Here is a 55,479-nt window from a genome sequence, read left to right as displayed (position 1 = left end):
CACGCCATGGAGACGGCGCAGGAGCGCAACCTCGAATGGCAGAACGACCCCAAGTGGAACGACCGGACCCGCGAGGACGAAGAGGGCACGGCCCCCTGATCCGCCCCCGGTGACTACCAGCGGCTCGGCGGGGGCGCGGTCAGCCGGTCGGCCAGCCCCGCCAGCCGGTCCCGCAGCCGGCGGGAGCCGCGCTGCACCGGCGGGCCGTTCTCCCCGGCCGCCGCGCTGACCAGGTGCTGCACCATGTCCAGATCCAGTTCGGCGCCGCCGTCCGGCACCGACAGCGCGTCGTGCGCCAGCACACCCAGGTCCCGGTCCCCGCCGTCCAGGGACAGTACGGTCGCCCCCGCGCGACGGGCGTCGTGCACCCGCTCCAGCAGCCCCGCGCCGGGCTCCCGGGGCGCCACCACCAGTACGGTGTGCCCGCGCCCGGCCCCCGCCAGCCGGCCCAGCCCCACCGACAGGTGCGGCGGCTGCCCGGGCCGCACCCGGTGGCGCACGAGCGTCGGCGCCAGCTCCGGCAGGCCCGACCAGGCGGCCTCGTCGACGAGGTGCGCCGCCAGGTGCCAGGGCTCGTAGCTCTCGGTCCCCACCAGCAGCAGCTTCCCGCCGGACGGAACGACGGACCGGCGCAACGAGCCGGCGAAGCGGCGCGCGTCGCCCGGCCACTGCGTACCGGCGAGCACTTCGCGCAGCAGGGCGACCCTGACGGCATCCATGGCCGCATCCTGCCGCATCGGGCCGACACGGGGGGCGCTTCCCGGCTCTTCGACTGTGAGCTACCCGGCAGTACCCTCGCCCCCATGACTTCCTCAGACAGCACGCAGAAGCCGCCGGCCAAGGACCCGTGGGACCTGCCCGACGTGTCCGGCCTCGTCGTCGGCGTCCTCGGCGGCACCGGCGACCAGGGCCGCGGCCTCGCCTACCGGCTCGCCCGCGCCGGCCAGAAGGTGATCATCGGCTCCCGTGCCGCCGACCGCGCGCACACCGCCGCCGACGAACTGGGGCTCGGCGTGGAGGGCGCGGACAACGCCGAGTGCGCGCGCCGCAGCGACGTCGTCATCATCGCGGTGCCGTGGGAGGGCCACGCCAAGACCCTCGAAGCACTCCGCGAGGACCTCGCGGGCAAGCTCGTGGTGGACTGCGTCAACCCGCTCGGCTTCGACAAGCAGGGCGCCTACGCCCTCCGGGTCGAAGAGGGCAGCGCCGCCCAGCAGGCCGCGGCCCTCCTCCCGGACTCCCGCGTCACGGCCGCCTTCCACCACCTCTCGGCGGTCCTCCTGCAGGACGAGTCGATCGACGAGATCGACACCGACGTCATGGTCCTCGGCGAATCCCGCGCCGACACCGACATCGTCCAGGCCCTGGCCGCCCGCATCCCCGGCATGCGCGGCATCTTCGCGGGCCGCCTGCGCAACGCCCACCAGGTCGAGGCCCTCGTGGCGAACCTGATCTCCACCAACCGCCGCTACAAGGCCCACGCAGGCCTGCGCACGACGGACGTCTGACCACCGCCCGACGGCCGGAGTCCTTTACGGCAGCACTGCGGGGCATGGGGGACACTGGAGGGGCTCGACCCCCTTTCGTGTCCCCGAGGAGCTCTTTCCATGCCCCGCCTTGCCGTCTTCGCCGTTGTCGTCTGCGTCCTCGCTGTGGCCGCAGCCGTCGTCGCCTTCGTGGAGGGCAGCTTCCTCGGGATCGTGTGGGTGCTGCTCGCGGGCCTCACGTCGAACATGGCCTGGTACTACATGCGCAAGGCCAAGGCCGAGAAGGCCGCCGCCGCGCGCAACGCCTGAGGGACCCGGGGGATCAGCGCCCGGTGGCCGCCCGGGCGGCCTTGAGCGCCGCGTCGAGCGCCTGATCGGCCGGCACCGCGATGTCGGGGACGACCCCGACCCCCTCCCAGTTGCCGCCCGTCACCGTGCTGATCGTCCGGGCGGTCGGCACCGCCACCAGGACGTGCTCGCTCACCGCGTGCCGGTCCGTGGGGTGCGCGCCGCCCCGCGTGGTCTCGCCGACGACGACGGCACGGCCGTGGGCCTGGAGGGTGTAGGCGACGTCCTCGCCCCCGGAGAAGGTGAGCGCGCTGGTGAGCACGTACACGGGGCGGTCGAGGTAGCGGGGCGCGGGCAGGTGTGCCAGCGTCCAGTACTGGCGGGTGGTCCCGGTGGAGCGCTCGTAGATGTCGTTGAGGTGCACCTGGTCGTCGGGGAAGAAGTAGCTGCACCACATCGCGGCACCCTCCGGCGAGCCGCCGCGGCACGCGCGCAGGTCCAGGACGAGCGCGGAGCCGTGGGCGGCCAGCTGCATGGCCGCGCCGATCACGGCGGCGCCCTCGGCGGCCGTCGCTATCAGGCGGAGGTCGACCAGGGTGACGCCGCCGTCCAGCCGCTCGACCCGCCGCACACCGTGGTTCTCGGCCTCCAGCAGCGCCAGGAACGCGGCCTTTCCGGCGTCCTGGCCCTCCGGCTCCAGCGACTGCGGCTCCTCGACCCACAGCAGCCGCAGGTGCTTGTCCGGGCACACCTCCTGCATGTGCGCCGTGACCGTCTCGCACAGCGTCCGCTCGTCCAGGCCGTCGTACGCGCCGGCCGCGAGCCGGCCGCGGACCGCGGCGTCGATGTCCGCGGTCTTCCCGGGGAAGACGTACCCTGCGCCGATCCGCTCCAGGGCCCGCTCGATGATCTCTTCGTGTGTAGGCACGGCCGGTCATGGTAGGTGGCGGACGGGCCTGCGGCGACGGGTTTCCCGGCAGGATCCGAAGAGACGGCCCGGCCCCGGCCCGGCTGTACTGCCCCGGCCTAGCCCTGCGGGACCTCGCAGACGCCCGCGCCCTCCTGCCAGAAGCGGTAGAGGTCGCGGCCGCAGTACGTCTCCAGCTCCGACACGCCCAGCGCCGACAGCACGCCGTCCACCGCATCGAAGAAGACGGCGTTGACCGCCGGGATCCACAGCAGCGCGAAGACCGCGATCAGCCCGAACGGTGCGAGCGGCTCCATCTCGCGCCGTACCCGGTACGACAGCCAGGGCTCGATCACCCCGTACCCGTCGAGGCCCGGCACCGGCAGGAAGTTCAGGATCGCCGCCGTCACCTGGAGCATCGCGAGGAAGCCGAGCGCGTAGCGGAAGGCGAGCGGCACGCCGTCCAGCGCGTCCAGCCAGAACGGGGCCGTGCAGACGACCGCGAAGGCCACGTTCGTCAGCGGCCCCGCGGCCGAGATCAGGCTGTGCTTCCAGCGGCCCCGGATCCGGTCGCGCTCGATGAAGACCGCGCCGCCCGGCAGGCCGATCCCGCCCAGGACCACGAAGAGCACCGGCAGGACGATGCTGAGCAGCGCGTGCGTGTACTTCAGCGGGTTCAGCGTCAGGTAGCCCTTGGCGCCGACCGCGAGGTCGCCGCCGTGCAGGGCGGTACGGGCGTGCGCGTACTCGTGCAGGCAGAGGGAGACGATCCACGCCGACGTCACGAAGAGGAACACGGCGAGGCCGGCGCTCGTCGAGTACCCCGTCCACACCGCCCAGCCCGTGACGGCCATGACGGCGAAGATCCCGAGGAATACCGAACTGATCCGCCGCTCGTGGCGGGTGCCCTGATGAACCATGCGGGGAAACCTATCCCGGGGCGCGCGCGGAAAACGGTTCGGGGCCGAGCCGGGGTCCGGGGACAATGGGCCGGTGCGTTACGCGATTCTCGGCTCCGCCCAGGTCTTCCGCGACGACGGGACCCCCGTGGCCGTCGGCGGAGCGCGTCTGCGTGCGCTCCTGACCGCCCTGGCGCTGCGCCCGGGACGGGTGGTGCCGACCCGGCTGCTGGTCGACGAGGTGTGGAACGACGACCCGCCGGCCGACGCGGTGGCCGCCCTGCAGGCGCTGGTGGCCCGGCTGCGCCGGGCGCTGGGGCATACGGCCGTGCTGTCCGCCGACGGCGGCTACCGGCTGGACGCCGAACGCGAGGACGTCGACCTGTACCGCTTCGAAGCGCTGGCCCGGGCCGGCACCGAGGCGCGGGATCCGGCCGAGGCCGCCGCCCGGTACGAGGAGGCCCTCGCCCTGTGGCGCGGACCCGCCCTCGTGGACCTGCCCGACCCGGCCGCCGAGGCCGCGCGCTGGGAAGCCGTACGGATGGAGGCGCGCCGGGGCCGGCTCACCGCGGACCTGGCCCTGGGCCGGGCCGAGCACGCGCTGCCGGAGCTGACCGCGCTGTGCGCGCGGCAGCCGCTGGACGAGCCGCTCCAGGCGCTGCGGATCCGGGCCCTGCGCGCCGCGGGCCGCGCCGCGGAGGCGCTGTCCGCCTACGACGACGTACGCCGGGACCTGGCCGACCGGCTCGGCACGGACCCCGGACCGGTCCTGCGCGCCCTGCACGCCGACCTTCTGGCCCCGGCGGACTCCGCCCCGGTCCAGGTGACCTGGCCTGCGGCCGCGGGGCCGAGGTCAGCGCCCCCCGGCGGCCCGGAACAGCCGTCCGTGGCCCTGCTCCCCGGCCACGCCCCGGCCCCGGGCCACGCCCTGCTCCCCGGCCACGGTCCGGCCCCGGGCCACGCCCTGCTCCCCGGCCACGGTCCGGCCCCTGGCCACGCCCCGGCTCCGGCTCCGGCCTCGGGTCAGCCCACGTCCCCGGCCCACGCTCCGGCCGCAGGTCACCCTCCGGCTCCGGCCCACGATGCGGCCCACGCTCCGGCCGCAGGCCCGGCTCCGGGCCAGGCTCCGGCTCCGGGCCAGGCTCCGGCCCCTGGCCACGCCCCGGCTCCGGCTCCGGCCCCGGGTCAGCCCACGTCCCCGGCCCACGCTCCGGCTCCGGGCCACGCTCCGGCTCCGGGCCACGCTCCGGCTCCGGCCCACGCTCCGGCTCCGGCCCACGCTCCGGCCCCGGCCCACGCCACGGCCCACGCTCCGGCTCCGGGCCACGGTCCGGCCGCAGGTCACCCTCCGGCTTCGGGGCATGCTCCGGTCGGCGGCAGTGGTCCCGACTTCCGGGCCCCCGGTTCGGGGGCCGGGACCGGTGCGGCCGGCGGGACCGGGCGGGGCAGCGGCAATCTGCGGGCCCGGCTGACCACCTTCGTCGGCCGTGAGGACGACATCCGCGTCATCGGCGACGACCTCGCGCGGGCACGCCTCGTCACGCTCCTCGGGCCCGGCGGCGCCGGCAAGACCCGCCTCTCCCAGGAGGCCGCCGAGGCGCACGAGCCGCACGGCCGCTGGCCCGACGGCGTGTGGCTCGTCGAACTGGCCCCCGTCGACGACCCCGAGGACGTGCCCGAGGCCACCCTCGCCGCCGTCGGGGCACGGGAGGCCAAACTGCGCGGCGCCGCCGCCGAGGAGCTGCGGGCGCTGACCGAACGGGGCGACGACCCCCTCGACCGGCTCGTCGAGCACTGCGCGCACCGCTCCCTGCTGCTCGTGCTCGACAACTGCGAGCATGTCGTGGGGGCCGCCGCCGAGCTCGCCGAGCGCCTCCTCACCCACTGCCCCGGCGTCCGGATCCTCGCCACCAGCCGGGAGCCCCTCGGCATCCCGGGAGAGACCGTCCGTCCCGTCGAACCGCTGCCCGCCCCCATCGCGCTGCGGTTGCTCGCCGACCGGGGGGCGGCGGCTCGTGCCGGGTTCACCGTGGACGAGGACCCGGCCGCCGCGGCCGAGATCTGCCGCCGCCTCGACGGGCTGCCGCTCGCGATCGAGCTGGCCTCGGCGCGGCTGCGGCTGCTGACCCCGCGGCAGATCGCGGACCGGCTCGACGACCGGTTCCGGCTGCTGACCAGCGGCGCCCGTACCGTGCTGCCGCGCCAGCAGACCCTGCGGGCCGTCGTGGACTGGTCCTGGGACCTCCTCGACGAGGCCGAGCGGGCCGTCCTGCGCCGCCTGTCCGTCTTCGCGGGCGGCTGCGACCTCGCCGCCGCCGAAGCCGTCTGCAGCGACGGCACCGGCACCGGCCCCGACGTCGCCGACACCCTCGGCTCCCTCGTCGACAAGTCCCTCGTCGTCGCCACCCCCGGCCCCGGCGGCTCCGGCATGCGCTACCGCCTCCTGGAGACGGTCGCCGAGTACGCCGCCGAGCGCCTCACCGAAGCCGGCGGGGACCGCGACGACACCGCCCGCCGCCACCTCGTCCACTACCGCGAACTCGCCCGGACCAGCGACCCCCTGCTGCGCGGCCACCGCCAGCGGGAGGCGGCTGAGCGGCTGGCCACCGAGTACGAGAACCTCCGTACGGCCCTGCGCCGGGCCGTCACCACCCGCGACGCGGACGAGGCCCTCTGCCTCGTCCACGCCCTGGGCTGGTACTGGCACCTGCACGACCAGCAGACCGAGTCCCGGCACTGGGCGGAAGCGGTCGCGGCCCTCGGCCCCAATCCCTTCGCGGCCGTACCCGTCGTCCCCGCCGAGCCGGTGTACGGGCAGCTCGTGGACTCGCCGCCGCCCTACCACGGCGAGGTGCTCGACGAGGCATGGCGCGCCCTGCACCTGTTCCGGCTGGCGTCCCGGGACCAGAGCAACAAGGACTGGGACGACCCCGAGGTCCGGGCCCTGGTCGACGGGGTGATCGCCACCTACCGGCCAGGGCTCCCGCAGACCTGCCGCACCCCGGCCTCCCTGTGGATCTACGCCGTCGTGATCGCGGGCGATGCCGGGCTGCTGAAGCGCGTCGTCGACGCGACCGTCGCCACCGCCCGCACGCTCGGCTACCGCTGGGAGCTCGCCTCCGCCCTCCAGCTGCGCGCCAACATCCTCGCCAACCGTGCCGACTGGGCCGGGGACGCCTCCCGCGACGCCGACGAGAGCCTGGAGCTCTTCCGGGAACTCGGCGACGACTGGGGCTGCGCGGAGGCGCTCTCCGCCCGCGCGGAGTCCCGGGAGCGGCGCGGCGAGCACGCCCTGGCCGCCCGCGACTACCGCGAGGCGATCACGTACGCCGAACGCCTCGGCGCGAAGGCGCAGGTGACGGTGTTGCGCGTCCGGATGGCCGGCACGCTCACCGAGAACGGCGAGATCGCGGAGGCCGAGCGGATCCTCACCGAGATCACCGCCACGGTGCAGCGGTTCGGCAACGAGGCGATGCCCGCCGCGCGGATGTTCCTCGCCGGCATCCTCGGCCGTACCGGGCGCATCGACGAGGCCCGCGTCCAGATCCGGGTGCTGCGCGAGGAGTTCGCCTTCGGCGCGTACGCGATCTTCGACGTGTTCCTGCTCGCCACGACGGCCTGGCTGGACAACCAGGACGGCCGCTACGAGGACGCGCTGCAGCGGATCCGCGAGGCCACGGCCGCCTACCGGCACCCGCTGGCGCTGATGGTCGCCCCGCACCTGCCCGCGACCTTCCTGCTGACGGCAGCCGTCTCCCTGGTGTCGCCCGGCGGCCCGCAGCGGGAGTACGACGGCGCCCGGCTGCTCGGTGCCTACCGCGCGCTGGTGCCGCCCGGCCACGTCCCCGTGACGACGGAACGCGAGGACTTCGCCTTCGCCGAGCAGCAGGCGCGCTCGGCGCTCGGCGACACCGCCTACGAGGCGGCGTACGCCGAAGGCGGCGGCCTCACCCTGGAGGAGGCCACCGCCCTCGTCTGACCCGGCCCCCGGCCGGTGCCCGTCCGGGACGCGATCCGGAGTGGACCGGTCCGCGGGTCAGGTCTTCTGGCGGAACTTGCGGACCGCGAGCGGCATGGTGACCGCGGTGATGGCCAGCGACCAGAGCAGCGTCATCCACACCGAGTCGCCGACGGGGGTGCCGTTGATCAGGGCGCGGGCGGCGTCCGCCAGGTTCGACAGCGGGTTGTAGTCCGTGAAGGACTGGAGCCAGCCCGGCATCGTCGACGGCGGGGCGAAGATCGAGCTGCCGAACTGCAGCGGCATCAGGACCAGCATCGCCATGCCCTGGACGGCCTGGGCGGTCTTCATGGTGAGACCGAGCAGGATGAAGATCCACATCAGCGCGCTGCCGAAGACGGCCGACAGTCCGACGGCGAGGAACAGGTCCAGCACCGAGGACTTGATCGACAGGCCGAGCAGGAAACCCACGCCCAGCAGGATCGCGATGGCCACCATCATCCGGCCGAGCTCGACGACGATCTTGGCGAGGAGCACGGACGACCGGGCGATCGGCATGGACCGGAACCGGTCCATCACGCCCTTCTTGAAGTCGTCGTTGACCCCGGTGCCCACCGCCATCGCGATGTTCATGCCCATCATGGCCATGAGGCCCGGCACCACGTAGTTCACGTAGTCCGCCTGGTTGCCCTTGCCGGAGATCGCACCGCCGAAGACGAACACGAACAGCAGCGTGAAGATGATCGGCATGAACAGGACGTCGAACATCGACTCCGGGTCCTGCTTGATCTGCAGGGCGTTGCGGCGCACCAGGGCGCCGATGTGCCGCAGGTTGGCCCGCAGGCCGATCCGTCCCTCACCGTGCCCGGCGGCCGCCGGGGTCGGGCCGGGCGCGGGGGGAGCGGGCTTCGTCGTGGTTACGGTGCTCATGCCGCGACCTCCTCGGTCTTCCCGGTGGGAACGGAGTCCCCGACGAGCGTGGGCCTCTGGCCGGTGATGGCCAGGAACACCTCGTCGAGGCTGGGCAGGTAGGTGCCGAGGTCGGCGATCGCGTACCCGCGGGCGGCCAGCAGGCCGACCACGGCGGTCAGCTGCTCGTCGCTCAGGATCGGTACGAGGAGCACGCCCTCGTCCGGCACGGCCTGGGAGCCGGCCACGCCGTCCAGTCCGGCCTCGGCCAGCGAGCGGGCCATGCCCGGCAGGTCCGCGGCGGACACGGGCCGGATCCTCAGGGTGCGGCCGCCGACGCGGGCCTTCAGCTCGTCGACCTTGCCCTTGGCTATGACCCTGCCGCGGTCGATGACCGTCAGCTCGCTCGCCAGCTGCTCGGCCTCCTCCATGTACTGCGTGGTCAGCAGCACGGTGGCGCCCTCCGCGACCAGGCGCTGGACCTCGTCCCACACCTCGTTGCGGGTGCGGGGGTCGAGACCGGTGGTCGGCTCGTCCAGGTAGATCACGGCCGGCCGGCCGATCAGTGAGGCGGCGAGGTCCAGCCGGCGCCGCATACCGCCGGAGTAGTGCATGGCGGCCTTCTTCGCCGCCTCGGTCAGGGAGAAGCGCTCCAGCATCTCGTCCGCCCGGCTGCGGGCGTCCTTGCGGGAGAGGTCGAGCAGCCGCCCGATCATGTAGAGGTTCTCCCAGCCGGAGAGCTTCTCGTCGACCGAGGCGTACTGGCCGGTCAGGCCGATGGTGCGGCGCAGCTGCCGCGGCTGGCGGACCACGTCGAAGCCGGCGACGGTGGCCGTGCCCGCGTCCGGGGTGATCAGGGTGGAGAGGCAGCGCACCAGCGTGGTCTTGCCGGCGCCGTTGGGCCCGAGGACCCCGAGGACCGTGCCCTCCCGGACCTCCAGGTCGACACCGTCGAGGGCCTTGGTCTCGCCGTAGTGCTTGACCAGCCCCCGCACCTCCACGGCGTTGGGGTTCTTGTCGTTTCGCGTCATGTCCACCATGGGACCAGGCGCCACTGACAAAGCTCCGACAGGCGACCGACAAACGTACGACAGACGTACGACAGAGCGACGACAGACAGACGACGGCCCGCCGACGCTCGGTCGGCGGGCCGTCGGAGCGGTTCACCTCACATCAGCGGAGTGCGTCCGCGGAGCGGTCTCAGTGGAAGGCGTGCTGCTCCTGCGGGAAGGTGCCGCCGACGACGTCCTCGGCGAAGGCCTTCGCCGCGTCCGTCATGGTCTCGCGGAGCTTCGCGTACTGCTTGACGAACTTCGGCATCTTCCCGCCGGTCAGGCCCATCATGTCGGTCCACACCAGGACCTGCGCGTCGCAGTCCGCGCCCGCGCCGATGCCGACCGTCGGGATGTGCAGGGAGCGGGTGACCTCGGCGGCCAGCTCGGCCGGGACGAGCTCCAGCACGACCGCGAACGCGCCCGCGTCCTGCGCGGCCTTCGCGTCGCGCAGCAGCCGGTGCGCGGCCTCGTCGCCGCGGCCCTGCACCCGGTAGCCCATCGCGTTGACCGACTGCGGAGTCAGACCCAGGTGGGACATGACGGGGATGCCCGCCTGCACGATCAGCTCGGTCTGGGCCAGCGAACGCTCGCCGCCCTCCAGCTTCACGGCGCCCACCCCGGCCTCCTTGACCAGGCGGGTCGCGCTGCGCAGCGCCTGCACGGGGCCTTCCTGGTACGAGCCGAACGGCATGTCGCCGATGACCAGCGCACGGCTGGTGCCGCGTACGACGGCCGCCGAGAGCATGGTCATGTGGTCCATCGTCACCGGGACGGTGGAGTCGAAACCGAGGTGGCAATTGCCCATCGAGTCGCCGACGAGGATGACCGGGATGCCGGACTCGTCGAAGACGGACGCGGTCATCGCGTCGTAGGCGGTGAGCATGGGCCACTTCTCGCCGCGTTCCTTGGCGAGGGTCAGGTCGCGGACGGTGATGCGCCGGGTGCCCGTGCCTCCGTACAGGGTGGGGGAGGCCGCGGCTGCGGGTTCGCGGGCAGGCGAAACGGCGTGCGTCATTGCAACTGCTCCTTGTGTCATCTCGAGGCACCCTCACGGTGTCCCCGGACTCACCCACCATGGTGGCATCCCCGGGGGCGTGGGCGGAAGTGGTGCGCGGCGTCCGCCGGCCGGGTACGCCAATGTGCGCGTTTCGTGACAAGCGGAACCCCCTGCGTACGGCCGTTCGTCCTCCCGGACGTACGACCGTGACGGATGGTCGTGACGTACAGCACGGAAGGCTCCGCTTCATCGCCTAGGGTCAAGGGGCGGGGACGGAGCGCGAGCACGGCAGTGAGGGCAGCGGCATGGCACAGGCGTACAGGACGGAACCGGGGAACGGCGGCTCGGAGCCCGAGCCCTCCGGGTCCCGCGTCCGGCGCCGGCTGGCCGAACTGCGCAGAGACCCCGGGATCTGGCGGCGGGGGGTGGTCCTGGCGGCGATCGCCGTCCTGCTGGCGCTGGTGATGATCTTCCACGCGGAGCTGCCCAACGACGTGGGCAACCTCGGCAGCCTCACCGAGACCTTCCTTCCCTGGCTCGGCCTGGCCGTTCCGCTTCTGGTGGCGGGCGCCCTCTTCCGGCGGTCCGCGACCGCGCTGATCGCGGTCCTGCTGCCCGCGGTGGTCTGGCTGAACCTCTTCGGCGGCCTGGTCTTCGACAAGTCCGGCACCGGCGGCGACCTGGTCGTCGCCACCCACAACGTCGACGCCGACAACCCCGACCCGCGCGGCACCGCCGCGTCGGTCGCCCGCTCCGGCGCCGACGTCCTGGCCCTCACCGAGCTCAAGGGCAGCGTCGTCCCCGTCTACGAGAAGGCCCTGGCGGGCACCTACAAGTACCACTCGGTCGAGGGCACCGTAGGCCTGTGGAGCAAGTACCCGCTGAGCGGCAGCGCGCCCGTGGACATCCGGATGGGCTGGACCCGGGCCATGCGCGCCACCGTCGCCACGCCGCAGGGCGACGTCGCGGCCTTCGTCGCGCACCTGCCCTCGGTCCGCGTGAAGCTGAACGCGGGCTTCACCGCCAACCAGCGCGACGACAGTGCCGACGCCCTGGGTGCCGCGCTCGCCGCCGAACCCCTGAAGAAGGTCGTCCTCCTCGGCGACCTGAACGGCACCATGAACGACCGCGCCCTCTCCGAGGTCACCTCGCAGATGCGCTCCACGCAGGGCGCGGCGGGCGACGGCTTCGGCTTCAGCTGGCCGGCCCAGTTCCCGATGGCCCGCATCGACCAGATCATGGTCCGCGGGATCCGGCCCGAGGCATCCTGGACCCTGCCCCGCACGGGCAGCGACCACCTGCCGGTCGCCGCGCGGCTGACCGTGAACAAGTAGGACGACGCGCGGCGGCCCGGAGCGGCACGCGGGGGCCCCACCGCTTCGGCGGCGGGGCCCCCGCGTGCCGCTCGGGCCCCGCGGGGGTGGTGCTCAGGCCCGGCGCGGGTGGGCGCTCAAGCCCGGTGCGTGGCGCTCAGGCCCGCTCGCGCCAGCCGTTCGTGATCGGCAGTCGGCGGTCCTTGCCGAAGCCCTTCGCGGAGATCTTCGTGCCCGGCGGGTACTGGCGGCGCTTGTACTCGGCCGTGTCGACCATCCGCAGGGTCTTCGCGACCAGCTCGGCGTCGAAGCCGGCGGCCACGATCTCGTCCAGCCCCTGGTCCCGGTCCACGTACAGGGCGAGGATCGCGTCGAGGACCGGGTAGTCCGGCAGCGAGTCGGTGTCCACCTGCCCCGGGCGCAGCTCGGCGCTCGGCGGCTTCACGATCGAGTTCTCCGGGATCGGCGGGGTCTCCCCGCGCTCGGCCGCTGCCCGGTTGCGGTACCGGGCCAGGCGGAAGACATCGCTCTTGTAGACGTCCTTGATCGGCCCGTACGCGCCCACGGAGTCGCCGTACAGGGTGGAGTAGCCGACGGCCAGCTCCGACTTGTTGCCGGGGGCCAGCACGATGTGGCCCTCCTGGTTGGAGAGGGCCATCAGCAGGGTGCCGCGCAGCCGGGACTGGAGGTTCTCCTCGGCGAGGCCGGTGAGGCCCAGCGAACCCATGAAGGCGTCGAACATCGGCTCGATCGACACGGTCCGGAAGTTCAGGCCGGCGCGCTCGGCCAGGTCGGCCGCGTCGCCCCTGGAATGGTCCGAGGAGTACTTCGAGGGCATCGAGACGCCGTACACGTTCTGCGCGCCGATCGCGTCGCAGGCGATGGCGGCGACGAGCGCGGAGTCGATGCCTCCGGAGAGGCCGATCAGGACGGACCGGAATCCGTTCTTCTTCACGTACGCGCGCAGACCCACGACCAGCGCGTCGTAGACCTCCTCGTCGTCGTCGAGCCGGTCGGCGTAGCCGCCGGTCACGACCGGCTCGTACGGCTCCACCGGCTCCTCGGACAGGACGACGCGGTCGATACGCAGCCCGTCGTCGACCACGCCCTCGGGGGCGTCGGCGCGTGCGGCCGGCAGGTCGAGGTCGATCAGGACGCAGCCCTCGGAGAACTGCGGGGCGCGGGCGACGACCTCGCCGTCGGCGCCGACGACGATCGAGTCGCCGTCGAAGACCAGCTCGTCCTGTCCGCCGATCATCGCCAGGTAGGCGAGGGTGCAGCCCGCCTCCTGGGCGCGCTTCTGCACCAGTTCGAGGCGTACGTCGTCCTTGTTGCGCTCGTACGGGGAGGCGTTGATCGAGACCAGCAGCCCGGCTCCGGCGGAACGGGTGGCCGGGACCCGGCCGCCCTCCTGCCAGAGGTCCTCGCAGATGGCCAGGGCCACGTCGACGCCGTGCACCCGGATCACAGGCTGCGTGTCGCCGGGCACGAAGTACCGGAACTCGTCGAACACGCCGTAGTTGGGCAGGTGGTGCTTGGCGAAGCGCAGCACCACCCGGCCGCGGTGCAGGACGGCCGCCGCGTTCTCCGGGGAACCGGCCGGGCGGCCGAGGCGGGGCGCCGCCTGCTCCGTCCGGTCGAGGTAGCCGACGACGACCGGCAGCTCGCCGAGCCCCTCGGCGGCCAGCCGCTCCGCGAGTGCGCGCAGGGCGCTGCGGGAGGCCTCGACGAAGGAACCGCGCAGGGCCAGGTCCTCGACGGGGTACCCGGTCAGCACCATCTCCGGGAACGCCACCAGGTGGGCGCCCTGCTCGGCGGAGTGCCGGGTCCAGTGGACGACCGAGTCGGCGTTCGCGGCGATGTCGCCGACGTGCGAGTCGATCTGATTCAGAGCGAGGCGTAGTTGAGGCACGCGGCCCAGTCTAATCGTCTTTCTGACGCGATGTCCTGGGTCCCGCCTGTTTCCCGGGATCCACGGTGTGCCGGGGGGCTCCCGCGGGCCGTACGGCGAGGCCTGCCGCGGGCCGTACGCGGAGCCCTGCGCACGGCCCGTTGCGGCCGTACGCGGGCCCCTGCGCACGACTCGTTGCGGCCGTACGCGGGCCCGCCGGACGGCCGTGTCAGCCGATGGGCCCGGCGTACTTCACGTCGTCGAGCAGGGTGCCGGCGGAGATGTCCGCGGTGATGCTCGCGGTGCCCTCGGGGATCTCGAACGCCACGACGCCGCTGGCGGATTCGCCCGGCAGGATCGACCCCTGCACCATCTTGGGGACGCTGCTGCCGCCGCCGCTGTCGAAGACCATCTCGGCGGTCATGCCCTTGTCGTCACGGACGTTGGGCACCGCGTAGATCACCTCGTGCGGTGCGGTCGAGCCGTTGGTGATGGTGACCGTGATCTGGACCGCGTTCTTGACCTGCTCGCGGGCGATGATGCCCTTCGGCTCGTACTTCGTCGGCTTCGAGAGGCTCACCTTGACGCCGCCCGGGTAGGTGAAGGTCTCGCCGAACGGGAGCGCGCTGGTCAGTCCCGGGACCTGGGAGGGCGAGGGGGACTTGGACGGCCACGGCTCGCTGCTGGGGTACGTGCCGTCCAGGTCCAGATCGTCCTCGTCGATGCTCGCCTCGATGCGGTCGGGGCCCCGGTCGAACACGGCGACGGTCAGGAAGAAGCCGCCGACGGAGGCGAGCATGCCCACCCCGCCGAGAACGGTGCCGAGGATGGCCATCGACCGGTTCGGGGCGCCCTTGTTGGCGCGCACGAGGGCGCCGATGCCCAGGCCCAGGCCGGTCAGGGCGAGGATGCCGCCGAGCCAGAAGAGGAGCGGGACGAGGCCCAGCATGATGCCGAAGCCGCCGACGATCAGAGCGGCGACGGCCAGGCCGTTGGTGGCCGGGGCGGTCTGCGCGTAGCCGCCGTACGGGGCGGAGCCATAGCCGTAGCCGTGGCCGTAGCCGGGTGCGGGCCACTGGTCGCCGGGGGCGCCGGGAGCGCCGAAGGGAGCGGTGGGCGCGCCGAGGGCCTCGGGTGCGCCGAAGGGCGCGCCCGGGCCGCTGGGGGCCGGGGCCGGCGAGGCGAACGCCGCTTGAGCCGCGGCCGGTTCGGCGGCGGAGGGCCCGGGGGCGGGGGTGGAGGCGTCGGCCGCCGCGGGAGCGGCTGCCAGGACCTCGTCGGCCTGCGCCGGTTCCACGGCGGGCTCCGGGGCGGGCTCCGCGGCAGGACCCGGGGCCGCGTCGGGGGTCCGTTCGGATACCGACTCGGCGGCGGGTGCGGCGGCTGCGGCGGGTGCGACGGGGGGCTTCTCGAGCGAGAGCGGCTGTGCGGGCGCCGGTATCGGGGCCGTCTCGGGAGCGGGCGTGCCCGCCGGTTCCGTCGGCGGGCCGGAGGGGGTGCTGGGCGGGTTCTGCGGGGTGGTCATACCGGCGGAAGCGTCCTTTGTCGCGGCTGTCGTGATCACAGCAAGGGTGCCATGCCGGTGGCGAACGTCCTTCCGAATTCCCGCCCGCCGCCGCTGGAGCCGGTAGCCGGTCACCGTCCTCATCCCGGACCCCGAGTGGTGGACGTTGTGGCAGTGCGTCATCCGCAACCCCGGGTTGTCGGCGTCGAAGTCGGCCGTCAGCCGCCCGCCGGGCAGGACGATCGAGGTGTCCTTGCGCGCCCCGCCGGGCTTCTCGCCGAGCGCGAAGCTGTGCCCGTACAAGGTGCACCGGATGCCGCACCGGGGTCGAGTTGCGGGACTCAGGACCGCCGGCCGCGGCGCGAGGTCGAGGGCGGTTCCCGCCGGCACGGCGGTGCGGCAGCCGGACGCGGGACGGTCCGTTCCGGCCCCGGACGACGTCGCCGGGGCGGTGTGCGCCGACTCCGGAGCCGTTTCCCGGACCGGCCCCCGTAGCTGCGGCGGGGCGGCAGGAGTGTGGTGAGCGCCACCACGCGCGGCCGCACCGGGAGCCCGGGCCGAGGCAACGCACCGGCCCGGGGACACGTCCTCCATGGCGTGGGGCTCGGCAGGACGGCCCGGGGACAGCATGGTGACGGCACCGGGCGGCAGCGCGGCGAGCAGCGGGATCCGGGGCCCCGGGGCGGCTCGCCGAGCACCCCGCGTCACGGCCGGAACCTTACCCGGGGTGGGTATCCGATCGGAGGACCGACCCCGGAGCTTGATTAGGATTAGTCACACTATGTCCACACATGGGCTCTCTCCGCGCACCGCCTGGCCGGTCGCCCTCCTGATCGGCCTCGCCGGCGCCGCCTACACCGCGTGGGTGCTCGAAGTCGTCGTCTCCACGGGCCTCAACCCCATCGAGACGTACGTCAGCGAACTCGCCGCCCAGGACCAGCCGCTCGGCGGCCTCTTCCGTGCCACCGACTTCACCGCCGGAACGCTCGCCTTCGCCGGCGGCCTGCTGGCCCTGCTACGGCTGCTGAAGTTCGCGGAGTCCCGCCGCCTGTGGGCGGTCGTCGGCTGGGCCGGGGTCACCCTCTTCGGCGCGGCCACCGCCGCCGACGCCTGGCTCCCGCTGAGCTGCACGCCCACCGCGGACCCCGAATGCGCCGCCCGGGAGACCGCCGGGCTCGTCCCCGCCACCCACCAGGCCCATGCCGTCAGCAGCACCCTCGCCATGACCGGGGCCCTCGTGGGCCTGGTGGCCCTGACCGTCGCCGCCCGCCGCTACGGCTGGTTCGCCCCGCTCGCCCGCTACGGTCCCGCGCTGGTCGTCCTGGAACTGCTCGCCACCACCTGGACCCTGTCCGCCATCGCGATGTTCACCGCCGGACGCGGCACGTGGGCGCTCGGCGCCGGACAGCGGCTCCAGGTCCTGCTGGTGGCGATCTGGCTGGGCCTGCTCGCCTACTCCGTCCACAAGGAACGCCGCACATGACCGCGCACGGGCCGCACGGGTCGCACGGGCCGCACAGGTCGCACGGGTCGCACGGGTCGCACGGGCCGCACGGGTCGTCGTACACCAGGGGGAAGGGCCGGGGCCGGGGCCAGGGCGCGGGCCCGGGCCCGGGCGCGTTCCTGCGTGTCGACGGGAGCGTGCTGCACGTCGTCGTCGAGGGCCGGGGCCCCGTGTGCGTGCTCAGTGCCGGACTCGCCATGGCCTGGTTCGACTGGGACGCGGTCGCCGCCCTCCTCGCCGCCCGGGGCCGCACCGTCGTCCGCTTCGACCGCCCCGGCCACGGCCTCAGCGGCCCCGCCACCGCGCCGCCCACCACCGCGGGGGAGGCCCACCGGATCGCCGGACTGCTCGACGCACTGGGGTACGGCGGGCCCGCCGCCGCCCCCGTCACCGTCGTCGGGCACTCGATCGCCGCCTTCCACGCCGAGGGCTTCGCCCGCCTCTACCCCCAGCGCACCGCCGCCCTGGTCCTCCTCGACGGCAGCGTCGAGGAGGACCCCCGTACGCTGCTGCCCGCCGCGCTGCGCACCGGCACCGCCCGAGCCCTCGGCCGGGCCGCCACCGCCGCCGGGCTGCCCGCCGCGCTCGGCCCGGCAGCCCGGCGCGCCACCGTACGGGCCTCCCGCACCGGCGGCCCGGACCCGGCCCCGGCGGACCTCGTACGCCGCTGCTACCGCACCGGCCGCGTGTGGCGCGGAGCCCTGCTGGAGAACTCCCGCTATCTGGACATGGCCGCCGAACTGGCCTCCCTGCGCCGGACCCGCCCGCTGACCGCCCCCGCCACCGTCCTCGCCGGACACGACGGATCGTCCGGCCGGGGCGCGCTGCGCTGGCTGGGCCGCCAGGCGGACCTCGCCGACCTGCTCGGCGCCCGCTTCGAGGTCGCCGAACCCGCCGGCCACCTGGTCATGCTCGACCGCCCGGACCAGGTGGCCCGGGCGGTCGTGGAGACGGGTGAGCGGGAGCGGGAGGACGTGTTCTGACGGGCTGCGTGCCCCGTCAGCGCCTGGCGTAGACCTTCTCGACGAAGCCCGCCAGCTGGTCCTCGGACAGGTGCTGGGCCAGGTCCGCCTCACTGATCATGCCGACCAGCTTCTTGTCCCTGATCACGGGAAGCCGCTTGATCTGGTGGCTCTCCATCTCGTCCAGCACGGCGGACACGTCCGCGCCGGCGTCGATCCAGCGCGGGGTGCCCCTGGCCATGTCCCCGCACGTCGTCTTCGCCGGGTCCAGGCCCTTGGCCACGCAGTTCACGACGATGTCGCGGTCGGTGATGATCCCGCACAACCGCTCGTCGCTGTCGCTGATGGGCAGCGCACCCACATGGAGCCGGGCCATCAGCTCGGCGGCCCGGTCAAGGGTCTCGTGCGCCGGGATCCACTGGGCCCCGGGGTGCATGATGTCTGCGGCGGTGGTCATGACTGAACCTCCTGAGCACGCCGGTCACAGCCGGGTGCGGGCGCGCCCGGCCCGGCGTCCCCGCCGGGATGCGGCCGGACCGGCCCACCCGACGACCCCCGAACGGCGGAGCACACGCCCGTACGGGTGAGAGGGCGCCTCCTCCCACCGTACGGGCGTGCTCCGTCACCCGCGCGGCGTGGCTCCGCGCTGCTTGAGCATGTCCGCCATCAGGGTGAGCTCCGAGCGCTGCGCGTCGACCATGCCCTGCGCCAGATCCCGCTCCACGGGGGTCGTGCACTGCTGCGCGCACCCCTCGGCCATCGTCACGCCGCCCTTGTGGTGGTCGGTCATCAGCTGGAGGAAGAGCACCTCCGCGTCCCGCCCCGAAGCGGCGCCGAGCTGCTCCAGCTCCTCCTTGGTGGCCATGCCCGGCATCAGCGCACCGGGCTTGGCGGGGCCGTGCCCGGCATGGCCGCCGTGCCCGCCGGAGGTCCCCATCCACGACATCGGCGGCTCGCCGGCCACCACCTTCGGCAGACCCCACAGGTCCAGCCAACCGAGCATCATGCCCCGCTGGTTGGCCTGGGTGTTGGCGATGTCGTAGGCGAGCGTGCGCACCGCCTCATCCTGGGTACGGTCCCGCACGATGAACGACATCTCCACCGCCTGCTGGTGATGGACCGCCATGTCCCGGGCGAATCCGGCGTCGGGGGAGTGCAGCCCCGGCGTACGGGGCTCCGTACGAGGGGCCGGCGAGCCGGATCCGTTCGCGGCGGCGACCGTGGCCGCCGCCGCGAACAGCAGCGCCAGCAGGATGGCCGTACCCGCGACCCAGTACGTACGGGGGATCGCGCGGCTCACTTGCCGGCCAGCCCGTTCGTGCAGGCCGCGCCCGGCTCCGGCGTCTGCTCGCCCTGCACGTACTTGGTGAAGAACTGCTTGACCCGGGGGTCGTCCGCGCTGTCCACCGTGAGCTGCTTGCCCCACGCACTGAGCATGATCGAGCCGGCCTGCTCCTTGACCGGGCTCATCAGCGTGTACGGGGTCTTTCCGACGGTCTCGGCGAGCTTGTCCACGTCGGCCGGGGCGGCCTTCTCGTTGTAGGTCACCCAGACGGCGCCGTGTTCGAGGGAGTGGACGGCGTTCACCTCGGGCACCGGGCTCTTGTAGACGTCGCCGTTGCAGTTCATCCAGCGGGGGTGGTGGTCACCGCCCACCGGGGGGTTCATCTCGTACTTCACCGGCGTCTCGACGTGGTTGCGGCCGAGGGTCTTCGCCTCCCAGAGCTTCTCGCCCTCGACGGGCTTCTTGCGGATCTCCTCCGCCTCCTTGCGGAGCTGCTCCGCGGCCTCCTGCTTGCGCTGCTCGGCCTGCTTCTGGTCGATCAGCACCCATGCGCCGAAACCGACGAGACCGACGACGACGGCCGACGAGACGGTGATCGCGATCGCCTTGTTGCGCCGCTCCCGGGCCTTCTCGACGCGGCGCATCTCGGCTATGCGCGCCTGACGGGAGTTCGGGTCGGTGTGCTGGGGGGTCCTGCCGGACGTGCTGGCCATGTGCCCTGGTTCCTTCTGCTGATGAGGGGGGTGGAATGGAACGCGAAACCGGACCCGTCAGGTCCGCAGCACCTGGAGAACATGCAGGTCGGGGGCGCGCGCCAGGGCCTCGGGCGGCCGGACCCGTCCCGCCGCCGTCGCGTGCGCGGACGGCAGCGGCCCGCCGCCGGTCACGGCCACGGCGGGCGGCGGCACGGGCAGTACGGCCGGGGGCACGTGCGCCAGGGGAGAGCAGCCGGGCGCCTCGTACGGGGACACGCAGACGGCGTGCGCCGTGCCGTGTGCCGTGGCGTGTGCCGTGCCGTGTGCCCGGACCTCGGAGGAGGCGTACGGCTCACCGGATCGTGCGCACAGGAACAGTGCGCCGACCAGCATCCCGAGGACCGTCAGCAGCACGGCACGCCGAAGCGCGGAACGTCCGTGACGCCCCCGCTGCGTGTGCTGCCGGCCCCCCATGGGCGCAGATGGTAATGCTCATGACCGGGCCGAGGTCAGTGCGGGGGTGCCGCGACCTTTCTCGGGTGCGTAATGTGGCGGAAACCACCACTGGCGATACTGAGCCGGCCCGAGTGCGCCGCGACCGGTCAGGCGGTGGTGCACAGGCCGTCTGAACTGCGAGGATGAAGGCATGGACAAGCAGCAGGAATTCGTCCTCCGGACGCTTGAGGAGCGCGACATCCGCTTCGTGCGCCTGTGGTTCACCGACGTACTGGGCTTCCTGAAGTCCGTCGCGGTCGCCCCCGCGGAGCTGGAGCAGGCCTTCGACGAGGGCATCGGCTTCGACGGCTCCGCCATCGAGGGCTTCGCACGGGTCTACGAGTCCGACATGATCGCCAAGCCGGACCCGGGCACGTTCCAGATACTGCCGTGGCGCGCCGAGGCCCCCGGGACCGCCCGGATGTTCTGCGACATCCTCATGCCGGACGGCTCCCCGTCCTTCGCGGACCCGCGCTACGTCCTCAAGCGCATCCTCGCCAAGACCTCCGACCTGGGCTTCACCTTCTACACCCACCCGGAGATCGAGTTCTTCCTGCTGAAGGACAAGCCGCTGGACGGCACCCGCCCGGTCCCGGCCGACAACTCCGGCTACTTCGACCACACCCCGCAGAACGTGGGCATGGACTTCCGCCGCCAGGCGATCACCATGCTCGAATCGATGGGCATCTCGGTGGAGTTCAGCCACCACGAGGGCGCCCCCGGCCAGCAGGAGATCGACCTCCGCTACGCCGACGCCCTCTCCACGGCCGACAACATCATGACCTTCCGCCTCGTCATGAAGCAGGTCGCCCTCGAACAGGGCGTCCAGGCCACCTTCATGCCGAAGCCCTTCTCGGAGTACCCGGGCTCGGGCATGCACACCCACCTCTCCCTCTTCGAGGGCGACCGCAACGCCTTCTACGAGTCGGGTGCCGAGTACCAGCTCTCGAAGGTCGGCCGCTCCTTCATCGCGGGCCTGCTGCGCCACGCGGCGGAGACGGCGGCGGTCACGAACCAGTGGGTCAACTCCTACAAGCGCATCTGGGGCGGCTCCTCCCGCAGCGCGGGCGCGGGCGGCGAGGCCCCCTCGTACATCTGCTGGGGCCACAACAACCGCTCGGCGCTGATCCGCGTCCCGATGTACAAGCCGGGCAAGATGGGCTCCTCCCGCATCGAGGTCCGCTCGATCGACTCGGGCGCCAACCCGTACCTCACGTACGCCGTCCTCCTGGCGGCCGGCCTGAAGGGCATCGAGGAGGGCTACGAACTCCCGGCGGGCGCCGACGACGACGTCTGGGCCCTCTCCGACGCCGAACGCCGCGCGATGGGCATCGAGCCCCTCCCGCAGAACCTCGGCGAGGCCATCTCCCTGATGGAACGCAGCGAGCTGGTCGCCGAAACCCTCGGCGAGCACGTCTTCGACTTCTTCCTGCGCAACAAGAAGCAGGAGTGGGAGGAGTACCGCTCGGAGGTCTCCGCCTTCGAACTCCGCAAGAACCTGCCGGTCCTGTAACCGCAGGTCAAAGCCCCTGCGGGTCACGCGCGACACTCCGGGCCGGTGGTCATCGACCACCGGCCCGAAGGTGTCTCACTGGCCCTGGGCCATCTGTGGGCCGTCAGCCGCCGGACCGGCGGCCCGGTAGACCCAGGGGTGTTGCAAAGTTTCTTGATCTTGTGAGTCCGCTGGTCAGGCGATGCCCAGGAGGTCGAGCGGGCGTGTGAAGGGCTCGTAGGAGGCATGCCGGAGGCCGGCGGCGATGTCCCGCCTCGGACACTGCAGCCCCGCATAACCCGTTTCCAGAATTCAGGGTCAAGCCCCCCACTGCTCAATCCCTCCGGGCTAAACAACACGTAAGGTCGAGAGGAGGCATCAGCCATGGCGCTGACCTACAAGAAGGTCATGGAGACCGATTACGGCAAGCTCACGGCCGCCGCGAAGGCATGGGACGACATGGCCGGCGAGTTCAAGAAGGCCGAGTCGAACTACGCAGCCACGGTACGAGGACTAAAGCCGAACTGGCGCGGCGAGGCATTCGGAGCCGCGTACGTGAACTTCGCCGGCACACAGTACGAGTACGCGGCCGCCCAGACGGGGGCCAAAGCATCGCCGACCTGCTCCGCGACGCCCACCAGCAGTTCACGGAGCTGAAGAAGGCGCTTGAGTCGCTGGTCGCGGACGCCCGCAAGGACAAGATGACCGTCGACGACGAGGGGAACGTCCGGCCCGACCTGACCGACGTCGAGCGCAGGGCTTTTATTCACGACCCCGATGGTCAGGCCCTGCTGGCGTCGTACAACAAGGCCGCAACAAGCTGGGCCGAACAGATCAAGAAGTACATCCAGGCCTTCGAGGAGACCGACACCAGTGTTCTTCGGATTGATTGGGGTTATTTTCTTCATGGTCGGGCTGCTCTTGGTGACGAATGTCTGTGATGCCGCCGAACATGCCTTCCGGATCTTCGCGCGAACAAACCCGACTGTCGGAACCGCAACCCCGAAAACATTGCGCATCGTGAGTGGTTTTTGGGTCCCGCTAGGGGTGTTCTTCATTTTCGTTGCCTTCTTCAGGTGAGTAATTCCTGAAGGCTGCGACGGGAGTCGTAACGCGGTGGCCGGCCCGCCATCTGGCAGATATTGAGCTGAAACGAGCCGGGCGCGCCGGTGAGTACGTGGTTGCATCCGCTCCGGCGGTTTACGGGGTGTACGTCTCCGTGAAGAACGCGGTCGGTTGGTCCCAGTGGAATACCCACATTCCACGGATTTCCGCCGTTTCTGCGAATGGTGACGTCGCACTTGCCGTAGGCGTTACCCTTGTCGCTGTTTACTCCGGGAATGTTGGAGAAGTTTACCCAGCTGCCCGCTTGAACACGCGAGCTGGACGGACGCCCGAGGTTGTCAGTCATCTTGCCATCGACGTAGACGTACAGGTCCGGCATGTAGCTCTGGTACACGATTCCGTTCGGCGGGTTCGCGTCACCGTTGCAGTCACCCAAGTGCATGGGCTTCACGCTGCCGTCGGTCCTTCGAACTCCGCAAGAGCGTGGAGCCGGGATCGCCGTGTCCGAGGTGCGTCCGCAAGGGCTGAGGGTCATGGGAATGAATTTCTCGCCACAGGAGGGGTGCGGCCTGTTCGCGGACGGTCCCGACGGTCTCCGGAGGCGTGTGCAGACGGATCCTGGCGTACCCGGATCGTCGTCGATGGCACGCTCAGGCCGAGTCCAGCCGCTCTACGGCTGAACTCGGCTGATAGCCGCAGAGACCGCCGCGGGAGTGGTCCGTCAGCTCAAGAGTCCCCACTGATCGCGCCAGCTGTCCACATGCTCCGGCTTTATGACTGTGTTCTTTGAGTCAGGGTTTCGGGGCCGCACGCCCCCAACCTGCTCCAAGAATTGCATGTGGCGGGCGAGTACTTCAGCGCGGAGCTCGTTGCCGTCCGCGACGTAGAAGTGGGGACCCTCCACCGTGAGCTGGACGAGGATGACTCGACTGCACGTGAGGGCTGCGAACTTATCGATGTCCGCGATCATCCACGCGCCTTTGGCCGCCACCATCACCTGAGCAACGTGCTCGCCGACCTCGATATAGGTCTGCGCCCCCTTCAGCTTGGCTGGTATGCCCCGCAAGAGTGCCTCAGCGACAGCGAGATGGCGCCCGGCCTGGTGGGTCTGGGAATGGGTACGCGCGGCAACTGGCATGGGGGCAGTATGACGCGAGACGTGACCGGCTTAGAAGAGCAGAGCCGAGCAGGTTCCTGCCGGTGCTGTGACCGCGGCGTGGGCGGAGGTTTCGGGCCGGTGGGTGGCGGTGGGGCGGCCCGGGGGCCGGCGGTCAGTGGAGCCAGAAGAAGATGGTGTCCTCGGTCCGGCCCGCCCGCTTCGTTCGCTCCCACTCCTCGGCCTCGAACCGCATGGGTTGCAGCAGCACCTCCGCCGTCTCGCGGACCTCGGGGTCGAGCCGGTCCAGGACCGCCTCGTACGCCCGGACCAGTTCGGCGGCCCGGGAGGCCGGGAAGGTGCCCATGGACGGAAGGGCGTCGCCCGGGTGCGGGAGCCGGATCGGCGGGCCCGCGAAGAGCAGCGCGGCGGGCGCCAGGTCGGCCGGGACCCCGTGGTCGGTCATCTCCTCGTCGACGGTGTGGAACCACGAGGGCCGCCGCCAGTGGCCGAGGTCGTAGGTGTCGGAGAAGTTCACCGCCACCAGCGCCTGGAAGGCGTACCGGTAGCCGGGCTCCATGTCCGCGGTGGGACTGCCGGCCAGCAGTTCCTCCAGGGCCTGGACGACCGGCACGTCCAGCGTGATGCCGTGGTCCTCGAAGCGGGCGTCGGTTCGCGCGCACCGTTCCCGGGCGATGGCGAGGACACGGTCCTGTTCGGTCGTCCGCTCCACCGCCGTCAGCAGCCGGATCACGTCCCGCATGTCGCCGGTGCTCATCTCCAGGTTCCCCATGGCCCCATCCCTCCGTAAGTCGACAGAGTTCATGATCGTTGATTCGGGCGGGACCAGGTCCAACGGCGTATGGCGTCCAAGGCGGCGGGTGGGGAGAGTGGGGGGATGGATCCTCTCGACGACGCCCGTACCGATGCCTACCTGCGCCGCCTGGGGGCGGTGCGGCCCGAGGAGGCCGGCGGGGCCTCGTTGCGCGAGCTGCATCTGCGGCACCTGAAGGCCGTGCCGTTCGAGAACCTCGCGATCCACCTCGGCGAGGAGATCGTGCTCACCCGCGACGCCCTCTTCGGCAAGATCGTGACTGCCGGGCGCGGTGGCATCTGCTACGAACTGAACGGAGCGTTCGCCGAGTTGCTGGGCGCCCTCGGGTACCGGGTGGAGCTCCTCCAGGCACGGGTGTACGGCAAGGCAGGCGAGGTGGGGATCCCGTACGACCACCTCGCGCTGCGCGTCGACGGGCGCTGGCTCGCCGATGTGGGCTTCGGCGAGCACAGTGCGTACCCGCTCGACCTGGACGAGCCCGGCGAGCAGAAGGATCCCGGTGGGGTGTTCCTGGTCAGGGCGGCCGCAGACGGTGCGGAGGGCGACCTCGACGTACTGCGCGACGGCGTGCCGGCGTACCGGCTGGAGACCCGGCCCCGGGTGCTCGCCGACTTCCGGACCGGCGCCTGGTGGCACCGCACCAGCCCGGAGTCCGGCTTCACCAGGGGCCCGGTCTGCTCCCGGATCACCGAGGACGGCGGCCGGATCACCCTGCGCGATCACACCCTCATCGCCACCTCGGCGGAGGGCGCCCGTACGGAGAAGGAGCTGGCGACCGACGAGGAAGTGCGGGCGGCCTACAGCGCGGAGTTCGGCATGGTGCTCGACCGGCTGCCCGTGGCCCTCCACCCCCGGCCCCAGGGGGCGTGAAGGGGGGCGTGAAGTGTCGAAACGATACGGCCGCGGGCATTGGAGTGAACTGCCGTTCCCGGCGGTGCCCTCGCGCTGTTGGACCGGCCGACGCGCACATCGATCGCGCGTCGACGTTCCACAGATCCTTAGGGGAGTCATGCGTATTCGTTCTGCTGTCACCGCGTCCGTCCTGGCCGCCGGCATCCTGCTGGGCGGGGCCGGTGCCGCCCTGGCCAACGACGGGGTCGACATCGACTACTTCTCCGGCGGTCGCGCGGGCTACTCGTCGAACTGCTCCTCGCTCGCCGCGGTGCCCGCCAGCAAGCCGGCCTTCACGGGCCCGGTCTACACCTCGAACTGCATCGCGGACGGCGAGCTGGAGTGGGCGAAGGGTCACCACCTGGGCGCCTGACCCGGACGGCTCGCGCCGTGGGGGCGGACCGACACCGACGTCGGCCGCCCCTGCGGCGTTCCCGGCCCCGGCCCGGGTGGGCCTCCGGCCCGGGTGGGCCTCCGGCCCGGGTGGGCCTCCGGCCGCCGGTCTTGGGCAGAACTTTACCGAGCGGCTCGCATGAGACCGGCCGATCGCGCGCAGACGCGGACCAATGGATGCCCTCACCCGAAGCCCCGAGGACCCGTGCACGGCCGTAGCCGCCGTGGCCGCCGTAGCCGCCGTACACGCCGTTCGTCCGCTCACCCGGACGATCCCCGCCCCCGAGCGCGTCTGGTACGCCTCCTACGGCTCCAACATGCGCATGGACCGCCTCACCGCCTACATCGCCGGCGGTGCCCCGCCGGGGGCGACGCACACCCACCCGGGCTGCCGCGACCGGCGGGCGCCCGAGCGTTCGGTCCCGGTCGAGCTCGACGGCCGGCTGTACTTCGCCACCGAGTCCCTGGTGTGGACCGGCGGGCGGGGCTACTACGACCCCACCGCCCCCGGCCGGACCCGCGGGCGGGCGCACCTGGTGACCGCGGGCCAGCTGTCCGACATCGCCGCGCAGGAGATGGGCCGGGAACCGGGAGCGGACCTCGACCTCGCGCACGTCCTGCGCGACGGCCGCCACGCCCTCGGCCCGGGACGGTACGAGACCCTCGTCTGCCCGGGCACGATCGACGGCATCCCCGTGCTGACCGTCACCGCACCCTGGACCCTGCGGGACGTGGAACTGCGCACCCCGTCCGCCGCGTACCTGCGCCACCTGGCGGCCGGCCTCCTGGAGTCCGGCCCCTGGACGCAACAGGACGTCGCCGAGTACCTGTCCACCTGCCCCGGCGCCGCCGGCCCCTGGACTCCCGACCGCATCCACGCGCTCCTGACCGCCGCCCCCTAGGCAGGTGGAGGTCAGCGCACTGCGCGGTGCCAGGTGGGGCGGGTGGGGGTGGTCGGGGTGGTGAAGGTGTGGAGTTCGGCGTCCAGGCCGAGGACCGTCGTGGTCGTCGTGCCGTCGGGTTCCACGACGGCGGCGGGGGCGCCCGCGAAGAGCATGCGGGACTCCGCCCAGGCCGGCGGGCCGCCGAGACCCGAGGTGCTGACCGTGCCGCTGTCCGCGCGGCCCGCCACGTGGCGGCCCGCAGCGCCGACGGCGCCGTAGCCGGCCCGGCCGCCCGCCTCCGTGACGCTGGAGACCTGGGGCCTGGTCGCGGATCCCGCCGTGACCACCGCCGTGCGCACCACGCCCGAGTCGGGCCGGCGGAAGTACAGGCGCACGCCCGTGCCGTCCGGGGAGGCCGTCAGGGGGACCGTCGTGGCCGGCAGGCCCGTGGGCGAGGGGCCGCGCAGCGGGCCGTCCGGGCCCGCCTGGGTCCAGGCCAGCACCGAGGTCGTGGTCGTCGCGTACACGTGCCGCCGCCCGGCGGCGTCGACCGCCGTGACGGGGTCGCTCTGCAGGTCCTCGCCGCCGAGGCGCTGCCAGGGCGAGAAGCCGCCGTCCGGCTGCTGGACGACGGCGCGCAGGGTACGGCGGGAGTCGCGGAGGTAGACCGTGAGGAGCCCGCGCGCGTCCACCGCGGCCGCGGGTGCGCTGATCGCAGACGTGCCGTCGTCGTCGCCCTTCTCGGGTGTGCCGAGCGACTGCCACGCGCCGAACGCCCCGTCCGGGGCGCTCTGGACGGCGTGGACGACCTCGCGGCGGTAGTCCGAGGGGCCGGGACCGAGGACGGTGCGGGTCGCGAGGACGGCGACGCGGCCGTCGGGCAGCCGGGCCGTGGTCGCCCCGGGGTCGATGCCCGTGCCCGAGAGGAAGACCGGCTTCTCCCAGACGCCGCCGGAGTCGCGCTTCCAGTACGCCATGCGGCCGTCGAGCACCGTGAAGGCGTAGAGGCGGCCCGGCGTCCCCTCCGTCAGCCAGGACGTGTGGTCGGCGCGGGTGTAGCGCAGCGACTGGGCCCAGTTGCGCCCGGTCGGGTTGCCCGCGACCTTGCGGTCGCCGCAGCCGGAGGGGCTTCCGCAGTGGTCCTGGTGGTCCTGCCAGGCGTAGGTCCGCAGGTAGTCGGTCTTCGTCTCGGCCGTCTGCGGGTCCAGCGAGTGCGGGAGCGTGCTGTTGTGGTAGCCGAGGTAGCTCTGGACCGAGAAGTGCGGGCGGCGCTGGATCTGTTCGGCGTAGGCGGTGGTGGCGGCCTGCACGAAGCGGGCGCCGTACATGTGGTCCTGGTGGTCGGTGTAGCGGCCGTTGTCCCCGTACCGGCCGGGGGTCGGGTCCTGCATCCGTATCGTCGTGGGCCGGTAGTGCTCCAGGACCCCGGCTATCGCCCGTATGAGCTGGTCCTTCGTGTACGTGAAGCCCTGCTTGACCGGGGTCCCGGAGGTCAGCTGGGACTCCAGCGCGGGTATCCGGCCGTTCCACAGGCCGCGCAGGCTCTCGGGGGTGTCCCCGCCGGTGCTGCGGGCCTCGCGCAGCATCAGCCAGACCAGGTTGATCCGGGGGTCGGCCATGAGTACGTCGACCTCGGCGCGGCCCCCGCCGGCGGTGGGCACGACCGTACGCCGCCACGCGCTGGTGCGGTCGCCGGTGGCCATCTGGGCGTAGGCGGCGCGGATGCCGTTCTGCCGGGCCTCCGCGTAGTGGGCGCGGTCGGCGGGCTGTTCGGGGTCCCGGGCGGCGTCGCCGTGCGCCTCGTTGCGGCCGTCGGACTCGCCCGAGGTGAGGTAGGCGGTGGTGACCTGGGTGCCGGAGCGGAGCGATCGGCTGAGGTCGGGGTTCATGAAGAACAGGTCGTCGTCGGGGTGTGCGACCACCTGGACGACGGAACCGGCGGTGACGCTCGCCGGGACGACGACCGTCGGGGGCTTCGCCTGGGCGGCCCCGGCGGAGGTCTGCCGGCCGGAGGCCACGGAGAGCACGCCGGTGGTGCCGGCTGTCAGCACGGTGAGCAGGGCCGCGAAGCGGCGACGGGTCAACGGCATCGGGCACGCCTCGGGTTCGTTCCGGCAGGAGAAATGACTGAGCAGTCAGAGAGAGGCCGAATCGGCGAACTTGGTTCACCCGGACGGCCGATGACTCCTGTTGTGCGGAAAGCCGGGGACGAGGCGGGTAAGTCCCGCCAAGGCGGAGGCTGTTCGTCCGTTCCGGAGGGTGGCGGTGCTGAAGCGGCGGGCTGGTCTGCCGGCCGGGAATCGGATCGCCGTCAACGGGGTTGGTGGGGGACAAGCTGTTGATCGGAGGGTCATGCGAGCGATTCAGGTGTACGAAGTGGGCGGTCCCGAGGTGCTGCAGGAGGCCGAGGTGGACCAGCCGCGGCCGGGTCCGGGCGAGGCGGTCGTGGAGGTCGCCGCGTCCGGGGTCAACTTCCTCGACGTCTACCACCGCGAAGGCCGGTACAGCCTCCCGCTGCCCTTCACCCCGGGCGCCGAGGGCGCCGGCACGGTCGTCGAAGTCGGACCCGGCGTCGCCGACGTCGCGGTCGGGGACCGGGTCGGTTGGGTGGAGATTCCCGGCACGTATGCCGAACGGGCCGTCGTGGACTCCTCCCGGCTGGTGCCGCTGCCCGACGACATCGACTTCGAGACAGCCGCCGCCGTGCTCCTCCAGGGCATGACCGCGCACTATCTCATCAAGGACGCCTACCCGGTTCAGGGGGGCGACACGGTGCTCGTGCATGCGGCCGCCGGTGGCATGGGGCTGCTTCTGACCCAGCTCATCACCCATCTCGGCGGCAGGGTGATCGGCACGACGTCGACCACGGCGAAGGCCGAGCTGGCGAAGCGCGCCGGGGCCGCCGAGGTGATCCTTTCCTCCGCGGTCGACGATCTCGCAGCCGAGGTGAGGCGGCTGGGCGGCGGTCAGGGACTGCCGGTCGTCTTCGACGGCGTCGGCGCGCACACCTTCGACGCGAGCCTCGCCAGCCTGCGAACCCGCGGCCATCTCGTGCTCTTCGGCGCGGCAAGTGGTGCCGTGCCGCCGTTCGACCCGATCCGGCTCGCCCACGGCGGTTCGCTGACCCTGATCCGGCCCAGCCTCGGGGACTTCATCGCCGATCGGTCCGAACTGCTCCGACGGGCCGCCGATGTGTTCGAGTGGGTGCGTTCCAAGGCGCTCGACGTCACCGTGACGGGCCGCTACGCACTGTCCGAGGCCGCCCGGGCCCACAGCGATCTGGAGGCTCGGCGTACCACCGGCAAGCTGCTCCTCGTACCCGATGCGGCCGCTGTCGGACGCCGCGAGGAGACGCAGAGCTGATCGCGGGTGAGGCCGTCGGGGATTTTGGAGGCTGAGATGTCGACGGCATGGCCGACCGTTATCGCCAAGATCCCCGACAGCGTCAGGCGCTCAGCAGGGCAGGACCGAGTTCTGGCGGGTTTCCGGCGTATCCGGGTCACACCCCTTCAAGATGCCTCAGCCGAGACCCGGCTCACCCGTCCACAACCTCCCGGGAAGAACACCTAGGGAGCGGCGTTGCGCGGTCCCACCGGCTGCCACGGCGCGAGGTACGCGTTCGGGGCGTCCGCCGACGAGGTCACGTACAGCCGTGCGTCGAGCCCCACCACCGCCAGGCTGACCATGCTCCTGCCGGTCATCGTCGAGGAGGGCGCCCCGACGAACATCAGCGGCGACCGCCCCCACGGCCGTCCCGGGCCGACCTCCGCGCCCAGTTGCCCGCCCGCCGTGCGGCCCGCGAGCACGTGCCCGCTCGCCGTCACCGAGCCGAAGCCGTTCAGCCCGCCGAGGTCGGTCATGTTGTTGACCTTCAGCCCGGCGTCGGCCGTCATCAGGGCCGTACGGACGTTCCCCGAGCCGGGCTTGCGGAACCACAGCCGCACCCCGCCCTCGCGGCCCTCCACGGTCAGCGGCAGTGTCGTGTCCGGCAGCCCGGTCGCCGTGACCCGGCCCAGCGGGGCGCCCGCCTTCGGCTGCGCCCAGCCGACGACCGTCTTCGACGTGGCGGCGAGGACCATGCGTCGCCCCGCGCCGTCGGTCGCGGTGACCGGGGCGCCGTGCAGGTCCTCACCGCCGTGCTGCTCCCAGGGCCCCCAACTGCCGTCCGGCCCCTGCAACCGGCCGCGCAGGCTGTACGAGCCGTCGCGGACGTACGCCGCCAACTGCCCTGTGCCGTCGACCGAGACGGCCGGTGCGCTGATGTCGGAGGTCCACGTCTCGTCCGCGGTCTCGGGCGTGCCGAGCGACTGCCACTCCCCGAACCCGTACGCGCCGGGCGCCCGCTGGACCGTGTGGACGACCTCGCGCCGGTAGTCGGCGGGCCGGGCCCCGAAGGAGGTCCGGGTGCCGAAGACCGCGATCCGGCCGTCCTTCAGCGTCACGGCGGTGACGCCCGGGTCCATGCCGGTGCCGGGCAGCAGGTCCGGGCCCCGCCAGGGGCCGACGGGGCCGGGCCGGTGCCATACGGCGACCTGTCCGTCGAGCACCTTGAAGGCCCACAGGCCGTGGTCCTTGTCGGATGTCAGCCAGTCGGTGCCGGTGCCGCGGGCGTAGTTGACGGTGTCCGTCCAGCGGTTGCCGGACGGTCGGCCGGAGACCTTGAGGTCCCCGCAGCCGGCGTCGCTGCCGCAGTGGTTCTGCCGGTCGAGCCAGGCGTACGTGTCGAGGCTGTCCAGCTTTTCCTTCGCCTCCTGCGGGTCCAGCGCGCTGGGGAGGGAGCCGTTGAAGTAGCCGACGTAGTTCTGCACCGCGAAGTGCGGCCGGTCCCTGACGTCCTTCGCGTAGGCGGCCGTGGCCATCTGTACGAAGCGGGCGCCGTAGAAGTGGTCCTGGTGGTCGGTGTACTGCTTGGTGTCCGGGTACCGGCCGGGGGTCGGGTCCTGGAAGCGGACGGTGGTCGGCCGGTACTGCTCCAGGACGCCGACGAGGGTCTGGACGACCTGGTCCTTCGAGTACGCGAACCTCTGCTTGACCGGGGTGCCGGAGGAGAGCATCGACTCCAGGCGGGCGACCCTGCCGTTCCACAGGCCGTGCAGGCTCTCGGGCACGTCGGCGTAGCCGTGGCCGGCCTCGCGCAGCTGCAGCCAGACCAGGTTGACCTGGGGTTCGGCGACGAGGACGTCGACCTCGGCGTGGCCGCCGCCCTTGGTCGGGACGACGGTGCGCTTCCAGGCGCTGGTGCGGTCGCCGGTGGCCATCTGGGCGTAGGCGGCGCGGATGCCGTTCTGGCGGGCCTCGGCGTAGGCGGGCTTGTCGGGGGCGGTGGTCGCCCTGGTCGCCCCCTTGGCGGGGGCGGCGTTGACGCCGTCGGCCTCGCCCGCGGTGAGGTACACGGAGGTGACCGGGTGACCGGCGGATATGGAGTAACGCAGGTCCGGGTTCATGAAGTACAGGTCGTCGTCGGGGTGCGCGATGATCTGGACGACGCGGCCCGGGTCGGGTACGGAGCCGGCCGCCACGGGCGCGGTCGCGGCGGCCGCCGCGGAGGCGCCGGGGGCCGCGGGGGAGCGGTCCAGGCCGTCGAGCGCGGCGTTGCCCCGGAGCAGGAGCATGCCGGCGGCGGCGGTGGCCGCGCAGAAGGCGACCGCCTTGACGAGACCCGCCCGGCGGTGGCGCCCCCGGCGGGCCTCGGACGTGGCCGGGCCGGACCCGGGCCGGGCTCCGCCGGTCGGCTGTGCGGGGCCGCGCCCGCGGCGGGGCTGAGGTGCGGTGGGTGCGGGCTCGGCCGCTGCCCCTGCGGTCCGGCGGCTGCGGCGGGTGGGCGGCGGGTGCTCCGCCGGTTCGGGCTCGGCTTCGGCTGCCGGCTTCGCGGTGTGGTGGGCGTCGGTCGGGGTCCGGGGTTCCGGGATCGGGGCCTGGTGTTGCTGGAAGTCGTAGGGCTGTTGCGACCCTTGGGCGTGTGCGGCCTGGTGCGGCAGGTAGGGCTGTTGTGCCTCGTGGGTGTGTGCAGCCTGTTGCGGTACGCGGGGCTGTTGGGCCTGCGGATGCGGATGCGGATGCGGATGCGGATGCGGCTGGAACTGCTGCGGCTGCTGGGGCTCGTAGGCATACGCCCCCTGCTGGGGCTGGTGCGGCACGGAGTACCCGGCTCCGGCGGGCCGGACGTCCCAGCCGGGCTGCGGGGCATGGTGAAACTCACCTATGGGTCTGGGGTGTTGGTGCTGGTGAGGTAGGTGGGTCGGGTGGTACTGCTGGGGCGCGGGATCCTGACGCCATCCGGCCTGCCCGCCGAGCCCTGCCTGCACGCCCTGCCCGCCCAGCCCGCCCTGCCCGTAGGGCACGTCGTACTGACCGCCTTGCCCGCCCTGCCCGCCCTGCCCGTACGGCACGCCGCCCAGCCCGTGCGTCGGATCCGGAGCCCCGCCCCGGCCGCCCGTGGCGGGGCCGGGGTAGGGGTGTCCGTCGGGCATGGGGCTCCTCGTGACAGGTCGGCGGGTCGGCGGGGCGCCGGCCCCATCACGCCATAAGTGGTCAGAATTATTCAGATAATCCGATAATCCAGGCCATGGTACGTCCCGGTGAGTCGAACGCCTGCTCCGGCTAGGCTCGACCCAGGTACGCCAGGGCAGTGGCAGCGACAACCGCGGGAGGCGGCGGGATGACGGTCCCGGGACGCAGGAGCAGCACCTTCATCCGGCTGCTCCGCAGCGGGTTCACCGACCCCTCCGCAGCCGCCCGGCTGCTCGACACCGACGCGCTCGCCGCCGTACGCGCCGATCCGGTCCTCCTCGACGCCCTCGGGGCGACCGCCGACCCCGACCTGGCCCTGCGCGGGCTGGTCCGGCTCGCCGAGGCGCAGCCGGACGGCGAACTGCCCGGGCTGCTCGACACCCTCGTCAGCGCCAAACCCCTGCGCGACCGCCTCCTCGGCGTACTCGGCGCCTCCGAGGCACTGGGCGACCACCTCGCCCGCCACCCCCGCGACTGGCTCGGCCTCGTCACGTACGAGGCCGCCGACCTGCACCCCGGACTCCCCGAGTTCGAACGCGGCCTCGCGGACGCCCACGACCCCGTCGCCCTGCGCGTCGCCTACCGCCGCTGCCTGCTCTCCATCGCGGCCCGCGACGTCTGCGGCACCACCGACGTGGCCCAGACCGCCGCCGAGCTCGCCGACCTCGCCACCGCCACCCTCCGCGCGGCCCTGCGGATCGCCTCCGCCGACGCCCCCGACGACGCCGCGCAGTGCCGCCTCGCCGTCATCGCGATGGGCAAGTGCGGCGGCAACGAGCTCAACTACGTCTCCGACGTCGACGTCATCTTCGTCGGGGACGCCGCAGTGGGGTCTCCCCAGGGCGGAGCCGCAGGGGACGGAACGGACGAGGGCAAGGCGCTCCAGGCCGCCACCCGCCTCGCCTCCCACCTCATGCGGATCTGCTCCGAGACCACCGTCGAGGGCACCATCTGGCCCGTCGACGCCAACCTCCGGCCCGAGGGCCGCAACGGACCCCTCGTCCGCACCCTCGCCTCCCACCTGGCCTACTACCAGCGCTGGGCCAAGACCTGGGAGTTCCAGGCCCTCCTCAAGGCCCGCGCCGTCGCCGGCGACGCGGCCCTGGGCGCCGAGTACGTCGACGCCATAACACCCCTGGTCTGGCAGGCGGCCGAACGCGAGAACTTCGTCGCCGACGTCCAGAAGATGCGCCGCCGCGTCGTCGACAACATCCCCGCCGCACACGTCGACCGCGAACTCAAGCTCGGCCCCGGCGGCCTGCGCGACGTCGAGTTCGCCGTCCAGCTGCTCCAGCTCGTCCACGGCCGCAGCGACGCCACCCTGCACTCCGGCACCACCCTCGACGCCCTCCACGCCCTCGCCGCCGGCGGCTACGTCGGCCGCGCCGACGCCGCCCAGCTGCACGACGCGTACCGCTTCCTGCGCGCCATGGAGCACCGCATCCAGCTCTACCGGCTGCGCCGCACCCACCTCGTCCCCGAGGGCGAGAACGACCTGCGGCGTCTGGGCCGCTCCATGGGCCTGCGCACCGAACCCGTCGCCGAGCTCAACAAGGCCTGGCGTCGGCACGCCTCCGTCGTGCGGCGGCTGCACGAGAAGCTCTTCTACCGGCCGCTGCTCGACGCCGTCGCCCAGCTCACCCCGGGCGAGACCCGGCTCTCCCCGCGCGCCGCCGGCCAGCGCCTCGAAGCCCTCGGGTACGCCGACCCGGCCGCGGCGCTGCGCCACCTCGAAGCCCTCGCCTCCGGCGTCACCCGCAAGGCCGCCATCCAGCGCACCCTGCTGCCGGTGATGCTCGGCTGGTTCGCCGACTCCGCCGACCCGGACGCAGGCCTGCTGAACTTCCGCAAGGTCTCCGACGCCCTGGGCAAAACCCCCTGGTACCTGCGCCTGCTGCGCGACGAGGGCGCCGCCGCCGAGAACCTCGCCCGCGTGCTGTCCGCCGGACGCCTCGCCCCCGACCTGCTGATGCGGGCCCCCGAGGCGGTGGCCCTGCTCGGCGACCCCGAGGGGCTGCAGCCCCGTACCCACGAGGCCCTCCAGCAGGAGGTCCTCGCCGCCGTCGGCCGCGCCGAGAACCCGGAGACGGCCGTCGCAGCTGCCCGAGGGGTCCGCCGCCGTGAGCTCTTCCGCACCGCGGCCGCCGACATCATCGGCTCCTACGGTACGGAGGACAGCCCGGCCGAGGAGGACCACGGAGCCCTGGTCGACCGGGTCGGCGGGGCCGTCTCCGACCTCACCGCCGCGACCATCGCGGGCGCCCTGCGCGCCGCCGTGCAGTCGCACTACGGCGACACCCTGCCCACCCGCTTCGCCGTCATCGGCGTCGGCCGCTTCGGCGGCCACGAACTCGGCTACGGATCCGACGCCGACGTCCTCTTCGTCCACGAACCCCGCGAGGGCGTCGACGAGCAGGAGGCCGCCAAGGCCGCCCAGAACGTCATCGCCGAGATGCGCCGACTGCTCCAGCTGCCCACCGCGGACCCGCCACTGCTCATCGACGCCGACCTGCGGCCCGAAGGCCGCTCCGGCCCGCTGGTGCGCACCCTGGCCTCCTACGCCGCCTACTACCGGCGCTGGTCGCTGACGTGGGAGAGCCAGGCGCTGCTGCGGGCCGAGCCGGTGGCGGGCGAGGAGGAGCTCGGCCGCCGCTTCATCGAGCTGATCGACCCGCTGCGCTACCCGGCCGAGGGCCTCGGCGAGGACGCGGTGCGCGAGATCCGCCGGTTGAAGGCGCGGATGGAGTCGGAGCGGCTGCCGCGCGGCGCCGACCCGACGCTGCACACCAAGCTGGGCCGCGGCGGTCTCAGCGACGTCGAGTGGACCGTCCAGCTGATCCAGATGCGGCACGCCTGGGCGGAGCCGGGCCTGCGCACCACCCGTACCCGCGAGGCCCTCGCGGCCGCCCACGCGGCCGGGCTGATCCCGACCGACGAGGCGCAGATCCTCGACGAGGCCTGGGTCCTGGCGACCCGGGTCCGCAACGCGGTGATGCTGGTACGGGGCCGCGCCGGGGACACCTTCCCCTCCGAGGCCCGCGAACTGGCGGCCGTGGGCCGCTACCTCGGCTACGCGGAGGGCACGGTCGGCGAGCTGCTGGACGACTACCGCCGCATCACGCGCCGCGCCCGCGCGGTGGTCGAGGAACTCTTCTACGGGGGCTGAACGGCCCTCTCCCGCAGCCGACGACACGGAACGGCGGACGGCGGACCCCACGTGGGTCCGCCGTCCGCCGTTGCGGGGTGGCGCGGGGGTCAGCGGGCCGTGCCGAAGTTCTGGGTCCAGTAGTGGTTCGGCTGGGCGAGGCCGATGCCGATCTCCTTGAAGGAGCAGTTCAGGATGTTCTCGCGGTGGCCGGGGCTGTTCATCCAGCCCTCCATGACCTTCTCGGGCGTGCTGTAGCCGTAGGCGACGTTCTCGCCGTACGTGCGCCACGCGTAGCCGGCGCGGGTGATGCGCGTGCCCGGGTCCGAGCCGTCGGAGCCCGTGTGGGACATGTTGCTGTGGGCGGCCATGTCCGCGCTGTGGTCCTGCGCGGCCTTCGTGAGCTTCGCGTTCAGAGTGACGGCCGGGCATCCGGCGGCGGCACGCTCCTGGTTGACCAGGGCGAGGACGGCGGCGACGGAGCCGGAGGCGGCCGGTGCGGGCGCGGGCGCGGTCTGCGGCGGCTGGGGCGCCTGCGGCTTCTTGGTGACCGGCGGCTTCGCGGGCTGCGGCTGTGCCTGCGGCGGCTGCGACGGCTGCGGCGCCTGCGTCTGCGGGGGCTGGGCCTGCGGCGGCTGGGAGGTGTCCTCGACCGGCTGCGCGGGCGCGGTGGGGCTGCTCGGCGCCGTCGGGACGTCCGCCGGGACCATGAGGTCCGGGTTGCCCGAGGGCTGGTACTGCCAGGGGCGCTGCGCCTGGTGGCTCACGGTACGTGTGCGGCGGTTGTCGTCGCCGCCCGTGTCGAAGCAGGCCATGGCGGCCGTGGGGACACCTACGATTCCGAGAGCGCTGACGCCGATGACTATTTTCCGGTACTGCTTCTTCTTCCGATGCTTCTGCATGCGTAACCTCATTCGGTGATCGCGAAGCTTCCGGCGCCGGAACTGCGGGACGTCGGAATGGTCGACATTCTTAGAAGCCCGCCATTGACCTGGCAAGTTTCCGTTTCGCGCTCACAGGGGGGATTCGGTACGCGGCTTGAAACGGGCCGTTGATCGTGCATGGTCACGATCTGGTCACTGGCGCAACCATGTGATGTGCATTCAGGAGCGCCCGTGACCAGGGAAGTAGGGCGCAGGTCTTGCGGCAGCGAGCATTCCGTTCCCGTAGGAGAGGGGAATGTCAAATCCAAAACGGACAAATGCCGAAATGTCGATGAGCTGGCGCGCCCGGGAATCCCTCCGATGCCGGGGTTCCTGTCGTGACGCATGTCACGCAACCGGGGGTCGGATCGTGGCGTCGGGGGCCGCGCTGCAAGTAGGGCATGGCGCGACCAGGATTTGTCTGGGTTTGTAGCGTGAGGTCGAGGTTTCGTAGGGGCCGGAGGCGGTCGCGGCCGTGGGGCGGAGGGCCGTGGAGAGATGTTGATGTGTCCGTCCTTGCGGAAGTCGCTGATGGCGGCGCTGCGCGGGGAAGGCGTGGTGCCGGGGGTTCTCGATGTCCCGGCCACCTCTGATTCACGTGGCGAGGCCGACGCGGGTGGTGTCGAAGACACCCCGGCCGGTGAGTCGGTGGATGCGCTCGACGGTCTTGCTCGGTTCTCATGGGCCTCGCCGTCCACGTGATCGCGAGCGCCGCACCTGTACTGCTTTCCGGGTTCCCCTGCCACGCACCGGGCATGACGTCGCGTCATTCGCGAAGCCGGCGAACGGCTGACCGGACCAATCTCCACCATGCGGTGTCCCTGCATCAGGACTGTCCGGATCGCGGCGAGGGCGCGGGGTGGAGCGGGGGAGCCCTGATTTCATTGCCTGCCCCGAGGTCGAGGACGGCACAACACTCCGGCGCTTGACATTGGGCATCAGAAGAACGTGGTGAATATCAGAAGTGCGCCAGCGGCCGCGAATCCGAGCCCGAACCAGCCGAGGATCGGAACGAAGACGAATGCGATTGCGGCGCGCAGCCCGAAGAACTGAATCGGCCATTTCTCGGCTACGTGGGGACGTGTGGGTAGACAGACGAGGGGTACCGGGCCTCCGATCGGCGGCAGCATTCCCTCCCATGAGTCCAGGGTCACCTTGTGATTCCCGCCCGAAGGTCCCTGGTATGCCACGACGACGTGACTTCCGTCGCGCATGCTCATATACCCCAGGCATCTCCCCTCGGTGCGTACACCGTGCCTCTTGAGGCAAAACTGGTTGAACACTCTTCGGGCCATCCACTGAGTGGCCCAAAGGATTCCGCAGGAGACGAACAGGAAGAAGAATCCAAGTATCAGGCCGCCGAGTCCGCTCATTCGCAACCTTCCTCTCATGATCGTCCGAGGGTGATAGTTTTCCCGCTGGGACATGCGGGTTCAGGGGGCCGGTTGTTTCGCGTCCGATTCCTTGATGGGCCATCAGGTTGGTATGGGCGTAAGTGAGACACTCGCCAAAATCAAGCCCAGCGCGACCGTGTGCAGCGCTTGTGGAACCTTGTCCGTGAAGGCTTCCGGATGGGGGGAGGAGGCCGCGGCCTCACCTTCTCGCGGTCGAAGACGGCGGGGGATTCCTCCCCTGCCTGCGGTGCCGGGCGCGGGGCCTCGGCTCGTGCTCGCACCTGATGGGAATCGAGCCAGGCGATGGGCGCTAATTCGGTGGCGTTTCAGGCGAGTTGCACCATAGTTCCTCACTTGTCCACTGCCCGGATGTCTCGGTGTCTGGGTATCAGGCGGGAGTGGGCGATTGTATCAATGCAAGTTGCAGGAAAAGAGACTTGGGGTGTCTCAAGACTTCATGGTCAAGGGGGAGTTGAAAGCTGGTCGCCTACTGGGCTCAACGAATCCCAAAGCGAGTTCAATGCCGCCAAGACCGGGGGGTCGCACTCTTCTTCGGCCGCTTTCCCCCGCCGTCCAACCTGGGAGATCCGTCATGGGTAAACCCAACCCGGAGTGCCGGAACGGCTTCTTGCGCCGGGCTCGCGATCCGGAGGAGCCGGCGACGACTTCCAGTGGTGGGAGTGCCGCTCCTGCCTGCGGGCAGGTTGGTTGCAGCTTATGGGGATGTGCGGCCGGTCTGGGTGTGACCGATGGGGGTGCACAACAGGCGGGCGCGCCTTCGTGATCAGTGTCCAAGCCCGATGGGACGAGGTGGCCCGTGCCTGCTGATCCTTGACCTATCCCCGCGGTACCGGTGAAACCGGGGACGCTGGACACCAGACGGATTACCGACCTGCACTGTGCCCCGCCAGGCGCCGTCGACGGCAAAGCACTCACGGGATCAGTCGGTCTCATCGCGGCGCGCCGGCACGGACCTCGCCCGGCGGGCGGCGGGACCTGGCGGCGATCGTCGCCCGCTCCCGCGCGGGCGACGCGGCCGGCCGCACAGCATCGTTTACGGATGTGGCTGCGGGGGGAGCCGCTGTAGCGCGTGGGCACCGGAGCGCACGGCTCAGGCGGCGGCCGCCGTCCCGGCCGTCGGCGGCGGCGCGCAGGTGCCGCAGTGGCCGGGCGTGGGGGAGCGGAAGGCGCGTTCGCAGCCGTCGCACGTGCGGAGGGGGTGGACGGTGCGGTCCGGGCCGGCCGGGTGGGGTGCCCGGGGATCCGGCAGGCGGGGCGGCAGCAGCTCCCGCAGGCGGTGCGCGAGCAGCGCGGCGGGGGAGTGGATCGGTACGGTCGGAAGGGATCGCGTGAGGGCCGCGGTGACGGCGCTCGGGGTCAGCCCGCGCTCCAGCCATTCCGCCGCGGCGGGCGCCAGCCGTACGGTGTCCCGCTCGGACAGCAGTAGCCGCGGATCGCGCAGGCGCAACCGGGCCAACAGTTCCCGCGCCTCCGACTCGGCCTCGGACGGGATGGTTTCGGCCTCGGGCTTGGGTACCGGTACGGGCTCCGGGTGGGGGTCCGGTACGGGCTCGGGCTCCGGGTCGGGGTCCGGCTGGGGGGTCGGCTTCGGCTCGGGCTGTCGGGGCGGATCCCGCCGTTCGCGGCCGGCCTCGGCCATGGCGGGCGGGTTGTTGTACGAGACCGTGCAGGTCACGACGCGCCCCGTCGGTAGCCGCTCCTGGAAGCGGGCCAGGTAGCCGTATTGCTCCAGCTCGCGCAGGGCGGTGGCGATGCGGACCTCGCCCTCCGGGAAGCGTTCGGCGAGGGCCTTGATGGTCACCTTGGTGCCGGTCGGGAGCGACTGGATGTGTGTGGCCAGGCCGATGGCCGCCATGCTCAGCTCGCGGTGCTGGGCGAGGTGGTTGCCGATCTTGACATAGCCGCGGTGGTGGTCGCGGTTGACGTGCCGGATACCCGACGGGACGCGCGCAGGCGCGCTAAGCTGCTGGTCAGCCATGGGGAAGGTGTCGCTTCCGCTGTGGTCAGGCCCTCGCCCGGGATTGCCGTCCCGGCCGGGGGCCGAATGCGTTTATGGGGTTGTCGGGAGTCAGAGTGCCCGGCGAATTGGCGTGTGTGCCAGCCCAGTTGGCGTGATTCACCCGACCGGGTGAGAGGGGAGGGGGAGGTATGGAAGGTAGTTTCTCCCCGGTGATTGGTCTTTAGGCGTCGTGCGTCACCGGATATCGATCCACCGGGTCGTGGAAACCTCGATCCGGTGAAATCGGACTCGCCACATCAATTTCCGCCCACACCGTTTTCAGCGGCGCCGGCCCGAGATCCGTCCCCCACCGCGCGGCGAGCGCGGACACCAGCGCCAGCCCCCGCCCCGACTCCGCCTCCGCGTCCGGCGCGGTGCAGAGGGCGGGCGGGCCGAACTCCCGCCGTGTGTCGGTCACTTCGATACGGAGCGTAGGCCCCGGCGCGAGGTGCAGCGCGAGCCGGAAGTCCCGCCCGCGCACCCTGCCGTGGGTCACGGCGTTCGCGGCCAGCTCGGCGACGACCTGTGCCGCGTCCTCGAACGGAAGCCTTCGCTCCGCGAGTTGGGCCACAGTGAGCGCGCGTGCGGCGCGGGCTCCGCGCGGGGTGGAGGGAAGCGTGGCGACGAGGGAGATTTCCTGATTCACGTGACTCAGCGTGGCCATCCGTGCGTACGCTGAACAGAGTTGAGGGCGCTGTGTACGACGGTTGTCCAGAGCGGTCCCGTGGTGTCCTCGCGGTCCAAGGGGAGGCGGATGTGAGCACGACGGACGGTGCTGACGAATCGAGCTGGGAACTCGATCCGGAGGACGAATCCGGGGCGGTCATCGCCACGGTGGGACGCCAGCTGAAGATGTGGCGTGAGGCGGCGGGCTTTGACCGAACCAAATTCGGTGAGCGGATGGGATACGGGGCGAACCTGATCTACAAGATCGAGCGAGGGGCCCGTATTCCGCGCCCGGAGTTCCTGGACAAGGCGGACGAGGTCCTCGGGGCGGGCGGGAAAATCGCCGCCATGAAGGCCGATGTCGAAAGGGCCCGCTACCCCAAGAAGGTCCGGGATCTGGCCAAGTTGGAGTCCATGGCCGTTGAGATTGGTGCGTACGACACGTTCGTGGTGCCTGGACTGCTTCAGACCGAGGAGTACACGCGTGCCCTCTATGGGGTGAGGCGGCCGACCTTTTCCGAAGGTGAGGTCGAGCGACTGGTCGCTGCAAGGCTGGCTCGGCAGGCTGTGATCCATCGCGACCCCGTACCGCTGCTGACTGTTGTCCAGGAAGAGGCCGTGCTACGGAGGCCCATCGGGGGCAAGATGGTTCTGCGCCGCCAACTCGAACATCTGCTTGAGGTGGGCAGTCTGCGGCATGTTGAGCTTCAGGTGATGCCCACCTCGGTGCAGGAGCATGCAGGCCTCGCCGGATCGTTCAAGGTCATGCGTCTCAACGATGGAACAACGGTCGGACACAACGAAGTCCAGCTGGTCAGCCGCTTGATCACGGAACCGAAAGAGGTCCAGATCCTGGACATGCGCTATGGCATGATCCGAGCACAAGCTCTGACGCCGCGCGAGTCACTGACGTTCATCGAGAAGGTATTGGGGGAGACATGAGCATCAAGCCGTCGGTCGAGGGCCTCTCCACACTGGCATGGGTGAAGAGCAGCTTCAGCACCAACGACGGCCCCGACTGCGTCGAGGTCGCCTGGGTCAAGAGCAGCTACAGCGCCAGCGACAGCAACGAGTGCGTCGAGGTCGCCCACACCCCCGGCACGGTCCTCGTCCGGGATTCCAAGCGGCCCGAGGGCGCACGCCTCGCCGTCACCCCCGACGCCTGGAGCGGTTTCGTGGCGCACGCCGCCATCGTGTGAGGCGCCGGGACGAAGCCGTCGAGACCGTACTCCGGAAGCGGTGGCCGGACCCGGCCTGCTGGGACGCGGTGGTCGATGCCGTGTGCTCCGAGGAATCGAGCTACGACACCGACCAGGTGCTGATCCAGGCAGGCACGGCCATCGCCCGGCACGCCGACCGGATCGCCGTGGACCTCCGCCGACAGCAGGGGGCCTTCGGGAGCGCCGTCGGCCACGGCGTGACGGTGCGCGCCCTCGCCCTCGCGGGAACGGGTGACCTGCGGGCCCTACCGGCCCTGCACTCCCTCGCCGAGCATGGCGGGCTGCCGTACAGCCGCCCGGAAGCCCGGGTCATGGCCGCGCTGCCCCCGGCCGAGCTGGCCGCGGTCATGCGGACCAAGCTGCGGCGCGACGGCGACCACTACCACGGGAACACCGTCGCCCTCGAAGTCCTCGCCTTCTGTGGTTCCGACGCCGCACTCGCCGTGGACGACGTGGCCATGCGCCTGGACACGCAGTACGCCTACGACGCGATGCGGGTGCTCGGCCGGATCGGGCCCGCCGCGGCCGCCACCGCGGACCGGCTGGCCGCGTACGCCACCGGCCGCGGAATCCCCGCGCACCCGTACCGGCGCCGCGCCGCCTGGGCGCACTGGAAGGTGACCGGCGACCCGACCCTCGCCCTCGACGTGTGCGGGACGGCCGTGCGGTCGGGGACCGCGAGCCACGGCCTTCCCTTCCTCGCCGACCTCGGCCCCCTGGCCGCCGTACACACAACGCCTGTGCGACGCCTGATGGAGTCGTCCGGCGCGTGGACCAGGACGTACGCCGCGCACGCGTACTGGCGGATCACCGGCGATCCGGAGCCGGCCGTGCCGGTGCTGCTGGCGGAGGTGGACCCGGCCTGGGAGGGCAGCCCCGCCATGCCGGTACGGCAGGCCGTCCACCACCTCGGAGAGATCGGCGCCCCGGCCGCATCGGCGGCACCGCTCCTGCGCGGGATCCTGGCCCGGGAGGAACGGCTCGGGCAGCCCTTCCCCGGGGTACGGATCCTCGCCGACCGGGCCTACGCCCGCACGCTCACCGAAGCACTGGAAGGGATCCACAGCCAAGGGCTGTCCCGTGAGTGTTGGGCACGGGTGGGATGAAGCTGAGCAGCTCAGTTGACGTGGGGGCTCCTGCGCGCTGCCCCGGGGAATTCGCGGGTATCCCGCCCAGCGCCTGTCCTATCCTGACCGCTGCCGTCCATGCCGGGACGGGCCCGACAGAGAGGCGGCGGAGTGCCGGACGTGTACAAGATCATGCTGGATGCCGAGTTGAGCAAGGCATTCGATGTGTGGTCCGGCTATCTGAACGCTCGGACTGGCGAGGATCCTCAGGTTCGTGCACGACTGCGCGCCACGCTGCAGTCGGCCCGTGTGGCAGCAGACGAGGGCGATCCCCTGTCTGCACGCGCCTTGGTGGCGGAGATGTACGACGACGCCCGCAAGGCCGGCCTTCCCTGGGCTCCGGTGCCGTCCGGCCCCCGCGCGGCGGACCGGCAGGCTCGCGACTACGCCAAGGACGAACTGCGGCAGGTGCTTCCTGTGGACCTGCGCGAGGATCTCGACAGCATCGCGATCTACCTGCGGGTCACGGGCCGCCGCCTCCAGGCCGCCCCTGGCCTCGACGCCGCCACCCACCAGGACATCCTCTACATCACGGCCCGAGCCAGCATGGCCCTTGATCTCGCCCACCTGGTAGCAGCGCGACGGGAGCTCGAACGCCTCAAAGCAATCGCGCGACGTTGCGGCGTGGAGCCCTGAGAACCGAGCGACAACGGCCGCGATCCGGCCTCGGGGCAAGGTGTGCGTCGTACAGTAGGGGGGCATGAGCATTGCACCGTCGGCCGCTGGCCTCTCCGAACTGACATGGGTGAAGAGCAGCTACAGCACGGCCGATGGGGCCGACTGCGTCGAGGTCGCCCACACCCCCGGCACCGTCCTCGTCCGGGACTCCAAGCGCCCCGCGGGCGCCCGCCTCGCGCTCACCCCCCCCCGGCGCCTGGACCGGCTTCGTGGCCCACGCCGTCACCGCGTGAGCCGATCGGGCTCGGCGGTCGAGACCGTACTGCGGCAGCGGCGGCCGGATCCGGCCTGTTGGGACGCCGTGGTCGACGCGGCGTGTTCCGAGGAGTTGAGCTACGACGCCGGGCGGGTGCTGATCCAGGCCGGCCCGGCCATCGCCCGGCACACCGACCGGCTCGCCCGGGCCCTGCGCCGTCGGCGGGGGTTCTTCGGGACCGCCGTCGGCCACGACGTGAGCGTGCTCGCCCTCGCCCTCGCGGGGGCGTGACCTGCGGGCTGCCGGCCCTGCACTCCCTCGCCGAGCACGGCGGCTCCCCTGCAACCGGCCCTGGCCGCCGGACCGGCCAGCCGCTCGGCCCCAACCACCTGTCCGCGCTCCTGAACCAGGTCGGAATCCCGATCGCCGCCGCCCGCGGCGCCGTCATCCGCCAGCAACTCCTCGAACAGCCCGCACCCGTCGTCCCGGACGCTCTCGGCTACCACGACAAGACCACCAGCCGCCTCCGCAACGAGACGGGCGGGACATGGAGCCGATACGCCGCTGGGGATCACGCAAGATCGCCAGCGGGCTGGACTCCGCGGGGAACCGACGACCGCTGAATACGAAGGTCCACCAGCAAAAACATGCCGGTGGGCAGACGGATTGGCTCTCAGTGGGACTGTGGATAGCCGATCTCGGAGATGTCTTGGGCCAGGTCCGCCAGGGTGACCTCTACGTTCAACGACGACACGAGTTCCTGGGTCAGCGGCCGCAAGGCATACAGGTCACTCACCGCTTCCAGATCCGCAGAGACCTCGTAATAGTCCTCGGCGAAGTGCTGGAACGCTTCGGGTGAACGGTCGACCAGTAGTTGGAACAGATCCGTCGCCCCATCAGGGTCGGCAAGGTTGGAGGGGAAGTCGATCGTGCCGTGGTGCCACTGATCGTCCGTCGCCTCCCGCCACAAGCAGGCCGTCACGACGGGCACGCCGTCCTCGTCGGTGAACGCCGGCTCCTCGACGAAGGGCTTGAAGACATCTGGAACGTCGTCGATCACTCCCGGCCAGGGCTCGCCATCGTGGCCATATGGGCTCATCGGCGATTCGTGGCCGAAGCCGCGGACATAGACCCCGGCCGACGAGAAGACAATGGAGTACTCGTCTCCTGACCCGTTGCGCATCGAGGCCATCTCCTCGCCTTCAGCCCAAGCGGCGTTGAAGGAGTAGTACCGGCTTTCCCAGTCCGGGCTCAGGATCGCGTCGAGCATCGCAAGCGAGCGGCACAGGTCCCGCAGGTCGGCGATGGTGGGAAGCTGGCCGGCTACGTCATAGACAGTCACGGGCTCATCCAACCGGATCCCTCTGACATCAGCTGCAGCCCTGCCAGACGTCACGGTCAGTAGCAATCCCAGAGCCGGACCGGCCAACACGCGACAGTTGAATACACGAGCCCACCAGTACCAAGGCCGGGCACGGTGCTGCACGGGCATGGTGTGGTCTCCGTCGCGATGGCAGGTGTGTTCCGCGCCCGCGTCATGCGGGAAAGACCGGCTCTCGGGCGCGAGGCCGCCCCGAGTCGCATACCCCGTAGCCGGGGACCAGGCGGTAGGGGCTGCCTCGGCCATCCGCAGCTTCCACGCTACTGCCTCACGAGAGCCTGCGGCTCTAGAAGTGGTCCGGAAGCCACGGCTCGTGATCCGTTGCACTTCGGATCATGCTCGTAAGAGCTCGTTCGGAGATGGCTTGGACTCCGGCCAAGCGGGCGCCGGTGGCCGTGCGGTACCCGCCGGCGTACCAGACCGCGAGCTGCCTCCGGCTGAGCGTCACTTCCCCGGGTACGGAGGTGGGGGTGAGTTCCGCGGACCCGTCCTTGATGTGGAGCAGCCAACGGTCCCAGCCGTCGCCGGTCGGGTTCTCGACCTCGACGTGGGTCGTGGTGGTGAAGTCGGCGGGCCAGCCGCGCAGGCGGATGGCTTCGGGTGCGTCGAGGATGCGGAGCATCCAGGGGTGCCAGGACTCTGTGGTGGCGCGGTGGTGGCGGAGGCCGTGGAGAAGGGTCGGGTAGGGCGGGAGTGCGCCGCGGCGGAAGGTGATGGTGCGGGCCCGGGTGTTGTGGCGGCCGAGGAAGGCGAGCATCGCGGCGGCGGTGGGCTGGCTGGCGGCCCAGAAGTCGTGGACGACCAGGCTCATGCCGTGGCGGTCGTGTCGTTTGGTCGCCAAGGTGAGCAGGCCGGCCGTGGGGAGGCCGGGGCGGGCGAAGCGGTAGGTGGCGAGGTTGCTCTTCTCCTGCTTCCATCGGGTCCACCAGGCGGGGCGGTGGACGGGGCCGTTCCACTGCCGGGCGAGCTGGTGCTGGAGGTCTTCGGCTTCGTCAGTGAGTCCGTGCTCGACTTCGAAGTCCTCGCCGGTGAAGGACCTCTTGAGGTCGTCGGTCGCCACGGCCCAGGCGAGGACGTCGACCGGGGCCTCCCAGCCGAGGCGCCGGGCGTAGCCGGTGGAGGAGGTGACGATGGTGGAGATCGCCGCCCCGCGGTCGATGAGGGGCCGCAGCCGCTCGGTGGCCATGTCGGTGGCCAGGTGCTCGCCGCGTTCTTCCGGGGCCACGCAGCCGTCGCCGAGGCAGGCGCTGGGTACGGGGGCGCCGCCGAAGAACTGGTCGACGAGGAGGCCGAGGCCGCCCGCGACGACACGGCCGCCGCGGAGGGCGACCTGGAGGTCGGCGTGCTCGCGCAGGTGGGTGATGTCGGAGATTGGGTGGCCGTAGGCGCGGGCGGCGAGTTGGTCGTACTGCTCCCACAGTCCGCCGTCGGCTGCGGAGAAGGTCAGCTGCTGGTTCATGGGCCCGCCCTTCTAGTAGTTGGTGGCGTCGCGGACGGTGTCGGCGTCCAGGGGGACCAGGAAGGTCCGGTTGAAGGCCATGACGTCGGTGTCCGTCTGGTTGTGCGCGGTGGTGTGGCAGGTGATGACGCCGTTGCCGGGGCTGCTTTCCGAGGGGCGACGGGTGAGGATTCTGGTTTCGGCATAGAGGGTGTCACCGATGTGTACGGGGGCGGTGAAGCGGACGCGGTCGACGGCGAGGTTTGCGGTGGTCAGGCCGCTGATGCTGCGGACGGTCATGCCGGCGACGAGGTTGAGGGTGACGCCGGAGCAGACAAGGATCCGACCCCACTGGGTCTGGCTGCTGTAGTGGGCGTCGGTGTGGATGGGGGCGACGTTGCCGCTCAGGGCGGCGCCGAGGAGGCTGTCGAGTTCGGTGACGGTCCGGCCGGGCCGGTGCTCGACGACCAGGCCGGGGGCGAGCTCGCCGTAGGAGAGACCGACGCTCTCCCGGATCCGGTCGTCGTCGATGGCGCGGTAGCCGTGGGGCAGCGCGGTGTTCATGAGGTCCGGTCCGCTTCGGCGACCAGCGCGCGGGCTGCGTTGAAGAAGGGGGTGCCGCGCATGTGGCTGTCGACGGTGGTGACCGAGCCGCCGCTGGCGTCGGCGGCCGCGACGATGGCGCGGGCCTCGGCGATCTCCTGGGCGGTGGGGGTGAAGACGTCGTCGATCACCTTCACGTGGCGGGGGTGGACGCAGCCCTTGCCGTAGAAACCGAGTTTCTTGGCGCGTTGGGCGTCGCGGCGCAGGGTCGTGGGGTCGTCGATTTCCCAGGTAGGGGCGTCGATGGCGGGGATGTTCGCGGCGGTGGCGGCGTTGATGAGGGCCGAGCGGGCGTAGCGCAGGGAGTCCCAGTCCAGGCCGCAGCGGACGGAGGCGGCGTAGTCGGCGGAGCCGAAGATGACGCCGCCGAGGCGGGGCGCGTGTGTGATCTCGGGGAGCGCGTTCAGGGCGCGGGGGGTTTCGATCAGGGCCCAGATGTCGGGGGTGTAGCCGTCGGCGTCCAGGGCGGCGGCCACGAGTTCGATGTCGCGGGCGGATTCGACCTTGGGGACCACGATCAGGTCGGGGCGGGAGGCGTAGGCGGCGAGGGCGATGAGGTCCGTGATGCCGTTGAGCGTGGTGAGGCTGTTGATGCGGATGCCGAGCGTGCACGGCGGTTTGGGGAGGGCGAAGAAGGCTTCGGAGGCGGTGCGGGCGGTCTCCTTGTCGGCCAGGGCGACGGAGTCCTCGATGTCGACGACGGCGACCGAGGCTCCCGAGGAGCGGGCGGTCTCGAAGCGGTCGGTGCGCAGGCCGGGGGTGATGATCCAGGCCCGTCCGGGCCGGCGGGTGGTGTGGGTCATGGGTGGCCTACCTTCCGGTGCGCTTGGTGGTGATGAGGAGGTCGAGCTGGCCGAGGGTGGAGGCGGTCTTGATGTCGCTGTCGGTGATGTCGATGCCGTATCGGTCGGTGAGGAGGACGGAGAGCTCGACGACGGCGAGGGAGTCGACGCCGGCGTGGTCGAGGCTGGCGTCCTCGGCCAGCCGGTCCGCGGGCAGGCCCAGGTCGTCGGTCAGGATGCGGACGAGGTCGCCGGTCATGCCGGGGCACCTTCCAGGCGGCGGGTGCGGGTGAGGTCGGGCCAGGTGAGGGTGAGGGCGCCCCAGGTCAGTCCGGCGCCGAACGCGGTGAGCAGGGTGCGGTGTCCGGGCTTGAGGTGCCCGTCGGACGAGGCGCGGTCCAGCAGCAGGGGGATGGAGGCCGCGCCGGTGTTGCCGACCTCGCCCACGTTGCTGAGCTGGCGGTCGGCGGGGACGCCGAGCTGGCGGGCGACGAAGGAGGTGATGCGGTGGTTGGCCTGGTGCGGGACCAGCCGGTCGACGTCGCCGAGGTCCCATCCGGCGGCGTTGGCGGCCTGCCGGGAGGCGGTGGCCATGCGGTCGACGGCGTGGCGGAAGACGTCGGGTCCGTCCATGTGGAGGGCGCCGGGGTGGTCGGCGCGGATCAGGTCCGCGCCGGTGCCGTCGCTGCCCAGTACGACCGGGCCGAGTGCCCCCGGCTCGTCGCGGGTGCCGCGGCGCAGGAGCAGGGCGCCGGCGCCGTCGCCGAACAGGGGAACGGTGGTGCGGTCGTCAGGGCGGGGGAGGCTGGCCAGGCGGTCCGCCCCGATGACGAGGACCGTCCGCGCGGTTCCGGCGGCGATGAGTCCGGCGCCGCTTGCCAGGGAGTAGAGGTAGCCGGTGCAGCCGGCGGCGAGGTCGAAGGCGGGGATCCCGGTGAGGCCCAGGCGAGTGGCGACGGCGGGTGCGGTGGACGGGCAGCAGCGGTCCGGTGTGGTCGTGGCGAGGACCAGGGCGTCCACATGCTCCGGTTCGTTGCTGGTCAGGGCCTGGGTGGCGGCCCGGACGGCGAGGTCGGCGGTGGACTGCTCCACTCCGGCGATGTGCCTGCGGGTGATGCCGGTCCGGGACCGGATCCACTCGTCGGTGGTGTCCAGGCGCGCGGTCAGGTCCTCGTTGGAGACGACGGACGCAGGGAGCGCCGAGCCGGCCGCGGCCACCACGGCGGCCCGGGTCATCGGGTGCCCGCCTTGATCTGCCGGGCGACATCCCCGATCAGGTCTTCCTGCCCGGCGACGATCTGCCGCTCCCCGAGGGCGAGGAAGAGGTCGATGGCGTTGACGCCTTCGGCGCGGGCGGCTTCCAGGACGGGGCGCTTGAACCCGGAGAACACCCCGGCCAGCCCGCCGGCCACCGCGATGGAGTCGATGGAGGGCGGGGCCTTCATCAGGTGGTCGGCGGCGACGTCGGCGGCGGACAGGATCTCGCGCAGGCCGATCCCGGTGTCGAAACCGCGCCGGTCGAGGACGGCCACGAGGGCTTCGAGCTGGGTGTTGCCCGCTCCGGCACCGAACCCGCGGGCGGTCGCGTCGATGACGGACGCCCCCGCCTCCACGGCGGCCAGCGAGTTCGCCACGGCCAGGCCCAGGTTGTTGTGGCCGTGGAAGATGACCGGGACGTCCACGGCGGAGGCGATGGCGTGGATCCGCTCGGCGACGTCGCCGGGGAGGGAGTGGCCGGCGGAGTCCATGATGCCGACGGCCTGCGCGCCGTACTTCACCATGAGGGCGCACTGCTCGGCGAGGCGTTCGGGGCTGGCCATGTGGCTCATGAGCAGGACGCCTTGCGCTTCGACGCCGACGGCGCGGGCGGTTCCGAGGTGGCGTTCAGTGACGTCGGCCTCGGTGCAGTGCGCGGCGATGCGCACGACGTCGGCGCCGAGGTGGACGGCGGCCGTCAGGTCGTCGGAGGTGCCCCAGCCGGGGGCCATGAAGACGCCCATCTTCGAGGAGGTGAGGGCTTCGCGGACGGTGGTGAGCATCGTGGTGTCGTCGAGGAGGGCGCGGCCGATCTGGAGGCTGGAGGCGCCCAGGCCGTTGCCGTGGCCGACTTCCACGACCGGTACCCGGGCGGCGTTCGCGGCGGTGGCGTAGGCGCGGAGCTGGTCGGCGTCGAGCTGGTGGCCGACCGCGTGGTGCCCGTCGCGCAGGGTCGGGTCGTGGATCACGACGGGGGGCCGGGGATCGTTCGGCGTGCTGTTCACGGGCGTGGTTCCCTTCGTCGGGAGGTGGCGGACTGCTCGGTGAGCAGGACGGCAGCGGCGTTGATGATGTCGACGCTTCCGGCGTGCCGGGGCAGGTGGCGGCCGGAGGGGGTCACTTCCACCACGACCTGGATCCGGCCGGGGTCCACCGCGAGGGAGGTCACATTGAACCCGGGCGCGTACGCGCGGACGGCATCGGCGGCGGCCGCGATGCTCGTCCGCACCGGCGCCGGGCGGAAGTTGTCGGCGAGGACCGTCATGGCCACCCGGAACGGCGGGGCGGGCCGGGCTGGGCTGATGTTCACCAGCACCTTCGCCTCCCGGGTGCCGGTGCAGGTCCGGATCGCGGCCGCGGTGGTGGCGATGTACTGGTCGAGGTTGAGGCGGGTGGCCGGGCCGGCGCTCGCGCTCGCTCCCGTGGAGACCACCTCGATGTAGGAGGGGGTGCAGCGCTGGGCGATGGCGTGGAGGATCGGGATGGAGGCTTGTCCGCCGCAGCTGACGAGGTTGAGGTGCCGGTGAGCCGCCGAGCTGTGCCCCGTGACCCCCGGCACGGTGACCGTTCCCAGACCCGTGGGGGTCAGGTCGATCAAGGTGGTGCCGGTCGGCTGCAGTGCCGCCCAGTGCTCGGCGTGGCTGTCGGCGTTGGTGGCGTCGAAGACGACATCGAACGTCCCCGCTTCCACTACGGCGCGGACACCGCCCGCGGCCGTCGGATGACCCATCTGTGCCACCCGGCGCAGGCCCAGACTGTCGCGGCTGCGTCCTGCCACCAGGGCCAGCTCCAGCTTCGACGACCGGGCGATCTTGCCCGCGAGGTCGACCCCGATCAGACCCGCGCCGAGTACGGCGACGCGCCTTCGTTCTTCAGCAGCCATCGGCCGCTCCTTCGTTCGGAGGAGAAGGGAGGGTGTGTACAGCAGTGGTGCCGCTGGGCGGTTACCGAACACGTAGCTCGACCGGCGGCAGGTGCAGCGACTGGGCGCGGACCGTGCCCCCGGCTCCCAGAGGGAGGCTCGCGTGCACGGCGCCGGCCAGGACCAGGTGACCGGCCCGCAGGCATTCGCCGAAGCGGTGCAGCCGTCCGGCGAGCCAGACCAGCACGAGCAGCGGGTCGCCCAGGACCGCCCGGCCCTCGCCCGTGGCGACGGCGGTGCCGTTGACGCTCACGACGAGCGGCTCGGCCCCCAGGTCCAGGCCCGCGTCCATGGGCACCATGGGGCCCGTGACCACCCGCCCGCAGGACGCGTTGTCGGCGATGCTGTCCGCGATGGTGATCTGCCAGCCGGCGAACCGGGTGTCGATCACCTCCAGGGCGAGGAACACCTCCTTCACCGCCGCCCGCGCCTCCTCCAGGGCGACGTCGGGCCCGTGCAGGTCGCTGCCGAGCCGGAAGGCCAGTTCCGCCTCCACCCGCGGCTGCATCAGCACGGAGCGGTGCATGGTGCTGCCGGTGGGCAGCACCATGTTGTCCAGGAGGACACCGGAATCCGGCTCGTCGACCCCCGCCTGCTCCTGGATGGCCTTGGAGGTGGCGCCGGCCTTGTACCCGACGACCCGGGCACCGGCCGCCACGTGCCGGGCCACGGTGGCCGCCTGGATGCGGTAGGCGGTCTCCAACGGCAGGCCGGGCCGACACCGGGTCAGCGGCTCGACGGGTACGTTCTCGTCCTCCGCAGCCAGCAGCGCCGCCGCGGTGGCGGCGATCCAGCTGTCATCAGGCTCATCCATGAAGATCCCTCCCAGGGCATGGGGCATCCGTAGGGTTCGCAGACGTGGGCACGGGAGCAGATCCGGGGCGGCGTCGATACGGATGCCGGCCGCCGGGCTCGGGCCTGATGAAGAGTCAACCGCCGTGCGCCGCGCAGCGGTACGGTGACGGGCAGGCCAAGCGGTATATCGCGTATATCCCAGGCAGGTGCCATGACCACGCGCACGCCGAACGACCAGCTCAGAGGCCTCGTCGCGGAATCCGGCCTCACCTACGAGGCGTTGGCGAAGGCGGTCTGCGCCGTCGCGGCCGAGTGCGGCACACGTTTACGCACGAACAAGTCGAACATCGAGCACTGGATCGGCGGGTCCGCACCCCGCGGGGACACCCCCCGCTTCCTCGCGGTCGCCCTCTCCCGGCGCCTGGGCCGCCTGCTGACCCCCGCCGACCTCGGACTGCCCTCCACAGCTGAGGCTGAGAGTGACACCATCGGACTGTCCCTCGGGATCGACCCGCTGGACACCCTGCTGCCCATGTGGAGGTGCGAGTTGGACCGCCGCCGCTTCCTGACGGCCTCCGCCTACTCCGTGGCCGCCGCCGCCCTGCCCCTCCACCACGTCCAGGACATCGCCGCCCGCACCGCCGCCGTGCGCACCGGCCACACCGTCGGCATGGCGGAGGTCGCCGCCGTCCGCGACATGATCAACGCGTTCTCCGAAATGGACGAACGCCACGGCGGGCAGCACGGCCGCAGCGCGCTCGTCACCTACCTCCGCGACGACGTCGCCCCGCTGTGCCGGGCCCGGTTCCGCACCGACGAGGTCCGCCAGCACATGCTCTCCGCCGCCAGCCGCGGCGTGCACCTGCTCGGCTGGAAGTCCTACGACGCCGGCCAGCAAGGCCTCGCGCAGCGCTACTACCTCCAGTCCTACGCCCTGGCCACCGAATCGGGCCTTCGCGGGCACGACGGCTTCGTGATGCGCACCATGGCCATGCAGGGCCTCAAACTCCACCGCCCCGAGCACTGCCTGGGCCTCGCGGAGACCGGCCTGAACCGGGCCAAGGGTCACGTCGACGCCCAGACCGAAGCCCTCTTCCGCGTCGTCCACGCCCACACTCTCGCCAAGAGCGGCAAACACCGCGCCGCCCTGGCTGCCGCCGACCACGCCCGCACCCTGCTGACCGGCGCACCCGGGGACGAGGTGCCGTTCTGGGCGCTGGCCTGGGGGCCGCCGGCCGCATCCGTGTACTCCCGCACCGCCAAGGTCCACGAGACCATCGGTGACCACCGCGCCGCCGCCGAGCAGTACGGTCTGGCCGCCACGGCCCGCCCGTCCGCCACCTACGCGCGGATCGTCGCCCTGGACCTGGTCGCGGGCGCCGAGATGCACCTCAAGCGCGGCAGCATCGAGCAGGCGTGCGCCACCTGGCACCGGGCCATCGACCACATGGGAGGTGTCCGCTCCGTACGGACCCGCAAGGCCGTTTCCAGGATGCGCGGCGACCTCGCCCGGTTCCGGGCCCGCGGACTGCGGTGCGTGGCCGAGCTCGACGAACGAGGCCGCGAGTTCCTCGCCGGCACCTGAACTCCGGTGCCGTCAGCCTTCGAGCTGGTAGGTGAAACGCCGGACCAGCGGCTCCAGGTAGTCCGCGTGGGGACCAGACAGGAACTCCAGGTCCCGCGGCGAACTCACCAGGGCGATGTCGTCAAGCTCCGGCTCCCGCCCCTGAGCCCGCTCTGCGACAGCGGCCGCGGCGAAGGCGTCCCGTACCGCCGCTTCCGGCAGAACCGGAGCACGGTACGTCAGGCCGACGCTGCCGTTCTCCCCCCGGGTCACAGCCCACAGCCTCAACTCCTCCGCGCCGGCTTCGAGCCCGAGTTCCTCGAACAGCTCCCGCGCGGCTTGGCCCGCCAGGTCCGCCTCCACCAGCCCCTTACCCGCCCGCGGTGGTTCCACGGAGCCCCCCGGCAACTGCCAACGGCCAGGCGCAGCCGTCGAGGACGACATCCTGGCCACCAGCACACGACCGTCATCGGTGGGCTGAAGCACGTTCACGAACAGCGACGGCAGGGCTGTGGCGCCAGGGACACGGCGCAGGGCGTAATGCCGGTAGGTAACCCGAGCCCACGACAGACTCAGGACGCCCGGATCCGTGTGCTCCAGCCCAGCGCAGGCCACCACAGGCCCGTCAAAGAGGTCCGGGTTGGCCTGGACCGCCTTCTCCCACACGTGATCTCTGGCCGCTTCGTCTGCGGGCGAGAGGCGCGGCTCCTCCCCTTCCGTGAGCTGCAGGCGCTCAACGCCCAAGAAGAGGTCAACCGCAGGGGGCAGCGTCTCAGGCACCCGTTCATCGTAGGACCCTGAGAGGTGGATGAGTGACGGTTTGAGACCAGTCCACCCAGGGGATCAGAGGGCGTCCGGCCTCCGGCCTCTACCCCGGGCACCTGCGGAGGGTGGCCGGGCGGCGGCCACAGCGACCCCATGGGGCCCATCAGGGCGGGCGGGTAAACGTACGTCGGGTCTGAAGTTCCCCCGCTGTGCGGGAGTGGCTGACTAGCTGGTCATGGCGGGTTGACGTGGTTTCAGGTTCACTTGTTCGGTCGCTGCCTGGTTGGCG

52 protein-coding genes (1 of these 52 only partly in view) are annotated in these 55,479 nt (G+C 71.9%); 21 read left to right on the top strand and 31 right to left on the bottom strand.

Going from position 1 to position 55,479, the window contains the following annotated elements:
* A protein-coding gene (locus ACIPXC_RS29690; RefSeq protein ID WP_401624235.1) for a hypothetical protein crosses the window boundary here: on the top strand, positions 1-99 show its 3' end. 138 nt of this gene lie to the left of the window's left edge; the window shows 99 of its 237 coding nt (coding positions 139-237); its start codon lies off the left edge, out of view; the stop codon is at positions 97-99.
* A 14-nt stretch (positions 100-113) separates the two neighbouring features.
* Here ACIPXC_RS29690 and ACIPXC_RS29685 read toward each other — a convergent pair whose 3' ends face one another.
* Positions 114-719 (bottom strand): hypothetical protein, encoded by a 606-nt coding sequence (locus ACIPXC_RS29685; protein ID WP_401624233.1) that lies wholly within the window; start codon positions 717-719, stop codon positions 114-116.
* Positions 720-803: 84 nt separating this feature from the next.
* Here ACIPXC_RS29685 and npdG point away from each other — a divergent pair, with 84 nt between their 5' ends.
* Positions 804-1,508 (top strand): NADPH-dependent F420 reductase, encoded by a 705-nt coding sequence (gene npdG, locus ACIPXC_RS29680; protein WP_401624231.1) that lies wholly within the window; start codon positions 804-806, stop codon positions 1,506-1,508.
* A gap of 99 nt (positions 1,509-1,607) precedes the next feature.
* Positions 1,608-1,796, top strand: coding sequence for a hypothetical protein (locus ACIPXC_RS29675; protein WP_401624229.1), 189 nt, complete (start codon positions 1,608-1,610; stop codon positions 1,794-1,796).
* Between the two features lie 13 nt (positions 1,797-1,809).
* On the opposite strand, the gene ACIPXC_RS29670 is transcribed toward ACIPXC_RS29675, so the two are convergent.
* The gene (locus ACIPXC_RS29670; protein ID WP_401624227.1) at positions 1,810-2,703 is read right to left on the bottom strand and encodes a S41 family peptidase; all 894 of its coding nucleotides are present in this window, start codon (positions 2,701-2,703) and stop codon (positions 1,810-1,812) included.
* A gap of 98 nt (positions 2,704-2,801) precedes the next feature.
* Positions 2,802-3,602, bottom strand: coding sequence for a site-2 protease family protein (locus ACIPXC_RS29665; protein WP_401624225.1), 801 nt, complete (start codon positions 3,600-3,602; stop codon positions 2,802-2,804).
* 73 nt (positions 3,603-3,675) lie between these two features.
* Between ACIPXC_RS29665 and ACIPXC_RS29660 the strand changes: the two genes are divergently transcribed.
* The gene (locus ACIPXC_RS29660; RefSeq protein WP_401624223.1) at positions 3,676-7,560 is read left to right on the top strand and encodes an AfsR/SARP family transcriptional regulator; all 3,885 of its coding nucleotides are present in this window, start codon (positions 3,676-3,678) and stop codon (positions 7,558-7,560) included.
* A 57-nt stretch (positions 7,561-7,617) separates the two neighbouring features.
* On the opposite strand, the gene ACIPXC_RS29655 is transcribed toward ACIPXC_RS29660, so the two are convergent.
* From ACIPXC_RS29655 to panB, 3 genes are all read right to left on the bottom strand, one after another.
* Positions 7,618-8,469, bottom strand: coding sequence for an ABC transporter permease (locus tag ACIPXC_RS29655; RefSeq protein WP_401624221.1), 852 nt, complete (start codon positions 8,467-8,469; stop codon positions 7,618-7,620).
* Entirely contained in the window at positions 8,466-9,488 is a 1,023-nt protein-coding gene (locus ACIPXC_RS29650) for an ATP-binding cassette domain-containing protein (RefSeq protein WP_401624219.1), read from the bottom strand. The genes ACIPXC_RS29655 and ACIPXC_RS29650 overlap by 4 nt, the downstream gene beginning before the upstream one ends.
* A 160-nt stretch (positions 9,489-9,648) precedes the next feature.
* Positions 9,649-10,518, bottom strand: coding sequence for a 3-methyl-2-oxobutanoate hydroxymethyltransferase (gene panB / locus ACIPXC_RS29645; RefSeq protein WP_392577465.1), 870 nt, complete (start codon positions 10,516-10,518; stop codon positions 9,649-9,651).
* Positions 10,519-10,805: 287 nt separating this feature from the next.
* Here panB and ACIPXC_RS29640 point away from each other — a divergent pair, with 287 nt between their 5' ends.
* Positions 10,806-11,834 carry an endonuclease/exonuclease/phosphatase family protein gene (locus ACIPXC_RS29640; RefSeq protein WP_401624216.1) on the top strand — a complete coding sequence of 343 codons (1,029 nt, stop codon included), beginning with the start codon at positions 10,806-10,808 and terminating at the stop codon, positions 11,832-11,834.
* A 136-nt stretch (positions 11,835-11,970) separates the two neighbouring features.
* Here the strand turns inward: ACIPXC_RS29640 and ACIPXC_RS29635 are convergent, their stop codons facing one another.
* Complete coding sequence (locus tag ACIPXC_RS29635; protein WP_401624214.1) at positions 11,971-13,725, bottom strand: NAD+ synthase; 1,755 nt, start codon at positions 13,723-13,725, stop codon at positions 11,971-11,973.
* A 208-nt stretch (positions 13,726-13,933) separates the two neighbouring features.
* Positions 13,934-15,511, bottom strand: a complete 1,578-nt coding sequence (locus ACIPXC_RS29630) for a multicopper oxidase domain-containing protein (RefSeq protein WP_401624212.1) — start codon at positions 15,509-15,511, stop codon at positions 13,934-13,936.
* 478 nt (positions 15,512-15,989) lie between these two features.
* Between ACIPXC_RS29630 and ACIPXC_RS29625 the strand changes: the two genes are divergently transcribed.
* On the top strand, positions 15,990-16,691 hold the full coding sequence (locus ACIPXC_RS29625; protein WP_401624210.1) for a DUF998 domain-containing protein: 702 nt from the start codon (positions 15,990-15,992) through the stop codon (positions 16,689-16,691).
* Complete coding sequence (locus ACIPXC_RS29620; RefSeq protein WP_401624208.1) at positions 16,688-17,695, top strand: alpha/beta fold hydrolase; 1,008 nt, start codon at positions 16,688-16,690, stop codon at positions 17,693-17,695. Before ACIPXC_RS29625 ends, ACIPXC_RS29620 begins: the two co-directional genes overlap by 4 nt.
* 16 nt (positions 17,696-17,711) lie before the next feature.
* Here ACIPXC_RS29620 and ACIPXC_RS29615 read toward each other — a convergent pair whose 3' ends face one another.
* The 4 genes from ACIPXC_RS29615 to ACIPXC_RS29600 form a co-directional block, all read right to left on the bottom strand.
* Positions 17,712-18,131, bottom strand: a complete 420-nt coding sequence (locus tag ACIPXC_RS29615; RefSeq protein WP_401624206.1) for a CBS domain-containing protein — start codon at positions 18,129-18,131, stop codon at positions 17,712-17,714.
* 165 nt (positions 18,132-18,296) lie between these two features.
* Entirely contained in the window at positions 18,297-18,974 is a 678-nt protein-coding gene (locus ACIPXC_RS29610; protein ID WP_401624204.1) for a DUF305 domain-containing protein, read from the bottom strand.
* On the bottom strand, positions 18,971-19,672 hold the full coding sequence (locus ACIPXC_RS29605; protein ID WP_401624202.1) for a DUF3105 domain-containing protein: 702 nt from the start codon (positions 19,670-19,672) through the stop codon (positions 18,971-18,973). The genes ACIPXC_RS29610 and ACIPXC_RS29605 overlap by 4 nt, the downstream gene beginning before the upstream one ends.
* Before the next feature lie 57 nt (positions 19,673-19,729).
* Positions 19,730-20,128, bottom strand: coding sequence for a hypothetical protein (locus ACIPXC_RS29600; RefSeq protein ID WP_401624200.1), 399 nt, complete (start codon positions 20,126-20,128; stop codon positions 19,730-19,732).
* Positions 20,129-20,300: 172 nt separating this feature from the next.
* Between ACIPXC_RS29600 and ACIPXC_RS29595 the strand changes: the two genes are divergently transcribed.
* The 3 genes from ACIPXC_RS29595 to ACIPXC_RS29585 all read left to right on the top strand — a co-directional run bounded on the left by ACIPXC_RS29595 (position 20,301) and on the right by ACIPXC_RS29585 (position 22,582).
* Positions 20,301-21,662 carry a glutamine synthetase family protein gene (locus tag ACIPXC_RS29595; RefSeq protein ID WP_037927233.1) on the top strand — a complete coding sequence of 454 codons (1,362 nt, stop codon included), beginning with the start codon at positions 20,301-20,303 and terminating at the stop codon, positions 21,660-21,662.
* Between the two features lie 363 nt (positions 21,663-22,025).
* Positions 22,026-22,298: a hypothetical protein gene (locus tag ACIPXC_RS29590; RefSeq protein ID WP_401624198.1), complete on the top strand. Its 273-nt coding sequence runs from the start codon at positions 22,026-22,028 to the stop codon at positions 22,296-22,298.
* 44 nt (positions 22,299-22,342) lie between these two features.
* A complete protein-coding gene (locus ACIPXC_RS29585; protein WP_401624196.1) occupies positions 22,343-22,582 on the top strand; it encodes a hypothetical protein in 240 nt (79 codons plus the stop codon).
* Between the two features lie 131 nt (positions 22,583-22,713).
* Here the strand turns inward: ACIPXC_RS29585 and ACIPXC_RS29580 are convergent, their stop codons facing one another.
* From ACIPXC_RS29580 to ACIPXC_RS29570, 3 genes are all read right to left on the bottom strand, one after another.
* Positions 22,714-23,157 carry a hypothetical protein gene (locus tag ACIPXC_RS29580; RefSeq protein WP_401624194.1) on the bottom strand — a complete coding sequence of 148 codons (444 nt, stop codon included), beginning with the start codon at positions 23,155-23,157 and terminating at the stop codon, positions 22,714-22,716.
* Positions 23,158-23,427: 270 nt separating this feature from the next.
* Complete coding sequence (locus ACIPXC_RS29575) at positions 23,428-23,844, bottom strand: hypothetical protein (protein ID WP_401624192.1); 417 nt, start codon at positions 23,842-23,844, stop codon at positions 23,428-23,430.
* Between the two features lie 133 nt (positions 23,845-23,977).
* Entirely contained in the window at positions 23,978-24,595 is a 618-nt protein-coding gene (locus ACIPXC_RS29570; RefSeq protein ID WP_401624190.1) for a hypothetical protein, read from the bottom strand.
* Positions 24,596-24,700: 105 nt separating this feature from the next.
* Between ACIPXC_RS29570 and ACIPXC_RS29565 the strand changes: the two genes are divergently transcribed.
* The 3 genes from ACIPXC_RS29565 (at position 24,701) to ACIPXC_RS29555 (ending at position 26,823) form a co-directional block, all read left to right on the top strand.
* On the top strand, positions 24,701-25,507 hold the full coding sequence (locus ACIPXC_RS29565; RefSeq protein ID WP_401624188.1) for an arylamine N-acetyltransferase: 807 nt from the start codon (positions 24,701-24,703) through the stop codon (positions 25,505-25,507).
* Positions 25,508-25,646: 139 nt separating this feature from the next.
* Entirely contained in the window at positions 25,647-25,901 is a 255-nt protein-coding gene (locus tag ACIPXC_RS29560; RefSeq protein ID WP_401624186.1) for a hypothetical protein, read from the top strand.
* Positions 25,902-26,238: 337 nt separating this feature from the next.
* Positions 26,239-26,823 (top strand): histone deacetylase, encoded by a 585-nt coding sequence (locus ACIPXC_RS29555; RefSeq protein WP_401624239.1) that lies wholly within the window; start codon positions 26,239-26,241, stop codon positions 26,821-26,823.
* Between the two features lie 11 nt (positions 26,824-26,834).
* On the opposite strand, the gene ACIPXC_RS29550 is transcribed toward ACIPXC_RS29555, so the two are convergent.
* Positions 26,835-28,895, bottom strand: a complete 2,061-nt coding sequence (locus ACIPXC_RS29550) for a PIG-L family deacetylase (protein ID WP_401624184.1) — start codon at positions 28,893-28,895, stop codon at positions 26,835-26,837.
* Positions 28,896-29,157: 262 nt separating this feature from the next.
* Here ACIPXC_RS29550 and ACIPXC_RS29545 point away from each other — a divergent pair, with 262 nt between their 5' ends.
* The gene (locus ACIPXC_RS29545; RefSeq protein ID WP_401624182.1) at positions 29,158-30,168 is read left to right on the top strand and encodes a quinone oxidoreductase family protein; all 1,011 of its coding nucleotides are present in this window, start codon (positions 29,158-29,160) and stop codon (positions 30,166-30,168) included.
* A 203-nt stretch (positions 30,169-30,371) separates the two neighbouring features.
* On the opposite strand, the gene ACIPXC_RS29540 is transcribed toward ACIPXC_RS29545, so the two are convergent.
* Entirely contained in the window at positions 30,372-33,275 is a 2,904-nt protein-coding gene (locus tag ACIPXC_RS29540) for a PIG-L family deacetylase (protein ID WP_401624180.1), read from the bottom strand.
* A 188-nt stretch (positions 33,276-33,463) separates the two neighbouring features.
* On the opposite strand from ACIPXC_RS29540, the gene ACIPXC_RS29535 reads away from it, so the two are divergent.
* Positions 33,464-36,481: a bifunctional [glutamine synthetase] adenylyltransferase/[glutamine synthetase]-adenylyl-L-tyrosine phosphorylase gene (locus ACIPXC_RS29535; protein ID WP_401624178.1), complete on the top strand. Its 3,018-nt coding sequence runs from the start codon at positions 33,464-33,466 to the stop codon at positions 36,479-36,481.
* 89 nt (positions 36,482-36,570) lie between these two features.
* Here ACIPXC_RS29535 and ACIPXC_RS29530 read toward each other — a convergent pair whose 3' ends face one another.
* The 4 genes from ACIPXC_RS29530 to ACIPXC_RS29515 form a co-directional block, all read right to left on the bottom strand.
* Positions 36,571-37,362 (bottom strand): CAP domain-containing protein, encoded by a 792-nt coding sequence (locus tag ACIPXC_RS29530; protein WP_401624177.1) that lies wholly within the window; start codon positions 37,360-37,362, stop codon positions 36,571-36,573.
* Positions 37,363-38,321: 959 nt separating this feature from the next.
* Entirely contained in the window at positions 38,322-38,756 is a 435-nt protein-coding gene (locus tag ACIPXC_RS29525) for a hypothetical protein (protein ID WP_401624175.1), read from the bottom strand.
* A 1,132-nt stretch (positions 38,757-39,888) separates the two neighbouring features.
* Positions 39,889-40,776 (bottom strand): helix-turn-helix domain-containing protein, encoded by an 888-nt coding sequence (locus tag ACIPXC_RS29520; RefSeq protein WP_401624173.1) that lies wholly within the window; start codon positions 40,774-40,776, stop codon positions 39,889-39,891.
* A gap of 202 nt (positions 40,777-40,978) precedes the next feature.
* Positions 40,979-41,443, bottom strand: coding sequence for an ATP-binding protein (locus tag ACIPXC_RS29515; RefSeq protein ID WP_401624171.1), 465 nt, complete (start codon positions 41,441-41,443; stop codon positions 40,979-40,981).
* A 110-nt stretch (positions 41,444-41,553) separates the two neighbouring features.
* Here ACIPXC_RS29515 and ACIPXC_RS29510 point away from each other — a divergent pair, with 110 nt between their 5' ends.
* From ACIPXC_RS29510 to ACIPXC_RS29490, 5 genes are all read left to right on the top strand, one after another.
* The gene (locus ACIPXC_RS29510) at positions 41,554-42,405 is read left to right on the top strand and encodes a helix-turn-helix domain-containing protein (protein WP_401624169.1); all 852 of its coding nucleotides are present in this window, start codon (positions 41,554-41,556) and stop codon (positions 42,403-42,405) included.
* Complete coding sequence (locus tag ACIPXC_RS29505; RefSeq protein WP_401624167.1) at positions 42,402-42,662, top strand: DUF397 domain-containing protein; 261 nt, start codon at positions 42,402-42,404, stop codon at positions 42,660-42,662. Before ACIPXC_RS29510 ends, ACIPXC_RS29505 begins: the two co-directional genes overlap by 4 nt.
* Positions 42,659-43,789, top strand: a complete 1,131-nt coding sequence (locus ACIPXC_RS29500; RefSeq protein ID WP_401624165.1) for a hypothetical protein — start codon at positions 42,659-42,661, stop codon at positions 43,787-43,789. Before ACIPXC_RS29505 ends, ACIPXC_RS29500 begins: the two co-directional genes overlap by 4 nt.
* Positions 43,790-43,930: 141 nt before the next feature.
* Positions 43,931-44,446, top strand: a complete 516-nt coding sequence (locus ACIPXC_RS29495) for a hypothetical protein (protein WP_401624163.1) — start codon at positions 43,931-43,933, stop codon at positions 44,444-44,446.
* Positions 44,447-44,510: 64 nt separating this feature from the next.
* Positions 44,511-44,975: a DUF397 domain-containing protein gene (locus tag ACIPXC_RS29490; protein ID WP_401624161.1), complete on the top strand. Its 465-nt coding sequence runs from the start codon at positions 44,511-44,513 to the stop codon at positions 44,973-44,975.
* A gap of 382 nt (positions 44,976-45,357) precedes the next feature.
* Here ACIPXC_RS29490 and ACIPXC_RS29485 read toward each other — a convergent pair whose 3' ends face one another.
* The 9 genes from ACIPXC_RS29485 to ACIPXC_RS29445 all read right to left on the bottom strand — a co-directional run bounded on the left by ACIPXC_RS29485 (position 45,358) and on the right by ACIPXC_RS29445 (position 52,880).
* The gene (locus ACIPXC_RS29485; RefSeq protein ID WP_401624159.1) at positions 45,358-46,026 is read right to left on the bottom strand and encodes a hypothetical protein; all 669 of its coding nucleotides are present in this window, start codon (positions 46,024-46,026) and stop codon (positions 45,358-45,360) included.
* Between the two features lie 325 nt (positions 46,027-46,351).
* Positions 46,352-47,524 (bottom strand): enhanced intracellular survival protein Eis, encoded by a 1,173-nt coding sequence (gene eis / locus ACIPXC_RS29480; protein WP_401624157.1) that lies wholly within the window; start codon positions 47,522-47,524, stop codon positions 46,352-46,354.
* A gap of 12 nt (positions 47,525-47,536) precedes the next feature.
* Complete coding sequence (locus ACIPXC_RS29475; RefSeq protein ID WP_401624155.1) at positions 47,537-48,067, bottom strand: MaoC family dehydratase; 531 nt, start codon at positions 48,065-48,067, stop codon at positions 47,537-47,539.
* The gene (locus tag ACIPXC_RS29470; protein WP_401624153.1) at positions 48,064-48,909 is read right to left on the bottom strand and encodes an HpcH/HpaI aldolase/citrate lyase family protein; all 846 of its coding nucleotides are present in this window, start codon (positions 48,907-48,909) and stop codon (positions 48,064-48,066) included. Before ACIPXC_RS29470 ends, ACIPXC_RS29475 begins: the two co-directional genes overlap by 4 nt.
* 7 nt (positions 48,910-48,916) lie before the next feature.
* A complete protein-coding gene (locus tag ACIPXC_RS29465) occupies positions 48,917-49,147 on the bottom strand; it encodes an acyl carrier protein (RefSeq protein ID WP_401624151.1) in 231 nt (76 codons plus the stop codon).
* Positions 49,144-50,124, bottom strand: coding sequence for a beta-ketoacyl-ACP synthase III (locus tag ACIPXC_RS29460; RefSeq protein WP_401624149.1), 981 nt, complete (start codon positions 50,122-50,124; stop codon positions 49,144-49,146). Before ACIPXC_RS29460 ends, ACIPXC_RS29465 begins: the two co-directional genes overlap by 4 nt.
* Positions 50,121-51,149 (bottom strand): 4-hydroxy-2-oxovalerate aldolase, encoded by a 1,029-nt coding sequence (dmpG, locus tag ACIPXC_RS29455; protein ID WP_401624147.1) that lies wholly within the window; start codon positions 51,147-51,149, stop codon positions 50,121-50,123. The genes ACIPXC_RS29460 and dmpG overlap by 4 nt, the downstream gene beginning before the upstream one ends.
* A complete protein-coding gene (locus ACIPXC_RS29450; protein ID WP_401624145.1) occupies positions 51,146-52,027 on the bottom strand; it encodes an acetaldehyde dehydrogenase (acetylating) in 882 nt (293 codons plus the stop codon). The genes dmpG and ACIPXC_RS29450 overlap by 4 nt, the downstream gene beginning before the upstream one ends.
* A 61-nt stretch (positions 52,028-52,088) precedes the next feature.
* Entirely contained in the window at positions 52,089-52,880 is a 792-nt protein-coding gene (locus ACIPXC_RS29445) for a 2-keto-4-pentenoate hydratase (RefSeq protein WP_401624143.1), read from the bottom strand.
* 192 nt (positions 52,881-53,072) lie between these two features.
* Between ACIPXC_RS29445 and ACIPXC_RS29440 the strand changes: the two genes are divergently transcribed.
* On the top strand, positions 53,073-54,446 hold the full coding sequence (locus ACIPXC_RS29440; protein WP_401624141.1) for a hypothetical protein: 1,374 nt from the start codon (positions 53,073-53,075) through the stop codon (positions 54,444-54,446).
* Between the two features lie 12 nt (positions 54,447-54,458).
* Here ACIPXC_RS29440 and ACIPXC_RS29435 read toward each other — a convergent pair whose 3' ends face one another.
* A complete protein-coding gene (locus tag ACIPXC_RS29435) occupies positions 54,459-55,205 on the bottom strand; it encodes an NUDIX hydrolase (RefSeq protein ID WP_401624139.1) in 747 nt (248 codons plus the stop codon).
* Positions 55,206-55,479 lie beyond the last annotated feature (274 nt).

Origin of the sequence: Streptomyces sp. NPDC090021, assembly GCF_044748225.1 — a bacterium.
In the GTDB taxonomy this organism is placed as follows: Bacteria; Actinomycetota; Actinomycetes; order Streptomycetales; family Streptomycetaceae; genus Streptomyces.
This window is presented reverse-complemented; position numbering and strand designations above follow the sequence as displayed.

Bases quoted from the DNA above. Each gene is read 5' to 3' on its own strand.
- ACIPXC_RS29685 (WP_401624233.1), bottom strand. From the start codon at position 719: ATGGATGCCGTCAGGGTCGCCCTGCTGCGCGAAGTGCTCGCCGGTACG.
- npdG (WP_401624231.1), top strand. From the start codon at position 804: ATGACTTCCTCAGACAGCACGCAGAAGCCGCCGGCCAAGGACCCGTGG.
- ACIPXC_RS29675 (WP_401624229.1), top strand. From the start codon at position 1,608: ATGCCCCGCCTTGCCGTCTTCGCCGTTGTCGTCTGCGTCCTCGCTGTG.
- ACIPXC_RS29665 (WP_401624225.1), bottom strand. From the start codon at position 3,602: ATGGTTCATCAGGGCACCCGCCACGAGCGGCGGATCAGTTCGGTATTC.
- ACIPXC_RS29655 (WP_401624221.1), bottom strand. From the start codon at position 8,469: ATGAGCACCGTAACCACGACGAAGCCCGCTCCCCCCGCGCCCGGCCCG.
- ACIPXC_RS29650 (WP_401624219.1), bottom strand. From the start codon at position 9,488: ATGGTGGACATGACGCGAAACGACAAGAACCCCAACGCCGTGGAGGTG.
- panB (WP_392577465.1), bottom strand. From the start codon at position 10,518: ATGACGCACGCCGTTTCGCCTGCCCGCGAACCCGCAGCCGCGGCCTCC.
- ACIPXC_RS29640 (WP_401624216.1), top strand. From the start codon at position 10,806: ATGGCACAGGCGTACAGGACGGAACCGGGGAACGGCGGCTCGGAGCCC.
- ACIPXC_RS29625 (WP_401624210.1), top strand. From the start codon at position 15,990: ATGTCCACACATGGGCTCTCTCCGCGCACCGCCTGGCCGGTCGCCCTC.
- ACIPXC_RS29620 (WP_401624208.1), top strand. From the start codon at position 16,688: ATGACCGCGCACGGGCCGCACGGGTCGCACGGGCCGCACAGGTCGCAC.
- ACIPXC_RS29615 (WP_401624206.1), bottom strand. From the start codon at position 18,131: ATGACCACCGCCGCAGACATCATGCACCCCGGGGCCCAGTGGATCCCG.
- ACIPXC_RS29605 (WP_401624202.1), bottom strand. From the start codon at position 19,672: ATGGCCAGCACGTCCGGCAGGACCCCCCAGCACACCGACCCGAACTCC.
- ACIPXC_RS29600 (WP_401624200.1), bottom strand. From the start codon at position 20,128: ATGGGGGGCCGGCAGCACACGCAGCGGGGGCGTCACGGACGTTCCGCG.
- ACIPXC_RS29595 (WP_037927233.1), top strand. From the start codon at position 20,301: ATGGACAAGCAGCAGGAATTCGTCCTCCGGACGCTTGAGGAGCGCGAC.
- ACIPXC_RS29590 (WP_401624198.1), top strand. From the start codon at position 22,026: ATGGCGCTGACCTACAAGAAGGTCATGGAGACCGATTACGGCAAGCTC.
- ACIPXC_RS29585 (WP_401624196.1), top strand. From the start codon at position 22,343: ATGACCGTCGACGACGAGGGGAACGTCCGGCCCGACCTGACCGACGTC.
- ACIPXC_RS29575 (WP_401624192.1), bottom strand. From the start codon at position 23,844: ATGCCAGTTGCCGCGCGTACCCATTCCCAGACCCACCAGGCCGGGCGC.
- ACIPXC_RS29570 (WP_401624190.1), bottom strand. From the start codon at position 24,595: ATGGGGAACCTGGAGATGAGCACCGGCGACATGCGGGACGTGATCCGG.
- ACIPXC_RS29565 (WP_401624188.1), top strand. From the start codon at position 24,701: ATGGATCCTCTCGACGACGCCCGTACCGATGCCTACCTGCGCCGCCTG.
- ACIPXC_RS29560 (WP_401624186.1), top strand. From the start codon at position 25,647: ATGCGTATTCGTTCTGCTGTCACCGCGTCCGTCCTGGCCGCCGGCATC.
- ACIPXC_RS29555 (WP_401624239.1), top strand. From the start codon at position 26,239: ATGCGCATGGACCGCCTCACCGCCTACATCGCCGGCGGTGCCCCGCCG.
- ACIPXC_RS29550 (WP_401624184.1), bottom strand. From the start codon at position 28,895: ATGCCGTTGACCCGTCGCCGCTTCGCGGCCCTGCTCACCGTGCTGACA.
- ACIPXC_RS29545 (WP_401624182.1), top strand. From the start codon at position 29,158: ATGCGAGCGATTCAGGTGTACGAAGTGGGCGGTCCCGAGGTGCTGCAG.
- ACIPXC_RS29540 (WP_401624180.1), bottom strand. From the start codon at position 33,275: ATGCCCGACGGACACCCCTACCCCGGCCCCGCCACGGGCGGCCGGGGC.
- ACIPXC_RS29535 (WP_401624178.1), top strand. From the start codon at position 33,464: ATGACGGTCCCGGGACGCAGGAGCAGCACCTTCATCCGGCTGCTCCGC.
- ACIPXC_RS29530 (WP_401624177.1), bottom strand. From the start codon at position 37,362: ATGCAGAAGCATCGGAAGAAGAAGCAGTACCGGAAAATAGTCATCGGC.
- ACIPXC_RS29525 (WP_401624175.1), bottom strand. From the start codon at position 38,756: ATGAGCGGACTCGGCGGCCTGATACTTGGATTCTTCTTCCTGTTCGTC.
- ACIPXC_RS29520 (WP_401624173.1), bottom strand. From the start codon at position 40,776: ATGGCTGACCAGCAGCTTAGCGCGCCTGCGCGCGTCCCGTCGGGTATC.
- ACIPXC_RS29505 (WP_401624167.1), top strand. From the start codon at position 42,402: ATGAGCATCAAGCCGTCGGTCGAGGGCCTCTCCACACTGGCATGGGTG.
- ACIPXC_RS29490 (WP_401624161.1), top strand. From the start codon at position 44,511: ATGAGCATTGCACCGTCGGCCGCTGGCCTCTCCGAACTGACATGGGTG.
- eis (WP_401624157.1), bottom strand. From the start codon at position 47,524: ATGAACCAGCAGCTGACCTTCTCCGCAGCCGACGGCGGACTGTGGGAG.
- ACIPXC_RS29475 (WP_401624155.1), bottom strand. From the start codon at position 48,067: ATGAACACCGCGCTGCCCCACGGCTACCGCGCCATCGACGACGACCGG.
- ACIPXC_RS29470 (WP_401624153.1), bottom strand. From the start codon at position 48,909: ATGACCCACACCACCCGCCGGCCCGGACGGGCCTGGATCATCACCCCC.
- ACIPXC_RS29465 (WP_401624151.1), bottom strand. From the start codon at position 49,147: ATGACCGGCGACCTCGTCCGCATCCTGACCGACGACCTGGGCCTGCCC.
- ACIPXC_RS29460 (WP_401624149.1), bottom strand. From the start codon at position 50,124: ATGACCCGGGCCGCCGTGGTGGCCGCGGCCGGCTCGGCGCTCCCTGCG.
- ACIPXC_RS29450 (WP_401624145.1), bottom strand. From the start codon at position 52,027: ATGGCTGCTGAAGAACGAAGGCGCGTCGCCGTACTCGGCGCGGGTCTG.
- ACIPXC_RS29445 (WP_401624143.1), bottom strand. From the start codon at position 52,880: ATGGATGAGCCTGATGACAGCTGGATCGCCGCCACCGCGGCGGCGCTG.
- ACIPXC_RS29440 (WP_401624141.1), top strand. From the start codon at position 53,073: ATGACCACGCGCACGCCGAACGACCAGCTCAGAGGCCTCGTCGCGGAA.